Below are 55927 nucleotides of genomic sequence, written 5' to 3'. Positions count from 1 at the left end.
GCGCGCGGAGGTGCTCGCACTGCTCGCGGACGGCGGCGTCCCGACGGACGGGCAGCGCGGCTACCACCTGCTCTGGTACCTCGCGCAGACCGGCTCGCTCTGCCTCGGCCCGATGGACGACGGCGACCAGTTGTTCGTCCTGCTCGATGAGTGGGTCCGGTCGCGCCGCCGGCTCGAGCGCGACGAGGCGCTCGGCGAGCTGGCGCTGCGCTTCTTCACCGGCCACGGCCCGGCCACGGTCGCCGACCTGGTCCGGTGGGCCGGGGTGCCGGTGCGGGACGCGCGGGCCGGGCTCGCGCAGGCCCGCGACCGGCTGGAGCGGCTGGAGGCCGGGGGCACCGAGCACTGGCTGGACCCGGGCACCCCCGGACGGCTGGCCGCGGCCCGGGCGGAGGCCGACGGCGTCCTGCTGCTGCCCGGCTTCGACGAGCTCGTGCTCGGTTACGCCGACCGGACGTGCACGGTGCCGGCCGAGTTCGCCGACCGGATCGTCCCGGGCGGCAACGGCATGTTCCGCGCGACCGTGGTCAGCGGCGGACGGGTGGTGGGCGCCTGGCGGGCCGGTCGGGGCAAGGGCCGGCCGTTGGAGCTCGAGCTGTTCACCGAGCTGACCGAGGAGGTCGAGGCCCGCGCCCGGGCCGCGTACGCGGCGCTGCCGTGAGCCGGCGCCCCGGTCAGCCGGGCTGCTGGCCGGCGACCTCCTCGAGGTCGTCCAGCACCAGCCCCGCGCCCAGCGGGCCGATGGCCAGGAACCAGCGGTCGTCGTCGACGGCGTGCGACCGGCCCTGCTGCACCGCCGGCAGCGACTGCCACAGGCCGCCGGTCGTCAGCCCGCTCAGGTCCGACTGGCCCTCGTCGCCGTACGCGGCGGAGAACAGCAGGTCCCCATCGGCCTGGCCGATCTCCTCCGGCCCCACCTCGACGAACGTCTCCGGCGTGCGCTGCACCTCCGGGCGGGCGAAGCCGGCGTCGGCCAGCACGGTGCCGATGAAGGAGCCCTCGCCGTAGAGCCGCACCGAGCCGGCGCCGACGAAGCGCACCACGCTCACCTCCAGCGCGGACGGGTCCCCGAACTGGGCGCCCACCTCGGCGGCGCGGGCCTCGAGCTCGGCGAGCAGCTCCTCGGCGTCCGCGCGCCGGCCGAGGGCCTCGGCGTCGAGGAGGAGGTTCTCCTTCCAGGTGTCGCCGACGTCCTCGGCCAGGACGGTGGGGGCGATCGCGCTCAGCTGGTCGTAGATCTCCCGGTGCCGGACGGCGTTGGAGAGGATCAGGTCCGGCTCCAGGGCGGCGATGCGCTCCAGGTCGGGCTCGTTGATCGTGCCGACCTCGGCGATCTCGGCCGGGTCCGCGCCGGCGTCCTGCAGGTAGCCGGGCAGCTCGGAACTGACGTCCGTGCGCACGGCACCGACCGGGATGATGCCGAGCGCGACCACGGCGTCCAGCTCTCCGGTGTCCAGGACGACGACCCGCTCGGGCTCGCCCACGATCTCCGTCGTCCCCAGCGCGTGGGTCACCGTGCGGGTCTGCTCCTGCGCCGCGGCCGCGGGCTCCCCGTCCGTGCCGGACGACCCGCACGCGGTCAGGGAGAGCACCCCGACCACCGTCAGCGCGACCGCGCTCCTGCTCGTGACACCGCGCACCACTGCCTCACTTCCTCACGGGACTTAGGCAAGGCTAACCAGCCCGGTCCGGGTGATCGAACTCGCCCCCTCGCAGTGACCGGCGACCACGACGGCGGCGGCCGGACGGCGGACGATGCCCCTCGTGACCGGCCCCACCGCTGCCCTGCGCCGGGCCGCCCCGCACCTGTTCGGCCCGCCGCTGCCGCCGGCGGCCTCGCTGTGGGCGGCTCACCGGCGCCGCGCGTTGTCGGCCGGCCCCTGCGTGGTGCTGCCGCTCGTGCTGTTCCTCCCCCTGGACCGCCCCGACCTCGGGACCGCCGCGGCCCTGGGCGGCTTCACCGCCATCTACGGGCACGCCCTCCCCTACCGGCGCCGCGCCGTCGTGTCGGCGGGCGTCGCGCTGGTCCTGGTCGCGGCCGTGGCGCTGGGCGGTCTCGCCGGACCCCACCCGTTCGTGCTCGCCGTCGTCCTGGGCGTGCTCGCCGCGACGACGACGGCGGCGACGGCGATCTGGCAGATCGGCCCGCCCGGCCCGCTGATGGCCGTGCTCGTCGGCGGCAGCGCGAGCACGCTCGGCGCTGACGCCGGGGCGGTCGGGCAGCACGTGGCCACCGCTGCCGGGGGCGGGGCGTTCGCCTGACTGGTGGTCATGGCCGCCTGGTCGTGGGACCCGGCCGGTCCCGAGCGCCGCGCGGTGGCCGTTGCCCCGGCGGCGGTGGCCGGCGCCGAGCGCGAGGGCCTGCGCGCCGCGCGTCCCGACGCCGTGGCCCGCGCCGTGCGGGTGGCGCACGTCGCGGTCGCCGGGGGCAGCCGGCGGCGGCCGTCCCTGCGCCCTCGGCTCGACGAGCTGGAGGCCCGCTTCCTGCGGGCCCTGCCCTCCGTCGACCCGTCCCCCGCCGGCCCCGTGGCACCACCCGACCCACCCGCACGCCGGTACGCCCCGGTCTGGGTGCCGACCGCGGCGCGCATCGGGCTGGGTGCGGGCGCTGCGGGGGCCCTGGCCGCCGTCCTGCGGCTGCACAGCCCCTACTGGGCGTCAGCCACCGCCGTCGCCGTCCTGCTCGGCACCGACGCCCGGCACACCCGCGCCCGCGCGCTGCACCGGGTGACCGGCACGCTCCTGGGCACCGTGGTCACCGCCGTGCTGTTCTGGCTGGACCTCCCCGTCGGCGTCACCGTCGCGGTGGTCGGCGTGATGCTGGTCGGCATCGAGCTGCTCATCGCCAGTCTGTACGTGCTGGCGGTCGCCCTGATCACCCCGGTCGCGCTGTCCCTCGTGCACCTCGGTGCGCCGGGCACCCCGGGGGCCGTGCTGATCGGCATCCGCCTCGGCGAGACCCTGGTCGGCATCGCGGTCGGGCTCGTGGCCGGGCTCCTGCTGTTCCCCCGCACCGGCAGCCGCCGCCTGCCGGCCGCGGTGGATCGGGCCCTGACCGCCGCCGCGGCGCCGCCGAACGGTCCCGCCGACCGGGCGCTGCGCGACGCCTTGGTGGCGCAGCACGAGGTGGCCACCGCCGCCCGCGCGGAGCTGTTCGCCGCGCCGGGCGCCGACGCGCAGCTACGCCGGTCACGTCAAGTCGCCGACCTGGGGTGGGCGCTGCTCGGTGCGCGGGCCCGGAAGGAGGACGCGCCGGCGGCGTGGGTGGCCGCCCGGATCCACCGGGACCTCGGCCCCGGCGCCTGAGACCGCCGGCTCCTCAGCCCTTCGGCTCGACGACGAACACCGGGATCTCCCGGTCGGTGCGCTCCTGGTAGTCCGCGTAGTCGGGATAGGCGGCGACCGCGCGCTCCCACCACTGCGCCCGCTCCTCGCCGTGCAGCTCCCGCGCGACGCCGTCCATCACCCGCTCGCCGTCCTGCACGGTCACCTCGTCCGGGTGCGCCTTGAGGTTGTGGTACCAGGTCGGGTGCTTGGGGGCACCGCCGTCGGAGGCGACCATGCCGTAGACCCCGTCGTGCTCGACCCGCATCAGCGGGAACTTGCGGATCTTCCCGCTGCGCGCACCGCGGGTGGTGTAGACGACCACCGGCTCGGTGCGCCCGGGCAGCGTGTTGGCCTCGCGGCCGCCGGTGCGCTCGTACACCTCCACCTGCTCCCGCACCCACTTCTCCGGACTCGGGACGTACTCACCTTCCAAGGGCATGACCCGACCCTAGGACGGCGCCGCGGACCGCGCGGCCGGCGCCGGCGCCGGCGACCCAGCAGCCGTCGTCGACCTGCCGGGGCCCGGGTCCGGATGCGCCCGGTGGACGGCGGCGGCAGAGTGTCACCGCGGCGGCGGGAGCGTCCCGCCGGGAGCGGAGGGGCCGGGGTCACCCGTCCTGCGCCCGACCGGACCCCACGAGGAGGCCTGCCGATGAGGTACCGGGAAGGCGGGAGCCTCGACACCTCCGGCGTCCAGGACCGCCGCGGCGGCGGTGGGCGCATCGGTGGCGGCGGGCGCGGGCTGGCGGTCGGCGGCGGTGGGCTCGGGCTGGTGGGCCTGATCGTCGTCGTCCTCGTGCAGGTGCTCGGCGGTGGCGGCGGCGGGGGGACGGCCGACCTCGCGGGCGTCCTCGGTGGGCTCGGCAGCGGGCAGACCGCCGACAACGCCGCGCTGGAGCAGTCCTGCCGGAGCAGCGAGGACGCGAACGAGTCCGTGGAGTGCGCGGTCGTGGCCGACATCGAGTCCATCCAGGACTTCTGGACCCGGTCGCTGCCCGACTACCAGCCCGCCGACACCGTGTTCTTCTCCGGCCAGGTGCAGACCGGCTGCGGCGGTGCGACCAGCGGGTCGGGCCCCTTCTACTGCCCGGCCGACCGGCTGGTCTACATCGACCTGACGTTCTTCGACGACCTGCGGACGCAGTTCGGCGCCGAGGGCGGGCTGTTCGCCAACGCCTACGTGCTCGCCCACGAGTACGGGCACCACGTGCAGAACCTGCTCGGCACGAACGCGCAGGTGACGCCGGGCGAGACCGGCCCGGCCAGCGGCACCGTGCGGCTGGAGCTGCAGGCCGACTGCTACGCGGGGGCCTGGGCGAACCACGCGACCACCGTGCCCGACGACTCCGGCGCGCCCCTGATCGCCGAGATCACGCAGGACGACGTCGACCGGGCCCTGGACACGGCCGGGCGGATCGGCGACGACTTCATCCAGCAGAACCTGGGCGGCGGGACGATCGACCAGGACGCCTTCACCCACGGCTCCTCCGAGCAGCGCCGGCTGTGGTTCACCACCGGCTACGAGTCCGGCGACCCGGCGGTGTGCGACACGTTCAGCACCGACGACCTCGGCTGACCCCGGCGACCGGGCCCGGGGTCAGCCGGCGGCGAGCGCCCGCTCCTCCGCCTCGATCTGCGCGTTCCAGTCCCGCTTCCCGGCCTGCCAGCGGTCCTCGGTGTCACCGTGTCGCCAGTAGCCGGAGATCGAGGTGAACTCCGGCGCGAGCCCCCGCTCGGCCCGCAGGTGACGGCGGAGCTCGCGGACCAGGCCGGCCTCCCCGTGGACGAAGACGTGCCCGGTGCCCTCCGGCAGCGGGCAGGCCCGGACGGCGTCGACCAGCGCGACCCCCGGTGCGCGGTCCCCCCGGTGCAGCCACACCAGCTCGGCCGGGGCGTCCACGACCAGGTCGGCCTGCTCCTCCGCCGGCCCCTCGACCTCCAGGAACACCATGGCGCGGGCACCGTCCGGGAGCCGGTCCAGCGAGGCGGCGATCGCCGGGAGCGCGCTCTCGTCCCCGGCCAGCAGGTGCCAGTCGGCGTCCGGGTGCGGGGCGTAGGCGCCGCCCGGACCGAGGAACTGGATGCGGTCGCCGGGGGCGGCTGCGGCGGCCCACGGCCCGGCCAGCCCCTCGTCGCCGTGGTGGACGAAGTCGATCGTCAGCTCGCCGGCCCCCGCGTCCCAGTACCGCACGGTGTAGGTGCGGGTGACCGGCCACAGCTCGGCGGGGAGCTCGGCGCGCACCTGCTCGACGTCGAACGGGGCGCCGTAGGGGGCGCCCGGCGGAGGGAACAGCAGCTTCACGTAGTGGTCGGTGAACTCGCCGGCCGGGAAGCCGGCCAGCCCCTCGCCGCCGAGGACCACCCGGATCATGTGCGGGGTCACCCGCGAGGTGCGCACCACCTCGCCGACCCGCGCGACCCGCGGCCGCTTCTGCCCGCGCGCCGGACCGCTCATCCACCACTCCTCAGACGATGAAGGAAAGCCTTGCCTTGCCTGGGGCAGGGTACGGGTCCCGCCTGTGTGCTCGATCGCAACGTCGATCTTCCTGTTTACGGCGTAGATCGCTGCGGGTACCAGGTGCTCCGACGGACGGCGTCCCACCGAGGCCAGGTGGGACCCAGCCGAGCGACACCGACCTGGGCACCTCCCGGTGCCCACACGCCGTCCCGCGACCCGCACCACCACCCGGCCACCCGGCCGGCGATGGCGGTGTCCCTCGTGCGGGCGGGGTCGCCACCGGGCACGGACGCCCACACCGGACATCAGCACCACAGTCACGGACCCGACGCACGACAGGAGGAACGATGACCCACTCCATCGGCACCCCGACGCAGCCGCCGCCGGCCAGTGGCGCCACCGGCGTGACGGGTACCCCGTCAACCACGGACGTCGCCAAGGACGAGGCCCGCAACGTGGGCCAGACCGCCGCGCAGGCCGGCAGCCAGGTCGCCTCGACCGCTGCTGACCAGGCCAAGCAGGTCACCCAGGAGACCAAGCGCCAGGCGCAGGACCTGGTGGCGCAGGGCCGCCAGCAGCTCCAGTCCCAGGCACGCACCGGCCAGCAGAAGGCCGGCCAGGGCCTGTCCGACATCGCCCAGCAGCTGCGCACCATGGTCGAGGGCGGCGGCCAGACGCCGTCCGGTCCCGCCGCCGACCTGGTCCGCCAGGCCGGGGACAAGGTCGAGGAGCTCGCCGGCTGGATCCAGGCCCGCGAGCCCGGTGACCTGGTCAACGAGGTGCGCGCCTTCGCCCGCCGCAAGCCGGGCGTGTTCCTGCTCGGCGCGGCCGTCGCCGGTGTCGTCGCCGGTCGGCTGACCACCGGTGTGGTGGCCGCGCACAAGGAGGACAGCTCCTCGACCACCGGGTACACCCCGCAGCGGGCGTACGACGCTCCCGGCCCGGTCTACGCCGAGGGCAGCTACACCACCGGCACGAACTACGTCGCCGACACCCCGGCCACCGGCTACACCACGCCGGCGTACGAGACCACCGGCACCACGCCCGGGTACTCGACCACCGGGACCACCGGTGCCGTTCCGCCGCCGCCGTACGGCACGGTTCCGTCGGAGGGCACCTCGGGGACCACCGCGTCCGGCTGGGACGACCCGGCGCGGACCTCCGGGGAGGAGCGGCTGTGAGCTCCCCTACTGGCGGCCAGCCCTACGGCCAGCCGGGCACGGGCTACACGCAGACCGGCTCGACGGGCTACGCACCGCCGGCCACCGCCGAGGAGTACGGCCAGACGCAGAACACCACCCAGCACCTCGGGGACGCTCAGCCGATGACCGACGAAGGACACCCGGACGTCGAGGGTGTGTCGGTCGGCAACCTGATCGGCGAGGTCACCCGGGACATGTCGACGCTGATGCGCCAGGAGCTCGAGCTGGCCAAGGCGGAGCTGCGGGCCGAGGCGAACAAGGCGACCGACGAGGTCAAGGCGCAGGGCGCCAAGGCGGGCAAGGGCGCCGGGATGCTCGGTGGCGCCGGCTACGCCGGCCACATCGGCGTGCTGTTCCTCTCCATCGCGCTTTGGTGGGCGCTGTCGCACCTGGTCGGCCACAGCTGGTCGGCGCTCATCGTGGCCGTGCTCTGGCTGATCATCGCCGCGGTCCTCTACTCCATGGGCCGCAAGCAGCTGAAGCAGATCGACTTCTCCGGCCTCAAGCAGGTCAACCCCAAGCCCGAGCGCACCGTGGAGACCCTCCAGCAGGTGCCCGGCGCCCTCAAGCCCAACTGACCGGACAGGAGACAGACATGACCAGCAGCGACCCGGAAGTGATCCGGCGCCAGATCGAGGAGACCCGTAGCAACCTCAGCTACGACGTCGACGCCCTGAACGAGAAGGTCAACCCCACCCGGGTCGTGGACCGCCGCGTCGGCCGGGCCAAGAGCACGGTGAGCGGGCTCAAGGACCGCGTCTTCGGCGCGGCCCACCAGACGGGCCAGCACGCCAGCGGCACGGCCTCCAACGTCGCCGGCAACGTCCAGGGGGCGGCATCGACGGCCTCGGAGAACGTCTCGAACGCCGCCAGCACCGCCATGGACGCCGTGCAGTCGGCCCCGCAGACCATCCAGCGCCAGGCGCAGGGCAACCCCCTCGCCGCGGGCGTGATCGCCTTCGGCGTCGGCTGGCTGGTCTCCTCCCTCCTGCCCACCAGCGAGAAGGAGAAGCAGCTCGCCTCGCAGGCCGAGTCGGCGGTCCGGGAGCACTCCCAGCCGCTGGTCGACCAGGCGAAGAACGTGGCCCAGGAGATCGGCGACAACCTGAAGCCGGCCGCCCAGGACGCCGTCCAGTCGGTCAAGGAGACCGCTCAGGAAGGCGTGCAGACGGTCAAGGCCGAGGGCCAGTCGGCTGCCCAGGACGTCCAGGGCCAGGCCCAGGACTCCAAGCAGACCGTGCAGGGGCACGCTTCCTCCTGACCCCCGCCGCACGTACGTAGGACGGCCCCCGGTGCACCGCACCGGGGGCCGTCGTACGTCATGGGGGCGGCTGGGCCCCTCCCCCTACCGGCACGACGGCCCGCCAGGAGAGGACGGCGATGGGCGAGAACGGCAGCACCCGCGTCCCCGTGACCTACGACCACTGCGCGCACGTCGAAGGGCCCTTCTTCCACGGGACGAAGTCCGCGCTCCAGGCCGGCGATGAGCTGGTCCCCGGCTACGGCTCCAACTTCCAGGAGGGCCGGGTGTCCAACCACATCTACTTCACCGCGCTCATGGACACGGCCGCCTGGGGAGCGGAGCTGGCGACCGCGCTGGCCGGCATCGAGGAGCGGGGACACATCTACGCCGTCGAGCCCCTGGGCCCTTTCGAGGACGACCCGAACGTGACCGACAAGAGGTTCCCCGGCAACCCGACGCGGTCCTACCGCACCCGCCATCCGCTGCGCGTCGTCGGCGAGGTGGACGGCTGGGAGGGCCATGACCCGCAGGTCCTGAAGGAGATGCTGGACCACCTGGCACAGCTGCGGGAGCAGGGGCTGGACGTCATCGAGGACTAGTGGAAGGCGCTGATGCCGGTGATCGCCCGCCCGACGATCAGGGTGTTCATCTCCCGGGTCGCCTCGTAGGAGTACAGCGCCTCCGCATCCGTGAAGAACCGGATGACGTCGTGGCCCAGGACGATCCCGGTCCCGCCGAAGACCTCGCGCGCCATGGCGACGGTCTCCCGGGCCCGCCCGGTGACGTAGCTCAGGCCAGCGCCGCCTGGTCGTCGCGCAGCTCGTCCCGCTCCTGCAGCTGGGAGATCCGCACGGTCATGGCGGCGGGGCCATCCGTCTCGTCGGCGACGTGCCCCCGATGCTGCGTCCGGCCCCCGCGCCCGGCCACCGGGCGCAGGTCAGTTGAGCTCGCGCGTGCCGGCCGGCAACGTGCCCCCGGCCACCATGTCGACGACGGCGTCCTGCAGGGCGGTGAGCGCCACCCGCTGGGTGAACGGGCCGGTGGACACCCGGGCGACGCCGAGGTCCTGCAGCTCCCGCGCCGGCAGCGACCGCCCGGGCACGCTGATCAGCGAGAGCCGCCCGGGGCCCACTCCGTCGACCAGGGCCGCGATCTCCTCCCGGTCGACCACCCGGGGCACGAAGACCACGGGAGCGCCGGCCTCGAGGTAGGCCCGGCACCGGCGCACCGCCTCGGCGAGCACGACCGACCGGTCGGCGTCGGGACCGGTGCGGACGAACGCGTCCGTGCGCGCGTTGAGCACGAAGTCGATGCCGGCGTCCCGGCCGGCGCGCAGCACCGCCTCGACGGCGGCCACCGCGTCGTCCAGCGGCCTCATCTGGTCCTCGAGGTTGCCCCCGACGACGCCCGCGGCGATCGCCCGACGGGTGGTCTCCCCCGGGTCGCCGTAGCCGGCCTCCATGTCCATCGACACCGGCAGGTCCACCGCGGCGGCGATCCGGGCGACCATGTCCAGGTGCAGGTCCAGCGGGATGTTCTCGCCGTCCTCGTAGCCGAACGTGGCCGCGATCCCGTGGCTGGCGGTGGCCAGCGCCCGGACGCCGGCGGTGGCGGCGACCACCTGCGCCGAGACCACGTCCCACACGTTGGTGAGCACCAGGATCTCCGGCGCGGTGTGCAGCTCCATCAGGGTGCGGGCGCGCGTGGCGAGATCCGGCATGGCTGCCAACCTAGCGACGCCGGCGCACACCAGGGGTGGCTGCTCACCTCCCGCCTCAGAGGGCCTGGTAGTACCGGACCAGCGGCATGGCCCGGAAGCCGGCCCGCTCGTACACGTGGCGGGCAGGCGCGTGCCCGGGATCGCCGCCGGTGGCGACGACCGCGATCCGGCACCCCGCCTGCCGGATCGCGTCGAGGGCGTGGGCGGTCAGCAGCCCGCCGACGCCGCGGCCCTGCCGGGCCGGGTCGACCGCGAGCATCTCGATCTCCCCGCTGTCCGGCTCGTCGTACGTCTCGTCGTGGACGACGACGGTCACGAACCCCGCCAGGCCGGACTCGTCCTCCGCGACCCACACACGTGTCCCCTCGCGGGTGCAGCCCGCCGCCACCGACCGCGCCTGGGCAGCCGCCCAGTCCGGGTAGAGGTGGTCGTACACCGCTGGTCCGAGCACGTCCGCCATCGAGGCGAACACCGGCGCCCAGGCACGGAGCGCGAGGGCGACGACCTCGGGGAGGTCCTCGGCGGTGAGCGGCCGGACGCGGGCGGGCACACGCCCAGCGTCCCCGCGGGGTCAACCCGTTTCCCGCGCCGGAACGGCCGCTCCCTAGCCTGTCCCGAGGTCGGGGTGCTGCTCCCCGTCCCCAGGCTGGGCGCCGTTCCACGATCTCCCCCGGCTGCGCGACCGCGTCGCCCGGGTGGGCGACGCTGAGCCGGAGCGGGCCCGTCGCGGCGCCCGGCCACGAGACGGAGGGACCACCCCGTGCAGAGATCGACGACGCCCGAGGACGTGCTGCGGCTGGTGCTGGCCGGTGGGCGGCTCGCGGCGGAGCCGGGCGTGCAGGCGGCCGACCTGGACCGCGTCGTCGTCCGGCTGATCAGCCGCGACCCCGGCGTGGACAGCGACGGCTCGGCCCAGCGCGTGGTGTCCGACCTGCTGCAGCGGCTGTGGCAGAACGGGTGGCAGCCCGCCGACGTCGTCCACGTCGTGCGGCGGCGCGCCACCCAGCGGGCCGGCCGGCTGGTGGCCGCGGTCATCGCCGGAGCGTCCGCCGGCGTGCCCCCCGCCTGGCGGGCGCAACTGGACCGGCTCGAGGTGCCGGCCGGGTCCGTCACCGACTGGTGGCGCGCCGAGGGGGTCGCGCCCGCGGTGGGCTGGCGGGAGGTTCTGCGGGTCGTCGGCGTGCTGCGGAGCCTGCCGTCGATCGAGCAGCTGACGCCGCCGGCGTCGGGCTCGCCGGCACCGCAGCCGCCCGCGGACCCGGGCGCGGTTCCGGACGAGCGGGCGCTGAGCCGGATCCGCGGGCTGCTGGCCAAGGCGGAGTCGACCGAGTTCGCCGCCGAGGCCGAGGCGCTGACCGTGAAGGCCCAGGAGCTCATGGCCCGGTACGCGATCGACACTGCGGTCGTCGCCGGGCGCGGTGAGGGGGCGGCCGGGAGCACCACCGTCGGCGCGCGCCGCTTCCACCTCGACGACCCCCACGCGGAGGCCAAGGCGGCGGTGGTCCAGGCGGTCGCCCGGGCGAACGGCGTGCGGGTGGTGCTCATGCCGGGGGTCGGCATCGCCACACTGGTGGGGATCGCGGCCGAGCTGGACCTCGTGGAGCTGCTAGTCACCTCGCTGCTCGTGCAGGCCGGTCGGGCGCTCAGCCTGGAGGCCGGGGCCGGCGGCACGCGCGCCCGGTCCACCGCCTACCGGCGCGGCTTCTTCTACTCCTTCGCCCAGCGCATCGAGGAGCGGCTGACCGACGCCCGCGACCAGGCCCACGCCGAGGCCACGGCGGCGTACGGCAGTGCACTGGTACCGCTGTTCGCCGACCGCGCGGCCGCCGTCGACCGGGTGGTCGACGAGCTGTTCCCGCGGTTGCGGCAGCGCAGCGGGCCCGTGGTGGACCCGGCGGGCTGGGCGGCCGGACGGCGCGCGGCGGACGACGCCGAGCTGGGCGCCGGGCGTTCCCGGCTGCCCGGCGCGCCGTGAGTCCTGAGGCCCACCTGCCGGGGGGCAGGCGGGTCCTTCCTCACAGCAGGACGTCGAAGGTGGACTCGAGCTCGCGCATCAGCATCGCCTCCCGGGTGAGGTCGGCCGCGGTGGTCAGCCACCCGGCGACGTACATCAGCACTCCCGGCCGCTGGTCGTCCAGGGACGCCGTCCCTGCGGACAGCGCCGCCTGCCCGACCGCGTCGCACGCCAAGGTCATCATGACCGGCCCCTTTCGTCCCTTGCTCAGAGGGTCGGCAGGAGCCGGGCGTACCTGAAGCCACGAAACACGAAAGACCCACGACTGCCACTTTCGGGGCACTCAGCGCAGGCCGACCACGAGCGGCCTCACTCCCGTGGCATCGTCTCGCCGCGGAAGAACGCGGGGGCCACGAGGTTCCAGGCGACCATCAGCAGCAGGCCCAGCAGCAGGGAGCCGACGCCGACGACGAAGACGCCGCCCACACCCAGGACCGTGGTGTAGCCGTACGCCGGGTCCGCGTACTCGACGCAGGCGAGCACGAACACCACCAGCATGAACACCCCGCCCAGCAGCGGCAGGAGAAGACGCATGAGCACGTCGCGGGCGGAGCGCAGTGAGCGGCGGAACTGCCAGGCGCAGGCGAACCCGGTCAGGCCGTAGTAGAAGGCGATGAGCATGCCGGTCGCCACGATCGAGTCCTGCAGCACGTTCTCGCTGACCAGCGTGAGCCCGACGTAGAACGCGATGGAGACCACGCCCATCCACACCGTCGAGACGGTGGGCGTCAGATACCGCGGGTGGATCCGGGCGAACCGCTCCGGCAGCGCCCCGTACGCGGCCATGGACAGCGTCCCGCGGGCGGTGGGCAGGATCGTCGTCTGCGTGCAGGCCGCGGCCGAGGTGAGCACCGACAGCAGCAGCAGCGTCTCGAACACCCGCCCCGCGAGGTCGTCGCCGAATACCGTGGCACCCAGCGCGGCGAGCACGTCCTCGGCGTTGGCCTCGTTGCCCAGCCCGATCCCCTCGGTGCCCACGCCGGCGAAGGCGACGGTCGCGATCGACACGACGGTGTAGATGCCGACCAGCAGCACGGTCGAGATGATCGCCGCCCGCCCGGGCGACCGGGCGGGGTCGATGGTCTCCTCGTTCACCGCCAGCGCAGAGTCCCAGCCCCAGTAGATGAAGACCGCCAGCAGCACCGCCTCGGTCAGCGACGACCACTCGAGCCCGGACGGCCACAGCCACGTCAGCGACGGCATCAGCGAGCCCGCCGGCGCCGTCCCGCCGTAGACCGCGACCAGCGCGTACGCGGCGAAGGCGACCAGGACGACGAGCTCGATGGCCAGCAGCACCCACTGCAACCGGGCCGTGGGCTCGATGCCGCGGTAGCAGAGCCAGGTCATCAGCGCGATCCAGCAGACCCCGGCCAGCGTCGTCCACAGCGTGCTCTCCGCGAGGGAGTCCAGCCCCACCAGCCGGTAGCCGTAGGACCCGGCGATCTGGGCGAGGTTCGCCATCACGATGACGTCGGCGGCGATGATCCCCCAGCCGCCCATCCACCCCGTCCGCGGACCGAACGCCCGGGCTGCCCAGGTGAACGTCGTCCCGCAGTCCGGCTCGCGCCGGTTCAGCTGCGCGTAGGCGACGGCGATGAGCCACATCGGGACGAACGCCAGCAGCATGACCGCCGGGGCCTGCACGCCGACGGCGATCACGACGAAGCCCAGCGTGGCGGCGAGCGCGTACGCCGGCGCGGTCGAGGAGACGCCCAGGACGATGGAGGACACCAGCCCGAGCGCCCCGCGTCTGAGGCCCTTGTCGACCGCGGCGCCCTCCACCCGCGGCGGGGCGAGGGCCGTGCTGTCCGATGAGCTGGCCAGCTCGCTCACGCGGCGGCCGCAGTCGCTGTCATGCTGACGGTTATCGCACAGCGGGCCCCGGTCGCGCTCGGCCGGGCCCTGCAGACCCACACGTCACTCCCGCCCCGGATTCGCGTGATGTCCGTCCCGGCGCTTGCCCCGGCCCTCTCCCCCGTGACATAACTCAGGGCTGAGCGCTCAACAGCGAGCCGTGTTCTTCTCCGGCGCGCGCCGTGAGCCGAGATCTGTGGGTGGTGCAGTGGTGGAGCCGACGCCCGTCGGCGGTGCGGCTTCCTCGGACGTGGAGGCTGCCCGCGTCCGCGCTCAGCTGGCGATCGCTGCGGCCGGCATCGGCACGTTCGACTGGGACCTGGTGACCAAGCGGCTCACCTGGGACGCCCGCCTGATCGAGATGTTCGGCTACGAGGCCGACACCTTCGAGCAGACCATCGAGGCGTTCAACGCCCGCCTGCACCCGGACGACGTCGGCCGGGTCGGCGAGGCCCTGGAGCACGCCATCGCCATCGTCGGGGACTTCGAGACCGACTACCGCGTCCAGCTCCCCAACGGGGACACCCGGTGGGTCGCCGCTCGCGGCAGGGCGCTCGGCGAGCCCGGCGAGGCGGCGACCCGGTTCATCGGCGTGGCCTTCGACGTGACCGCCGAGCACGCCGGCGAGGCCCGGGTCACCCGGTTGCTCGAGGCGATGCCGGCGGGTTTCTACTCCCTGGACCGCGAGTGGCGCTTCACCTACGTGAACGCGGACGCCGAGCGCCTGCTGCAGCACAGCCGTGACGAGCTGCTCGGGCAGGTCATCTGGGACGCCTTCCCCGCCGCGGTGAACAGCGTCTTCGAGGACAGCTACCGGCGGGCGGTCGAGACCGGCAAGCCGCTCGCGTTCGACGCGCACTACCCAGCGCCGCTGAACGGCTGGTTCGAGCTGCGGGCCTGGCCGACCCCGGACGGGCTGTCGGTCTACTTCATCGAGGTCACCGATCGCCGGCGCGCCACCGAGCAGGCCGAGCGAGCCACCCGGCGGCTGACGATGCTGGCCCGGGTGAGCGCGGAGCTCGCCAGCACCCTCGACGTCCAGGCGGCGACCGCCCGGCTGCCCCGGATCGTCGTCCCGGCCCTCGCCGACTACGGCATCCTCACCGTCATCGACGACGACGGGCACCCCCGCGACGTCGGCAGCTGGCACGTCGACCCGACGCGGCGGTCGATCCTCGAGCGCTACGCCGAGGTGCGGCTGGACGCCATGCCGATGACCGCGCCGGTGGGCCGCGCGCTGCACTCCAACGAGGCGGTCACCTTCGCCGGGCACGACGTGCTCGACCTGCTCCCGCCGGGGACCGCGCACGACCTGCTCGCCGTCCTGGACCCGCAGAGCGAGGTCGCGCTGCCACTGCGTGCCCGCGGCCGGACGCTGGGCCTGCTGACCCTCTTCTTCGACGACGGCCACACCCCCAGCCCCGACGACGTCGCGGTCGCCCAGGACGTCGCCGACCGGGCCGGCCTGGCCTGGGACAACGCGCGGCTGTTCAGCCAGCAGCAGCAGATGGCCGAGACGCTGCAGCGCAGCCTGCTCACCGAGCCGCCGGAGCCCGACCACGCCGAGATCGTCGTGCGCTACCAGCCCGCGGCCGAGGCGGCCCGGGTCGGCGGCGACTGGTACGACGCGTTCCTGCAGCCCAACGGGGCGACGACGCTGGTCATCGGCGACGTCGTCGGGCACGACACCGCCGCGGCGGCCGCGATGGGGCAGGTCCGCAGCCTGCTGCGCGGCATCGCCGCCTACAGCGACGCGTCGCCGGCGGAGGTGCTGCGGGGCCTGGACTCGGCGATGGCGGTGCTGCAGCTGGACACGCTGGCCACCGCCGCCGTCGCCCGGTTCGAGCAGACCGACGACGAGCGCGCGCGGGGAGTGACCCGGATGGTGTGGGCCAACGCCGGACACCTGCCACCGCTGGCCCTGCACCCGGACGGCAGCGTGGCCGTGCTCGCCGACTGGAAGGCCGACCTGCTCCTCGGGGTGGACGCCACCACCCGGCGGGCGGAGAACGTGGTCACCCTCGACCGCGGGACCACCGTGCTGCTCTACACCGACGGGCTGATCGAGCGCCGGGACGCCGACCTGGACACCGGCCTCGACCGGCTGCGGCAGCACCTGGCCGACCTCGCCGACCGGCCTCTGCAGGAGCTGTGCGACGAGCTGATCGAGCGCCTCGTCGACGGCAAGCCGGACGACGACGTCGCGCTGGTCGCGGTCCGGCTGCACCCGCAGCACCGGCCCCGCCCGCCGGAGGCCGGCCCCAACCGGGTGCCCGACGTCGTGCCGGACGAGGCACCCCTCCCCTGACGGCTGAGGCCGCCCCTGGCCGGGCCGACGGGCGGCCGGCGCGCGGCCGGGCGAGGATCGGCGGGTGGAGACACCCGCCGAGAGGACGTCCGTGGAACTGCCGGAGGAGCTGCTCGCCCTGCTCCGCCAGCCCAGCCCCTGCTTCGTCGCCACGCTCATGCCGGACGGGTCGCCGCAGCTGACCCAGACCTGGGTCGACACCGACGGCACCCACGTCCTCATCAACACGGTCGCCGGGTTCCAGAAGGTGCGGAACATGGAACGCGACCGGCGGGTGGCGCTGAACGTCGCCGACCCGGCGGACGTGTCCCGCTACTACGAGGTGCGCGGCCGGGTCGTCGACGTGACCACCGACGGCGCGTCCGAGCACATCGAGGAACTGGCCCAGAAGTACCTCGGCGGCCCCTACCCGTGGTTCGGCGGCCGGGACCAGACCCGACTGAGGGTGACGATCGCCGCGGACCGGGTCACCTCGCCGCGCGGCTGAGCCGGACGGCGAGCACCAACCAGCGGTCGTCGGTGTCGTCGACCGCGTCAGGAGTCCATCGGCTCCATCTCGTCCATCTGGCCGGCGCCAGGGACGGTGAGGGCCGGGATGACGTCGGGCGCGGCGAACAGCAGCACGCCGAGAGTCAGCAGCAGGACCGCGGTCCCGTAGGTCGCCACCTTGCGCCACGGCACGGTCTTCTCGAAGGCGATCACCCCGGCGATGACGGCCATCCAGGCAACGCTCATGACGCCCAACGCGAACAACGACGCCATGAGGGCCCAACAGCAGCCGACACACCATGCGCCGTGTCTCACACCCATCTCCAGCGCCCCCCGGCGGCCGTCTCGCCAGGCACCCAGCAGGAAGCCCAGCGAACTGCGGCACTTGCCGAGGCAGACGTCCTTGGAGGGGCTCAGCTCGTACGCCGCCGCGACGACGAGCGTCGCGCCCGCGACCCACCGGCCGGCACGGTCCCAGGCGAGAGCGTCGCCCGAGAACCCGCTCACGATCTCCGACAGCGTGAAGGCCACCAATCCCGCCCCGGCCCACGTGACCAGGTAGCCCGCCGCGAACAGCAGCGGCGAGAGCGGCGACCGCTGTCTGGTCATCCGGGAGTACAGCGCGACCGTCGGCGCCACCGACGGCAGCATCATCGCGGCCATCATCACGACCCAGATCCCGAGGAACCAGCCCAGCGTGCCCAGACCGGTCCACGCCCCCTGGTCCATGCCGCGCATCTGGCGCCCCGTCCACCACCAACTGACGGCGGCGAGCGCGAAGAGCGCGGCGACGAGTCCGAGCCGGACGCGGACGGCGGCGAAGGCCGGCCCGAGATCTCCGGTGCGCCGTTCCTGCGCCGGGGCGCTCATCGGGTCAGGCGGCCCAGTTGAACGCGGCGGTGGAGAGCCCGGACTTCCCCTCGTACTGGATGCCGAAGGCGTTGATCCGGGAGCTGCGCGCCTCGGCCATCGTCAGGTTCGACGCGACGGGGTGAAACATGCCGTCGAACCGGACCGGCTGACCGTCCTCCTGGCCGAACGGCACGATGTCCTGGACCTCGAACTGGATCACGTCCCCGACGCGGACGCTGTGCAACAGCCCGTCGTCGGTCATCGTGATGGCGGCCCGCTCGACGCCGACGACCTCGCCCACGAGGGGCGCCAGCCCACCCATCGGGCCGCCGAGCTGCCCGCCGAAGACCTTGACCAGCTTGTCGAACTGCTCGTCCGTGGCCTGGTCGTCGACGAACATCCCGAGCCGCCAGTTGCCGTCGGTCATGACCTTCGGCGTGTCGATGATCGCCACCACCCGGCGCCCCTGGACGTCCGTGCCCTCGATCTCACCTGAGCGGATGTCGAAGGCCAGCGTCGCTCGGCAGTAGTCGTAGGTGGCGCCGTGGTCGAACGACAGATTGCAGGGGCACATCAGCTCACAGGAGCACGTCTCGGCGTAGCTGCCCTCGAGGTTCCACGACATCGCCGGCTCCCTCCACGGGAGGCAAGTCTCCATCCCGCGAAGGAGGCCGGACAACCACTTCTGCCACGTCCACGACGCCATCGAGGCACACACCCACGTGATGTGCCGGATGGCACGTCCACGGGGACGCTCTGTCACCTCGCCGCGCGACTGAGCCGGACGGCGAGCACCAGCCAGCGGTCCGCCGCGTCGTCGACAGTGGTGCACTCCCATCCCGCGCCCTCCAGCAGCGCGCGGGTCCGCGGCTCGCTGCGCACGTCGTCGGGGCTGAGCTCCCGGCCGTGCCGCCGGGCCAGTGCGGCACGGCCGACGGGGTGGAACAACCCCAGCCGGGCGCCTGGACGGCCGACCCGGGCCAGCTCGGCGAGGTCGGCGGCCGGGTCGGCGAGGTGGCTGAGCAGCCCGGACGCGAAGACGACGTCGCACGACCCGGTGCGCAGCGGCAGCCGCAACACGTCGCCCTGCACGAGCCCGGTCCGCCCGCGGCGTAGCGCCGCGGCGAGCATCTCCCCGGTCAGGTCGACGCCCACCACGGTGCCCCCGGACCCGGCCGCCTCGCACAGCACCGGCAGCGCCCGCCCGGTGCCGCAGCCTGCGTCGAGGACGACGTCGCCCGATCGCACGCCGAGCTCGGCGACCGCCCGCTCGAAGGCCGGCCCGTCATCGGGGAACCTCTCCTCCCACCGGGCGGCACGGGCACCGAAGAACGCCCGGGGATCAGCCATCCGTCGGGCAGGGCAGCCCGGTGAACCGCCCGAGTGCCTCGACCAGCCGCGACGCGTCGGCCGGTCCGAGGACGACGGTGACCTGTGCGACCGCGGCCGGGCGGAGCAGGTCCGCGACGCCGAGCGCCTCGGCCAGCGCCCGGGCCTGCTGCTCGGCGCCGGCCGGGAACTCGATGGCCGACGACGGGACCTCCGTGCTGCCGGTGACGGTGGCGACGGTGAGGCCCGCCTCGGTCAGCCGGTTCGCAGCCGCGTCGGCCACTGCCTGGTCGCCGGTGCCGTTGAGGAGGTCCACGGTCACCGGGGCGGGGCACGGCTCGGGCGCGGGGACGGGCGCAGGCTCGGGTGGAGCCACCGGCTCGGGCGCCGGGACGGGTTCGGGCGCGGGGACCGGGTTGGGCGCGGGCACCGGCTCGGGCTCCGGCTCGGGCGGAGCCACCGGCTCGGGTTCCGGAACGGGCTCGGGACCGGGCTCAGGCGCCGGGCCGGGCGCTGGCGGCGGCTCCGGCGTCGGCCCGGGTTCCGGGGCCGGGACCGGCTCGGGCGCTGGGACGGGCTCCGGGTCAGGGACCGGCGCGGGCGCCGGCTCGGGCGGAGCGACGGGCGCGGGGACCGGGTCGGGCGTGGGCACCGGCTCGGGTTCCGGCGTGGGCACCGGCTCCGGTGGAGCCACCGGCTCGGGTGCCGGAACGGGCTCCGGCGCCGGGCCGGGTGCCGGCGGCGGCTCCGGCGTCGGTCCAGGTTCCGGGACCGGGATCGGAGCCGGCTCGGGCGCTGGGACGGGCTCCGGGTCAGGGACCGGCCCGGGCGCGGGCGCCGGCTCGGGCGGAGCGACGGGCGTGGGCACCGGCTCGGGTGCCGGAACGGGTTCGGGACCGGGCTCCGGCGCCGGGCCGGGTGCCGGCGGCGGCGTCGGCCCGGGCTCCGGGGCCGGCTCGGGCGCCGGGAGAGGTTCGGGGTCGGGGACCGGCGCGGGAGCGGGCTCAGGCTCGGGCGTCGGCTCCGGCGCGGGAGCGGGCTCAGGCTCGGGCGTCGGCTCCGGCTGGGGAGCGGGCTCGGGAGCCGGCTCGGCCGGCGGCGGAGGCGGCTCCTCGACCGGGGCCACCGGTGCCGGCTCGGCGATGACGACCACCGGTGGATCGGCCGCGGGCGGCTCCTCGGGCGCAACGGGCGGCAGGGTCGGTGCCGGCCCCTCCGGCGTGGTGACCGCGGGCGGCGGCGCACCGGCGTAGGACGCAGCCACGGTCAGCACCGTCGTCACGTAGCTGGCTGAGTGGTTGTAGGCGAAGACGGCGCGCGCCCGGCTGGCACCCACCGACAGGTCCCGGCCCGCCGCGCACAGGTAGTCCGCCGCCGCCGCGGCAGCGTCGTAGAGGTTGAACGGGTCCCGGCGGCCGTCAGAGTTGCCGTCTTCGGCGTAGCGCACCCAGGTGGACGGGATGAACTGCATCGGACCCACCGCGCGGTCGTGCACCGGGTCGCGGTCGAGCCGGCCGTCGTCCGTGTCGAGGATGCGTGCCGTGCCCCCACCGCCGGTCAGCGGGATGCCGATCACCGGCGGCGACGAAAGTCCGTCGGTGTGCAGCACGGCCCCGGCGAAGCGGCCGTGGTTGGACTCGACCCGTCCGATCGCGGCGATCAGCGTCCAGTCGATCCCGCACGCCTGCGCACCCTCGGCCGCCCGGCGGTAGGCGTCCATCGCGGTCGACGGGATGCCGCTGCTGGTGAGCGCGGAGGCGGCCACGGTACTGGTGTGCGGGGCCTCGCGGTGCGGCGCCGGGTCCACCGCAGGAGCTGGCGAAGGCGGAGCAGCCGGCGGAGCGGGCGGGACCACCTCGGCCGGCGGCGCCGGCGCGATGGGTGGGAGGGGGACGTCGAGCCGCAGCAGCGGTGTCGGGGCGTCGGCGCGCGCCGTCGTCGACTCCCCCGCCGGGTGCGGGGCGACCTCGACGACCGCGGCGCCCTGCCGCAGCGATCCCGCCACGGCCGCCGGCAGGCCGGTCACGACGCCCGCCGCGAGCCCGGCGGCCACGGTCACCCGTAGCGTGCGCCGGATCCCCCGTGACGGCCGCATGCTCATCCGGCATCCCCGTCGCGGAGTCGCTGAGGCATCCGTGTCCCCCTGTGCCGTCTGCCCGGTGCGCCGCCGGCCGACCTCGAGGGCGCCGACCAGACGAACCGTAGGCCCGGTGCCCGGGCCGCGCCATGCCTTCCGCGGCGGCGAGGGTCCGCGGGGCGTCGGGCGGGCCCCGACCCCCCGGTCCCGGACGTCGGCCGGCCGCCAGGGGGTGCTCGGCACGGTGGTCAACGTGCGGCCCACGTTGCCGCGGCGCGGAGCGGGACGCGCTGCGCGGGCTGCTGCACAACTGCGCCGTCCACGGCTGGCCGACGCAGGTTCGCGACCGCGATCCGGCCACCTTCCGCGACCACGTGCTCGGCCGGGTGGCGTGGGCCGCCTCGGTCGACCCCGGTCCTCGGCGCCCGGCTGCGGGCGCTCGCCGCTCGCGTCGACTGGACGGGTCCCGTCGGCTGACCGGCCCCTCCCGGGTCACCGGTCGCGCGCGCCGACCCGCTGGGCGAGGACGACGCAGGCCAGCGCCACGGTCATGCCGAACAGCTGCAGCTCCGAGAGCACCTCGCCGAGCAGCAGCCATCCCACCGTCGCGGCGACGACCGGGCTGAGCAGGCCGAGGAAGCTGATCCGGTCGGCGGGCAGCGTGCCGATGCCGCGCAGCCAGAGCGCGTAGGCCAGCGCCGTGTTGACGGTGATCAGGTAGAGCAGCCCGCCGGCCTCGGTGCCGGTGAGCGCGGCGGGCAGGCCCTCGACGAGCAGGGCCAGCGGCAGGAGCAGCAGGCCGCCGGCGGTGAGCTGCCAGCCGGTGAAGGCCAGCACGGGCACCGGCCTCCCCCACCGCTTGGTGAGCACGACACCGGTGCCCATGCAGGCGGTGCCCACAAGGCCGGCCGCGACGCCGACCGGGTCGAGGGTCACCGGCCCGCTCAGCACGATGAGCGCCACGCCACCCACCCCGAGCACGCCGAGCAGCAGGGTCCGCGGTCGCAGCCGCTGACCGAGCAGCGGAACGGCGAGGACGGCGACCAGCAGCGGCTGGGCCGCCCCGAGGACCGCGGCCACCCCGCCCGGCAGCCGGTAGGCGGCGACGAAGAGCAGCGCGAAGAAGGCCCCGATGTTCAGCGTCCCGAGGACGGCGGCCTTGACCCACCACGCCCCCCGCGGCAGCCGGCGCCCTACGGCGACGAGGAGCAGGCCGGCCGGCAGGGCGCGCACCGTCGCGGCCAGCAGCGGCCGGTCCGGGGGCAGCCACTCGGTGGTGACGGCGTACGTCGTCCCCCAGGTGACCGGCGCGACCGCGGCGACCAGGGTGGCGAGTCCGAGCCGGGGCGACGGCTCGGCCGTCGCCGGGTGCGGTGTCGACAACGTCAGGGCGGCCATCACGCACCTCGATCTCTCGGGGACAAATATCTCGATGCCAAGATACTCGGCACCATGCTTCTGTAAACCGTAAGATTCGTGGATACTCACGCCATGACGCAGCGGGACGGCGTGGACGCGATCGTCGAGCAGTGGGCGGTCGAGCGGCCGGACCTGGACACTCCGGCGATGGCGGTGTTCGGGCGGATCTACCGGGCCGCACGCCTGGTCGCCGACGTCCAGGAGCGCTGCTACGGCCGCTTCGGCATCACCCGGGCCGACTTCGACGTGCTGGCCACGCTGCGCCGGGCCGGCACCCCGGACGGGCTGTCACCCGGGCGACTCACCGATGCGCTGATGCTCAGCAGCGGCGGGATGACCAGCCGGCTGGACCGGCTGGAGCGGGCCGGGCACCTCGTCCGCACGCCCGATCCCGCCGACCGGCGGGCGCTGGTGGTGCGGCTCACCGACAGCGGCCGGGCGCTGATCGACGAGGCGGTCGGCGCCGGGCTCGCCGAGCAGCAACGACTGCTGGCCGACCTGCCCGCCGCCCAGGTGCGGCGGCTGGAGAACGACCTGCGCGACCTGCTGCTCTCCGTCGAGCACCGCGCCGCCGAGCAGTAGCGGGCTGATCGCGCCCCGGCGGTGCGGCCGGTCGGGGTTGAGCAGCGAGTGCTTCCGGCCGTAGGCGAAAGTAGGTGACGAGCCCGATCGCGAGCCAGATGGCGAACCGCCGCGCGGATCACGGCCGCCGGCCTCGACGCGAGTGGTCGGGCCCGGTCACGGCGACCGTCGCGGCCACCGCTGCCAGGACCCCGAGCCCTACTCGGACGCGATGCCAGCTGTCCCACCTGCGCAGGAGCTCCTCGGTCTCGACGTCCGTCAGCGCTCCTCCGGTGAACTGGTGGTTCGCCGGCTCGTTCACCGTGAGGGTGATGGCGACGACTCCCGCAGTGGCAGCCGCGGCGGCCAAGGAGGCGGGGCCCGGGCGGCGGCCGTCCCTGGCCTGTGCGGCAGATGACGCAGCGGTGAGCAGAGCGGCCCCCACACCCAGGGGTGCCATCACGCTGCGGATCCGGTCGGAGTGGGTGGAGAACCACCGGCGGAACTCTGCCGGGGAGGAGCCGCGCCGGACGTCGACGTGGTCCACGCGTTCCTGTCCGGCCAGTCCTACTGGCGCAAGGGTGTTCCCAGGGAGCGGGTCGTGCGGTCGATCCGGATGTCGTTGCCACTCTCGGTCCACCTCGCCACAGCGACACCGACGATGGTGGCCTTCGCCCGTGTCGTCACCGACACCGTGACCCCCGCCTGGCTCGACGACGTCTTCGTCCTCCGCGAGCACCGCCGTCGCGGGATCGCCGGAGCGCTGGTCGAGACGGCGCTGACCCATCCCGCCGTGGTCGACGCAGCACTGCAACTGCTGCTCACCGCGGACGCACATGCGCTGTACGCACGCCACGGGTTCGAGCCGTTCCCCGATCCGCGCGCGCTCATGGCGCGGCATCCCCAGTCCGCGTCCGGTCCCTGACCGGAGGCCGGCAAGGGCCCTCCTACCACGACAGCACTCATCGGCGTACCAGGGCGCGGGAGGAGCGGCTGAGCGCGATGACGAGCAGCTGCCGTTGTGGGTCAGCACCCGCTGCGGAGAGGCTGTCGACGACGGCTGGAACGCGACTCGTGACGACGACCGAAGACTGACCCCCTCGTGGTGATGGGTCTCGGGTGGCCGTGGCGGCTGACAGGGGTCCTCCAACGCTTCCACGAGGTCCTCGAACGGCCTTGAGCACCGCACGTCGGCCACCACCGTGGCGCCACGCGACGGCCGCCTGATCAGCACGCTGCGCAGTGCCGGCGCGCCGCCAGCAGGGGCCAGCGCGCGCCGGGATTCCGGGTGGTCCCCGCAAGACTGGCCGAGGTTGCTCGGCGAGCTCGCGGGCCAACTGGACGACGGTCACGACGACGACCGCCGCCTCCTCAGGGTCGTCCGGCACCGGCTGCTGACTGCAGGCCGTCGGCGTCTCCGCCGGCGGAGCTGGGAATCGTCGGGATGCCGGTCCCCCAGCGTTGACGACATGGAAGATCCGCAGCCCCTCCGAGAGTCGGCGACCAGCGATACACCGCTGTTGACCCCTGGGAGGCCGCTCAGGTCCCCGCGTCGGCCGTTCGACGATCTACGGATTGATGAAGCCGGCGATCTGCGACCCATCCACATGAGGCGCAGTTGCCGCCTCCCTCGCGCCGAGGAGGAGGTGCATCCTGACGTCGAGCGGCGCCTGCGGGTACACGTCCTTCCAAGGCCTCAGACATCAACGTCAGGTAGGAGAGGAGAGTGCACCGATGGTGCACATCACCGCCGGCGACGTCCAGCAGATGTTCGCGGACGTGGCAGACGCCGGCACCTACGGCTGCTTCGAGTACCAGGGCATCTCGGTCGGGTTGCACAGCGACCAACCGGGCCTCCTGGACTGGTTCAGCAGGTTCTTCGGCGGCTACTTCACCGTGACGACGAGCGATCGAACCGACGCGGCGGTGTACAGCAGCCAGGATCCCGCCGTCTTCCAGCGCCTCAGAGAACTGGCGACGTCCCACGGACGACCTCGCTCGGACGTGGAGACCGAGTACGCCGTGGATGGGCAGCACCGGATCGTCTACAGCCGCGAGGTCGACGAGGCGCGGGGCGAGGTGGAGGAGAACTGCTTCGTGCTGTCGGCGCCGGGCAGGAACGTGCTGGTCTCCTCGCCGGGCACGCTCAAGGTGCGCCAGAAGACCGTCAAGCGCTCCCTTCGCAACCTGATCAAGCTGCTCTTCATGGAGCAGGGATGGTTGCCCTTCCACTCCTCCGCGTGCACGTGGCACGACACCGGCATCTGCATCCTCGGAGCGAAGTACGCCGGCAAGACCAGCACCCTCCTCAACCTGCTGGGCCAGCCCGGGGCAGGGCTCGTCACCAACGACAACCTCTTCCTGCGCGATGGCGGCACACACCTCGAGGGCTGCGGCTTCCCCAACAAGGCCAGCCTGCGCATCGGCGCCCTGGTGGCCTATCCGCAGCTCGCGGAGTGGATCGGGAAGACCACCCTTCCCTTCTACCCGCAGATGGAGGCCGAGACGTTCCGGGACATCGTGGCCACGACACCCGCTGAGGAGATGGGCCGCAGGTCCGAGAAGATCGTGCTGCTGTCCACGGAGATCGCCGAGCAGTTCGACGTCCCCATCGTGCACGTCACGGCCATCGAGCTCTTCCTCGTCGTCCAGTTCGATCCCTCACTGGAGCGATCCGTCCTGACACCCGTCACGGATCCGCAGCGGGTCAAGGAACACCTGGCCGCCAACTCACGCAGCCTGGACAAGGAGAAGCAGGACTTCCTCCAGGACTTCTTCGACTTCGACGACGACACCTCGCACGCTGCCGTCGACGCGTTGCTGGAGGAGTTCGCCTCGCGAGTGACGGTCGCGGAGCTGCGTCAGAACGCGCGCACGAACGCACACTCGGCTGAGCTGGTCGGCGAGCTGACGCGCCGGATCCACGAGCACGCCTGACCCGGGGCGGAGCCTCGTGGTTCGTCCGCGCAGCTCCGAGCGCCGGTGGTGTTGACTGCCCGCAGCGAGGGCGGCTTCCGCCTCGACACCGACGGCGACGGCGCCCGGCTGCAGCGATCCGTCGGATCGAGCCGGTGGAGTTCGGCCTCGAGGAAATGCGGGAGGGCCTCGGACTGCTGGACGAGGTGACCGGCCGGGCGCCCGCCACGGACGCCCCGCCGGAGTGCTGGTGGAGCGGCCGGCCATGGGAGCTCGCCCGTCAGCGGGCGACGGTCCCGCACGACTACGCACGACCAGGGAGAGCTACTGATGACCGCGACCGCCCCGACCCGCGCTGACGCTGCGGAGAGGATACCGACCGACGTGGTGGCCGAGGCCGCCCGCCGGCGCACCTTCGCCGTGATCAGCCACCCCGACGCCGGGAAGTCCACGCTCACCGAGGCCCTGGCTCTGCACGCCCGCGTCATCGGCCAGGCCGGTGCGGTGCACGGCAAGGCCGGCCGGCGGGGCACCGTGTCGGACTGGATGGACATGGAGCGCGCCCGCGGGATCTCCATCACCTCGGCGGCGCTGCAGTTCACCTACCGCGGCACCGTGGTCAACCTCCTCGACACCCCCGGCCACGCCGACTTCTCCGAGGACACCTACCGGGTGCTCACTGCGGTCGACGCCGCGGTCATGCTCATCGACGCCGCGAAGGGCCTCGAGGCGCAGACCATGAAGCTGTTCGCCGTCTGCCGGCACCGGGGGATCCCGGTGATCACCGTGGTCAACAAGTGGGACCGCCCCGGCATGGACGCGCTCGCTCTGATGGACCAGGTGGCCGACCGGACCGGGCTGGCCCCGACGCCGCTGACCTGGCCGGTCGGGATCGCCGGAGACTTCCGCGGCGTCCTCGACCGGCGCGACGGCAGCTACCGCCACTTCACCCGAACCGCCGGCGGGGCGACGATCGCCCCGGAGCAGGTGTTCTCCGCAGAGGAGGCGCTGGCCCGGGAGGGCGACAGCTGGTCGCAGGCGGTCGAGGAGTCCGAGCTGCTGGCAGAGACCGGTGCCGTGCACGACCAGGAGCTGTTCCTGGGCCACGCCAGCACGCCGGTGCTGTTCGCGTCCGCGGTGTCCAACTTCGGCGTCGGCCAACTGCTCGACGTCCTGGTCGGCTTGGCCCCCGCCCCGGTCGACCGGCCCGACGAGGACGGCAAGCCGTACCCGCTGGACGCGCCGTTCAGCGGCTTCGTCTTCAAGGTGCAGGCCGGCATGGACGCCGGGCACCGCGACCGGCTGGCCTATCTGCGGGTCTGCTCGGGCGTCTTCGAGCGCGGCATGGTCGCCACCAACGGTCGCACCGGCCGGCCGTTCGCCACCAAGTACGCCCAGCAGGTGCTCGGCCGGGAGCGGGAGACCATCGAGACCGCCTACCCCGGGGACGTCGTCGGCCTGGTCAACGCCGCGGCCCTGGGCGTCGGCGACACCCTCTACGCCGGCGACCCGGTCAGCTATCCCCCCATCACCACCTTTGCGCCGGAGCACTTCGCCGTCGCCCGGGCGGCGGACACCTCCAAGTACAAGCAGTTCCGCAAGGGCATCGAGACCCTGGGCGGCGAGGGCGTCGTCCAGGTGCTGGTCTCCGTAGCGGCGCGGGGACGGTGCCCCGGTGTTCGCCGTCGTCGGCCCCATGCAGTTCGAGGTGGCCAGCCACCGCATGGAGCACGAGTTCGGCGCGCGGATCACCCTGGAGCCACTCCCCTACACGATCGCCCGGATCACCGACCGGGAGTCCGCGCCCGAGCTCGCCACCGCCCGGGACGTCGAGGTGCTGCAGCGCGCCGACGGCGAGGTGCTGGCGCTGTTCACCAACAAGTGGTCACTGCAGGTGCTCGAGCGCAACAAGCCGCACCTCACGCTGACCCCGATGGTCGCCGCCGAGCTCGGCTGACCGCGGGGCAGCAGAGCCCCCGCCGACCACGGTGGTGGAGGAACGCGCTCAGCGGGGGTGCTCAGTGAAGTTGGCGTAGACGTCGTGCTCGGTGAACTCCCGGCCCAACTGGCGGCGGAAGAACGCGTTGGTCGAGTAGCGGGTGGAGGAGAGGAAAAAGCGCTCCTCGTTGCGCCTGACCATGGCGAAGAAGGGATCCGCCGCGTCAGGGCCGAGGTCGAAGTTGTCGTAGTTGACGACGACGTGCACCCGCCGGTCGAGCGCGGAGAACCGGCGGTCGAGCAACTGGGCCAGGTCGTCGGCGTCCTGCGCCGTCACCAGCCGCAGCCCCTCGAAGTTGACGTAGACGGTGTCGGTGGCAGGGTCGAACCGGAAGCGCTCCTCCATGTCGACGGGGCGCCGGTCGCGCAGCCCCATCGGCCGGTCGCGGAAGATCGCCGCGTCCATCGGGCACAGGTCGTCGCCGATGACGGGAGCGACGTCCATGTGGGCCAGCACGTCCCGTTCCACGTCGATGCCCGGGGCGACCTCGACCAGCTCGAGGCCCCGCTCGGACAGCCGCAGGACGCACCGCTCCGTGACGTAGTAGACGCTCTGCCCGCGCTGCACAGCCAGGCGCCCGTTGAAGGTCACCTGACCGACCCGGTCGCGGAACTTCGGTATCGCGCCGGTGTCGTCGACGACCAGCGCGCCGTCGCGCACCGCCACCCGGGAGCGCGCGGTGAAGGTGCCGAGGAAGAAGACCGCCTTGGCGTTCTGGCTGATGTTGATGAAGCCGCCCGCACCGGCGACCTTGCGACCGAACCGGCTGACGTTGACGTTGCCCTCGGCGTCGGCCTCGGCCATGCCCAGGAACGCCTGGTCGAGGCCGCCGCCGTCGTAGAAGTCGAACTGGTACTGCTGGTCGATGATCGCCTGCGGGTTGGCGACGGCGCCGAAGCTCAGCCCGCCGGCCGGGATCCCGCCGACCCCGCCGGGCTCGACGGTCAACGTGATCAGGTCGAGGATCCGCTCCTCGGCGGCCACAGCCGCGACCCCCTCGGGGATGCCGATCCCCAGGTTCACCACCGCGTTGGCCGAGAGAAACATCGCGGCGCGGCGGGCGATCACCTTGCGCGCGTCCAGCGGCATCGGTGTCAGCCCGGTGCTGGGCGCGGTGATCTCGCCCGTGTAGGAGGGGTTGTAGGCCTCGCTGAACGTCTGCTTGTGGTTCTCGGGCTGCGCGACGACGACGGCGTCGACCAGGATGCCGGGGATCTTCACCTCGCGCGGGCTCAGCGTGTGGCGCTCGGTGACCCGCTCGACCTGCACGATGACCACGCCGCCGGAGTTCCTGGCGGCCTGCGCCATCGACAGCACCTCGAGGGTGAGCGCCTCCCGCTCCATCGTGATGTTGCCCTCGGGGTCGGCGGTGGTCCCGCGCAACAGGGCCACGTGCACCGGCTGCGCGGGGAAGAACAGGTGCTCCTCCCCGCGCAGCGTCACCAGCTCGACCAACTGCTCCGTGGTGCACTCGTTCATCCGGCCGCCCCCGTGGCGCGGATCGACGAACGTGCCGAGCCCGACCTTGGTCACCACGCCGGGGCGGCCGCCGGCGATCTCCCGGAACAGGTGGCTGATCACGCCCTGCGGCCAGCAGTACGCCTCGATGCGGTCGTCGAGAGCGAGCACGCCGAGGCTCGGTACGAGCCCCCAGTGCCCGCCGATGACCCGGCGCACCATGCCGTCGGCCCCGAAGTGGTTCAGCCCGCGCGTGCCGCCGTCGCCCTGACCCGCCGCGTAGACCAGGGTGAGGTCCCGCGGCGAGCCAGTGGTCTCGAACCGCCGTTCCAGTGCGAGCGCCAGCTCCTCGGCGAAGCCGGTGCCGACGAAGCCGCCCGTGGCGACCGTGTCGCCGTCCATGACGATCTCCGCCGCGGCGTCGGCTGAGATGACCTTGTTGCGCTGCACGGGACGGCCGGCTCAGCGGCGGCCGGCGCCGACCGACGCCCGGTCGGCGGCGGGGTCCCGCGTCAGGTCGCTGCGCGCCGTCTCCCGGCTGAGCAGGACGGCGAGCACGGTGAGCACCGCGGCACCGGCCAGGTACAGCGAGATCGGGAGGGAGTTGCCGTACTCCAGCAGCAGGTAGGTGGCGATGATCGGCGCCAGGCTCCCCGCCACGATGGAGGAGACCTGACCGGCCACCGACAGCCCGCTGTACCGCACCTGGGTGGAGAACAACTCGGAGAAGAAGGACGCCTGGGGCCCGTACATCGCTCCGTGGAAGATCAGGCCGATCGTGCCGGCGAGCGCCAGCAGCAGGAACGAGCCCGAGTCGTACAGGACGAAGAAGGCGAAGCCCCACACGCCGACGCCCACGGCCCCGACCATGTACACCGGCCGGCGGCCGAACTTGTCGGACAACGCACCCATCACGGGGATGGCCGCGAAGTGGATCGCCGAGGCGATGAGGGCCGCGTTCAGCGCCGTGCCGCGCGAGATACCTGCCTCGCCGGTGGCGTAGGCCAGCGCGAACGCGGTGAAGATGTAGTAGCCGATGTTCTCCGCCAGGCGGGCGCCGATGGCCAGGATGATCTCTCGGGGGTACTCGCGCAGCACCTGGACGACGGGCAGCTTGGGAGCTTCCTCCGCCGTGGCGGCGTGCTCTCGGGCGGCCCGGAAGACCGGCGACTCCTCGATCGAAACCCGGATCCAGAGCCCCACGCCCACCAGGACGGCGCTCAGCAGGAACGGGACGCGCCAGCCCCAGGACTCGAACTGCTGGTCGGTGGTGAACGCCGAGACCAGCGCGAGGACGGCGACGGCGAGGAGGTTGCCCGCCGGCGCGCCGGCCTGCGGCCAGGAGGCCCAGTACCCGCGTCGCTCGGGCGAGCCGTACTCGGCGGCCATCAGCACCGCCCCGCCCCACTCACCACCGAGGGCGAAGCCCTGCACCAGCCGGAGGACGATCAGCAGGATCGGTGCCCAGACACCGATCGCACCGTAGGTCGGGAGCAGACCGATGAGGAACGTCGCGCCACCCATCAGCATCAGCGTGATGACCAGCATCTGCTTACGGCCGATCTTGTCACCGAAGTGCCCGAAGATCACTCCACCGATCGGCCGGGCCGCGAAGCCCACCGCGTAGGTGGCGAACGCGAGCAGCGTGCCGACGAGCGGGTCGAAGTCGGGGAAGAAAAGCTTGTTGAAGACGAGCGCGGCGGCCGATCCGTAGAGGAAGAAGTCGTACCACTCCACGGTGGTCCCGACGAGGCTGGCGCCGACGACCTTGACGATTGATGTGCGCGACCCCGGCGGGACGGCGGCTTCCTGGTGCGAACTGGACAAGGCTCATCCCCTATTCGTGTGCAGGATGGGTGGACGTTCCGGACGTCTCCGGCCCAGGGGCGGGAGCCCCCGGCGATCGAGTGGCGGTCGGCGGTACACGGCTCGGCGGCGCACGGGACCGGGCAGGACCGACGGACGACTGTGCAGGTCCACGGTCACCCCCTCGCTGCCCGAACTCCGGCGCACAGCATGCCCGGGTGGCGGCACATCGGCGAATTGCGGGCGATCTCGATTCGGTGACGGGCGCCGGCCATGGAGGGAGGACCGCCGGCGACAGACGCCGCGCACCTTCAGGGGCGGGCGCTGGGGACTGCCCCACGCTGAGCGTCCGACGAGGCCTGTACCGGGTCGCCCGGCAAGAACGACTCAGGGCGCTCAGCGTCGAATGTGGCTGTCAGGGAATGGCTGGGACGACCGGGAACGGCACGGGTTGGCCACCACCGCGCCACCACGCGCAGGCCGCCTGACCAGGCCCCTGGCGAGAACAGGAGTGGGGACGCCGTCTTTACCGTGGGATGTCTCCGGTGCACAGTCGACTTGAGTCACGACCCCGTGTTGCCGATCTGCCCTGGTGACCTGAGCCGACCGTCCACGGACAGGCTGCGTCGCCCCGCGCCAACCGACACGAATGAGGAGACGCCATGAACCACCTACGCCGACTGCAGGCTGAGCAGCCTGTCATCTTCTGGCTGCTGGTGGCGCTGGGCCTCTTCCTCGGCTTCCAGCTCGTGCTCGCTGTCGTGGGCCTGGTGCTTGGACCCTTCGGGCTGCCGTCGTGGGTGCCCATCGTGGTCGTCGTGGGCGGCCTCGTCCTCGTCGCCCGGAGCCAGCAGAGATCTCGGTGAACACACCTGTCTCCCTCCGCTTCTGACCCGGGGATGCCTCCGGACCTGCCGGGTCCAGGTCCAGCTCACCGAGGACGCTCGCGGCCCCTGCCGTCGGCGACCACCGACGGCGAGCCCTTCTTGGCCGCGACCTCGCCCTGACACCCTGCGAGGAGCGGGATGGGGATGGGCAGAGTCTCAACTGTTGCGACCTGGTCTTCGCACAGGCCGACGGCCGACCGGTCGAGCGGAAGTCGGACTGACACTCGTGGAAGGCGCTCCTACGTGAGGCCCGGGTGCGCGAGATCCGCTTGCACGACGGGGCGACACACCGCGGCGACCCTGCTGCTGTCCGAGGGCATGCACCCCCGGGTCGTCATGTAGGTGCTCTGCCACGCACCGATGCGGACACCTACGTCACCTACAGCCACGTCATGCCGGCTTTCGGCCGCGACGCCGCCGAGCGCATGGGCAAGGCCCTGTGGGGACTGACCCGGCCCACAACTGTTCCCGTGGCCACCAGGCTGGCACCGAGAACGACGAAGGCCGTCCTCCCTGGTGGGAGGACGGCCTTCGTCGTCGGGGTGGAGCTGAGGGGACTCGAACCCCTGACCCCCACACTGCCAGGGCGGCTGGCACGGGTGCGCGGCGGTGCGCCCCAGTTCATAGGTGCAGGCCAGGCGGCTGCGCGGCGATCCGCGGACCCCCGCGGACGACTCGGAACGCCTTCGTTTGGCCACCATCGCGGCACCACCCAGGCGTCGGTGTGAGCGCCACGGCTCGAGAACCAGATACCAGCCCAGGACAGGCCCTGCCGTCGGCCGGGCTCGCAATCGTCCCGCGTGGCGCCATCGACGCCCCCAGAACCGCCGACACAAGACCTCTTCGGCACCACGGGGGGACACCGCCGGCCGGTCACTCTCCCACGGCGGCTGACCGATCACCGACACCGGTGCGTTTGCCGACCTCCTCATCGGGTCGGATGAGAGCCGGGGGTGCTGCCGAAGGTGCGGCGGAAGACGTCGATAAACGCGCTGGCCGAAGCCCAGCCGCAGCGGTGCGCCACCGCGGTCACCGGCGTCCGTTCGGCGAGCAGGATGAGGGCATGGTGGAGCCGCAGCTGGGTGCGCCACTGCGGGAAGGTCATGCCGAGGTCGCTGCGGAACAGCCGGGACAGGGTGCGATCGCTCGCGCCGACCTGGCGGCCCAGTTCGGCGAGGGTGCGACCATCGGACGGATCGGCGCGCAGGATGTCGCACAGCGCCTGGAGCAGCGGCGAGGCCGGCGTCGGCAGGTGCAGCGGCTGCTGCGGTGAGACCCGCAACTGGTCGAGCAGCACCGCCCGCAGCCGGGCCCGTTCGGCGCTGTCGTCGTCTGGGGTGTGGGTGTAGGCGACGATCAGCTCGCGCAGCAGTGGGCTCACGGCGAGCACGGTCGGCTCGCCCAGGCCGAGCGGGTTCTCCGCCGCCGGCAACCCCACCAAGTGGAGTTCCAGTTGGCCGTGGGCCTGGTGGGCGTGCACGGTACCGGCCGGCACCCAGATGGCCCGGGTGGACGGGGCGACCCAGGAGCCCGCGCTGGTGGTGACGGTCAGGACGCCCCGGCCGGCGTAGACGATCTGATGGTCGTCGTGCCGGTGGGCGTCAATTTCGCCACCGGGCGCGAGCCGCTGCGTACGGGTGGGCGCGACCGGATCGTGGCGGGTTCGCGTCATTGTTCGGCAGATTACCGGAAGCGCGACATGCCTCCGACGCTGGAGCATGACGGTGTGCGAAGGAAGACGTCGATCACCCTGCTGTCCCTCGGTCACGCCTGCGTCGACGTCTACCAGGGCGCCGTGGCGGCCCTGGTCCCCTACTTCGTGGCCGAGCGCGCCTACGGTTACGCCGCCGCCGCGGGCCTCGTGCTCGCCGCCTCGGTGCTGTCCTCGGTGGCCCAGCCGGTGTTCGGTCTGCTCACCGACCGGTGGGCCATGCCCTGGCTCCTGCCGGTGAGCACGCTGCTCGGCGGCGTGGGCATCGCGCTGAGCGGGCTGAGCGGGAGCTACGAGCTGACGCTGGTGTTCATCGCGATCTCCGGCATCGGCGTCGCGGCCTACCACCCCGAGTCGGCGCGCGTCGCCCGCCTCGCCAGCGAGGGCAGCCACAGCGCGATGGCCTGGTTCTCGGTCGGCGGCAACTTCGGTTTCGCGACGTCGCCGCTGCTGGTCGCCGCCGTCGTGGGCGCGGGCGGGTTGGAGCTGACCCCTCTGCTGGTGCTGCCGGCGCTGGCCGGCGTGGCGGTGTGCCTGCCGGTGCTGCACGCCCTGGGCCGGCGGGCGGTCGGCGGGTCGGGCACGTCCGCACCCAGCCGGGACGACGACCGGAGGTCATTCGTCAAGCTGTCGCTGGCGGTGATCTTCCGCTCGATCGTCTTCATGGGGCTCAGCACCTTCATCGCGCTCTACGCCACCCAGCACATGGGCGGCAACACCGCGGCGGGCACCGTGGCCCTCTTCGTGCTCTACCTCGGCGGCGCCGTCGGCGCCGTGCTGGGGGGCGCACTGGCCGACCGCTGGGGCCGGGTCCCGGTCTGCCGCTGGTCGTACCTGCTGACGGTCGGCGCGGTCGCCGGCGCGGTGTTCGTGCCCGGACCGGCGATCTACCTGTTCCTGGCGCTGACTTCGGCCGGCCTGTATGTCCCCTTCTCGCTGCAGGTCACACTCGGCCAGGACTACCTGCCCTCGCGGATCGGCACCGCTAGCGGGATCACCCTCGGCCTGACCGTGAGCATCGGCGGCCTGGTGAGCCCGCTCATCGGCAGCCTCGCCGAGGCCACATCCCTGCAGACCGCCCTGGCACCCCTGATCCTGATGCCGGTGCTCAGCTGGTTGCTCTTCCGCTCCCTGCCTGAACCCGCCACGTCCCGCACTGCCGGCAAGGCGGATCGGGAGGCAGGTGAGCCCGACGCCGCTCTCTCGCCCGCGGCACTCGACCGCCGTTGACCACGGCTGACCGCCCTCCGTCTCCGCTGAGAGACGGTCCACACGATGCCCCTGACGGGCATTGGGAGAGCTCCACGATGGACGTCATTAAGCTGGTGAAAGGCGCCCGCGAGTTGCTGTTGCGCCGGGCGGCGGAGAGCGCGCACGTCGTTCAGGAGACCTGGGCGTTGGGAAGTCGCTTTCCCGGCGATCCGTCCTTCCACGACAAGATGGACAAGCTCGTCAGGGTTCTGGAAGACCGCTCCGTACGAGCAGAGGACGACTCTCAGGGAGACCCACGCCGCTCGGACTTCGGTCAGACCGGCTGACCGGCGAGGCGTGACCGGTGCTCGAGGCGACCTACCTGCTGATCGGCACGGCCATCATCGTCGTGCTGCCCCTGCTTGCCGACTACGAGCTGCGCGCCCGTGACGAGGACCGAACACGTCGTCCGATGAGCGTGCCCCGTGTACGAGACCACAGGCGGGCGGACCCGTGACCGTGCATCCCGTCGGCGCTCAGAGCACCCGGTCCGGCGACACCCCCGCGGCCCCTCGCCGGCCCCGGTGCCCAGTTTCACATCGGCGTCGGCTCGGGCGAGCCGGTCGACCGCCGCGCGCAGCAAGTCCGGCGGCTGGGTGTAGGGAAGTCGAAGCCGGTCGTCGAGAGCGTGTCCCGTGCCGAACAGCGGCCCCGGCGCGAGCCACCGCGCCCCTGTTGCTGTCCGAGGGAGTTCCCCCGAGAGTCGTCATGGAGGTGCTCGGCCACGCACAGTTGCGAACCACGACGGACACCTACAGCCACGTTCTGCCCGCCCTTGGCCGCGACGCCGCCGACCGGATGGGCGACGCTGTGGGGACCGCCGGCACCGTGATGGCTCCAGTGGCCACCACGCTGGCACCAAAGACGACTCAGGCCGTTCCCCCGAAGGGGAACGGCCTGGTCATCGGGGTGGCGCGCCGCAGCTGTTGTGGGCGGGGTTGATGGGACCCCCTGGCGACGATCGCGTCGATGCGGTCGAAGTCGGTCGTCACCTCGATCCGGCGGCCAGGAGGTTCGAGCCAAGGTGCGACTTTTCGGCACAGCCGGCGCCGTGCTTCGCCCCGGGCGGGCTACCGCCCTGCCGTACCGCACAGTCGAGCTGACCACAGCCGCACTGTGCGGGCACCTCCGCTACCTCCTCGCGACGCCCCGCCGCAGGGCCGGGATTGCGGTCAGTCAGTTTCCAGCGGCTCGGTAGGCCGTGAGCACCGCGGCCTTGATCCGGCCCCGCGGCGAGACCGTCATGCCGTTGGCCGCAGCCCAGGCGCGCACGGCAGCAGAATCGACGCCGTTGGAGGCGTCCCTACCGACCCCCGGGGAAGCGCCGGGCGGCTCGGCAGACTGCGACGCGACCTTCTGCACGGACTCGGTCACATCAGATCCGGAGTCCCCTTCGTCCGCAGCACCGTCCTCGCCTTCATCCTGCACCGGAGCGTCGGCTCCAGCCCCCGCCGGGGCGTTTTGCGATGACTCGTCGTCCTCCGAGTCGTCCACTTCGGACTGATCTTCCTCGGACTCGTCATCCGCGGCTTCGGCGGACGCGCGGCGCGACATCGACCACTTCAGCTCCAGCTCCAGCTCGATCTCGTCGCCGTCGACCACCACCTCGAATTCCCAGTCGACCTGGTTGGCCACCGACAACTCCAAAGTGCTGCTCCCCAGCTGGACCGTGACCTTCCCGTCCTCACCCAGTCCCTCAGCCAACGCCGCGATGAAGTGCGCGGCCTCCTGCCGGCTCAGCGCCTGCTTCTGTTGAACCTTCACATCCGGCACGGCCTTCTCCGTTCCTCCGAGCGCGCCGCGTGGTGCGACGGCCGAACTGTGCGGAGTACACCACCTCGCGCGAGTCTCCCGGCCGCTCGTCGGCCCCCATCGCCCGGGACAATCCGCCGGGCAGCCCGCTGGTGTGGTGCAGCCGGTGCTGTCGCAGTGCGACACGTGTTCTCGAACGACTGCCCGATCGCCAGACCGGCCGGCAGCCGCACGCTGCCCGCAGCCAGATGGCCGCGTCATGCTGCGCTGTCGACGAGGCGGTGCGCGGCGGCGGCCGCGACGGTGCCGAGGGTGTTCGTGGCCAGGTGAAGCAGAGCCGGCGCGAGGAGGCTGCCACTGCGCAGCCGCAGCCAGCACAGCAGTGCACCCGCGGCCGCGGTGAAAGCGCAGACGCCGAACACGGCCAGGGTCCGCAGCCACGCTGCGTCGACCAGGTCGTTGGCAGCCAGCCCGCTGAGGGTGGGCCGGATGTGCCAGACGCCGAAGAGGATCGCTGCAGTCGCCACCGCCCGGCGCACGGGCAGCACCCGGGCGAGGGCGGCCAACAGCACGCCGCGGAAGGCAACCTCCTCCCACAGGACGGTGCCCAGCGGGATGCGCACGAGAACCTCGACTGCAACGTCGCCGGCGTTCAGGTCGGCGGCCCGGGCATCGGTGAGCAACGGGCGCAGGGCGGGAACCGCCACGGCGGCAGTGAGCGCCAGCGCGACGACGGCGGAGCAGGCGCCTCCCCACCGCAGCCCCGCCCACAGCCGCCCTGGGCTGAGCCCGAGTTCGGCCCAGGTCAGGCCGGTCCACCGCGCGGCCGCTACCAGGACCCCGGCGGCCCCGCAGTTGACCACGACATAGGACGCGGTGGCGCCTGAAACCTGCGGGATGACGACGTTGTTCCAGACGGCGAGGACCCCGACGAGCACGGCGGCGAGCGCCCAGTGCCCGCGGCTGTCCGCCGACCGCGTGGACACGGCTCGAGTCATCGGCGCACCGCCACGGCTCCCTGTGGTTCCCGCGCGGGCGAGGCGTCTAGCACCGGGCGCCGCGGGAACCGGATGCTGCCGAGAACCTGGGCGAGCCGACGTCCTCCCCGGCGGATGAGACGTTGCGCCGGTGCGCGCCGCCCCCGGTCGGCGACGCTGACAGCAGGCCGCCCGGAGAGCTCGCCCACGCCGCAGCCGGCGGCCCGGAGCGGATGCCTTGGGTGCGTCGCCGTCGCGCCGGTGGTTCCGCGGGGTCGTCACCGATCGATTCCCCAACGGCCGGGGTGAGACCTCGTCCGACGCGGGCGACCCGCGCACCGCCGAGTCCGGCCACGCTGGTGGCGCACGGGGGACGACCGGAGGGGCCGGAGATGACCGGAACGGCGTTGGCACGCCGACGGACCGGAGTGGACGTCGTCGTCGGTGTGCTGCTCGTGCTCGCCGCGCTGTACGTCTTCGGCAATGTCGTCCTCGCGACGAAGCTCTCCGTCGTCGTGCTCGGGTGGACGGGGCTGTTCAGCGGTGTGGCGATGGTGGTGGGCACCCTCGTCCGTGCGCGCTCCGGTGCATCGTGGTCACTCGCTGTCGGCGGTGTGGTTCTCGCGGTGCTCGGCCTGTTCCTGCTCCGCAGCCCCGTCGTCGGCGCGCTGACCCTCACGCTGGTCGCCGGGGCGTTGCTGCTCACGACCGGGCTGACCCGGATCTTCGCCGCGGTCGGCGTGCCGGAAGCCCGCGGCCTGCTCTTGGTCAGCGGCCTCATCTCCGCGGCGCTGGGCCTGTTTGTGCTGCTGAACCTGGCGACAGCGACGTTCACCCTGCTCGGCCTTCTGGTGGGGGCGCAGACACTGCTCGACGGGGTGACCCTCCTCGCCGCTGGTCGGCTGCGTCCCACCCAGCCGTCGGCAGCCGAACCGTAGACCGCGGCCGGCGTCGATTCCTCCCACGCCTGACAGTCCCGACCCCCAGCAGGCGGGCGCAGTGGACGGGAACGGCCCCGGCGCCCGCCATCCGAAAGGAGGTAGCCGATGCCCGCTGCCCACCCGGACGCCCCGATCGGTCCGGTCGAGTGGATCGCGCTCGAGTTCGGCGGACCGGCCGGCACGGTTCGGGTCATCGACGCAGTCCTCATCCACCAGTCCGCCACCGGCGGTGTGGCTCGTGCGGAGCTCACCGACGAGGACGGTGCGGCGTTCGGTTCCCTCGACGGGCACGTCTCGAGCCGCTCACGGACGACGAGCTCGGCCAGATCTCCGCCGGCGCGGACCCGCAGACCACCACGCTCGTACTGGTGTGGGAGAACCGGTGGGCCGCCGCATTCAGTGACGCCGTCGGCCGCGTCGGCGGCTACCTGCTCGACTACGACCGGGTTCCTCGGCAGATCGCCGAGCGGGCGCTGGCGACATTGGCGCAGGAGGCGTCGATGTGAGCGGCCGGCTCGCTCGAGGCGCGCCGGTGCGCCTGCGGCCGGCTGCTCCGTCGTGGAGTCTCCGCACCACCGGGCTGGTGATGGCGGCCGTCGTTGTCGTGCTGCTGGGGACGGCGTGCAGCCGGGAGCGCGCTACGCCCAGCGCGTCGACGTCGACCACCTTCAGCCGCAACCTCGACAGCGTCGACGGACAGGCCGGCACCATCCGGCTGTTGCACGTGTACCTGGCCTCGCCCGGCGAGCGGGGCACGACCCACATCGCCGGCGCCGGCGCCGAACTGTTCTTGACGCTGGCCAACACCGGTGACGCGCCGGACACCCTGATCGGCGCCAGCAGCGAGGTCGCCGGGCAGGTGCTGGTCCGGGACGGGGACGCGGAGCCCACGCCACAGCTGCGGGTCGAGGTGCCGCCGGGTGGGGTGGCTCCGCTGCGCCTGGACACCGGCCCGCACCTGGAGCTGGTGGACGTGGCCGAGCCGCTGCGCAGCGGCACGCGCGTCTCGATCACCTTCGAGTTCCAGTCCTCCGGTTCGGTGACGCTGCCCGTTCCGGTGGCGGTGTACGACGGGAGGCCGCCGACGCTGCCGAGTGATCCGGCCCACCCGACGTGAACGACACGGGCGGTCGACACGCGTGCTGATCGTGGCACGGATCCAGCTCGGCGGCTCAAGCCTCGGACGGCGCGGTGCCCGGGAATCCAGCGAGTTCACCGAGCGGGTGCCGTGCAGCGGGGTGGGACGGACCCCTGCGCTCCGCTACGACCGCGTGCCGCTCGAAGGAAGCACGAGCTGCCCCGGCCACGCCCTCGCCCGGCCTCGTCCGAACCGGACGAGCTCTGCGCTCGGGCGGCGCAGCCGGTGCGCAGCACACCGGTTGCGCCGGCGCCGGCCGTTCCCGGTCTGGGCGGGCCGAGGCCCGGGTCCGGGTGGCACTCCATCCGCTGCGGATGACCCGCAACGCGGCCCAGAAGAGCAACGTCGTCAACGTGAACGGAAGGCTGAGGCGTGTCGTCGCGGCGCTATGAGTTCCGGATAGCGGGCCACCTGTCCGAGCGCACCCGCGGTGCCTTCACCGACCTGGGCGACATGGCCGTGGAGGACGCTCCTCCGGAGACGGTCATCTCCGGCGAAGTGGTCGACGACGCGCAGCTGCACGGCGTGCTCGCCCTCATTCGGAGCTTGGGCCTGCGGGTCGTGTCCCTGCACGAGATGCCCCGCTGACCTCACGGTTCGCCGGCGGGAAAGAGCAGTCCGGTGCCGCGGGCCTGGTCGACGGCCTCGCGGCGGGAGTTGACGCCAAGCTTGCTGTAGATGGCACGGACGTGCGTCTTCACGGTGCTGTGCGACACCGACAGGTCGGTGGCGATCTCGTCGAACGACCGCTGGGACGGCAGCAGTCGCAACACGGCCCGCTCACGGTCGGTCAGTCCAATCGGACGAGCGCCGCCGCCGAGCGCCTGTCGCGCGTGCAGGGCCCGGAGCGCAACTGGTTCGCGGGACCCGAAGCTGCCCAGCAGACTGGTGAGCAGGTCGATGACTTCGACCGGGCCGGAGGCCAGCGGGCGCAGCACGTCCATCGCCTCACACAGTTCCAGCGCGCGGTCCAGCGCGGTGCGGGCCTGTTCTCGGCGCCCGCCGAGGTGTGCGATGCGGCAGTCGAGCACCCACGCCTCAGCCACCGCCCAAGGCAGATGCACCGGCACCGACCGGTCGAGCAGGGGCTGGAGCGCGGCGGCGGCGGCGGCGAGCCTGCCCATCGCACCGAGCCGGTGCGCCCGCATCAGCGCCACCTCGCCGCTGTCACCCACGGCGTGCTCGGCCCATGTCAGCACGGTGCGGGCGAGATCCTGGCGGCCCGACAGGGTCGCCGCGCGGTGCTCGAGGACGGCAAGCAACGCGCTCGTCGTCGTCATCCGGGGATGGTCGGCGGTCGCGGCGCGCGCGTGCCGCAGCTGGTCGAGGCCCTCGGTGACGCGGCCGAGCTCCACCAGCGCCGCTCCACGCAGCGCTCGGGCCGTCGCCGCGGCCGCGTTCACCGGTTCCTCCGGATCGTCGCCGAAGGCGAGCGCCGGACCCAGCAACTCCAGGCAGGCGTGGGGCCGAGCGTTCAGCAACGCCCCGTATGCGCGCAGGATCGACGACAGAGCCGCCCCAGCCGTGGCCGTCCAGTCGACGCCGGGCAGCACCTCATCGGCCTGTTCGGCGAACTCGACCATCTTGCGGTAGTCCCCGCGGGTGCCCTCGATCGACGCCAGGACCGTCAGGCCCCGGGCGACGAGGTACCCCTGCCTCGAGCGACGGGCCCGATGGACCGCCCCCTCCGCGATGACGCGAGCCTCGTCCTGACGGTCGACGGTCACCAGCGCCAGCGCGCGGTCGAGGTCACCCATCACCGCCAGCCCGAGGCCGCCCTCATCGAGTGAAGTCAGGCCCTCGGTGACGTCGACCATGACGGCCGGGTCACCGGTGAGGCTGACCCGCCGCGCACGGACGAGCTCCCGCAACCCGATGAGTTCGGCCGCCGGTTCGGCTGGCCACGCCGCATCGGCCTGGGCCAGGTGGCCATCGGCCGCGCCCAGCGTGCCGCCTTCGATGTTGACGAGGGCGGCGACGAGCGCGAGCCAGGGATCGACGGCCACGTGCCGGTCGCCGAGTTCCTCGATGGCCTCTCGCAGCGCCCGGTGCGCGCCGTCGGCCACCAGTGCCACGGTGCTCTGCCGCAGGAGCCGGGCCAGCCGACCGGGATCGCCGGACCGCCGCGCATGCGCGACGGCCGGCAGCGGCTCACCGGCCGCCGCGTACCAGTCGGCGGCCTGACCGTGCAGGTGCACCAGCCGGTCGGGCCGCCGGCGCTGCAGGTCGGCGAGCAGGTGCGAGCGGAGCAACGGGTGGATCCGGTACCAGATCCGGCCCGGACCCGAGCTGAGGATGAGGGAGGTGTCGCGCTCGAGGGTGTCGAGGACTTCGCCGGCGTCCGGACGACCCGTCAGCGCCGCAGCGAGCGAGGCCGACAGCGGATCGCAGACGCTCACTGCCCGCAACAGGTCCAGCACGTCGGCCGGCAGGCACGCGAGGATCTCACCGACCAGGTAGTCGGAAACGGCACGACTGTCGCCGGCGAAGTCGGCGAGGAACCGGTCGGGGTCGTCGACCTCCCGTAGGGCCATTGCGGCCAGCCGCAGCCCGGCGGCCCATCCCTCGGTCTGCTCGACCAGCAGGCGCAGCTGGTCGTCGCGGACCGCGACGTCGGCCGCGGCCAGCATCGCCCCCGCCTCCGGGACCGAGAACCGCAGCGCCTCAGCTCGGATCTCGCAGATCTCCCCGTGCAGCCGCATCCGTCCCAGCGCCAGCGGCGGATCGCTACGTGTGGCCATCACCAGGTGCAGGCTCGGTGGTCGATCGCGGACCAGGGAAGTCAGACCGTGCAGGGGGTCGGGGGCGGTCAGCTCGTGCACGTCGTCGAGGACCAGCGGCACCGGGCCGGGCAGGAGGTCGACAGCGTTGACCACCGCGGCGAGGAACGTCGGGTCCCGGCTCGGCCGGGCCGGGACCCGAATCGCGCGCAGCTGACTCCCCTCGGGCACCAGCGCGCTCGAGGCCAGGGCGGTCAGCACGGCCGACCAGAAGCGGTGGTCGTCGTTGTCGTCGGCGTCCAGCGACACCCACGCGGGTGGGGTCGGACGCCGGGATGCCCACTCGGCCAGCAGCAGAGTCTTGCCGTACCCGGCCGGAGCGCAGATCAGGATGACCTGGTCCGAGGTTGCGGCCTCCAGCGCCTCGGTCAGTCGGGAGCGCGGCACGTGACTCTCGGGCAGCCGGGGCGCCACCGTCTTCACGTGCGGCACCCCCGGGCGCCCCGCGCCCGTGCTGGAGCCCTCTGCAGGGCCACCGACGGCCATGGCACGTGGCAACGTACCGCCCCGGGAACGACCTCGACAACGGCCGTTGCCGCGATGAGGACCCGACATCTGGACGTGGCGCTCACACCTCATCCGCAGCGGGGGATCCCAGCCCCGGAACGCGTGACGATGCTCCGGTGGTTGCACCGGAGCGAGCGGAGGACCACGACGATGACCCAGCCGATGATGGAGCGCAGGCGGACGGGCGTCGACCTCGTCGTCGGCATCCTGCTCATCCTCGGGGCGCTGTTCCTGCTCGGGAACGTCGTCCTCGCGACCGCGCTGTCGGTGCGCGTACTGGGATGGACGGCGTTCGTCGGCGGTGTCGTGCTGCTGGTTCGCGCGTTCGTCGGCACCCGGGCCGGCGCGTCATGGCCGTCCGCCCTGGGCGGCGTCATCCTGGCGGTGCTCGGGCTGTTCATGCTCCGCAACCCGGCCATCGGCGCGCTGACCCTAACGTTGCTGACCGGGTCGCTGCTGCTGACCGCCGGGCTCACCCGGCTCTTCTCCTCCCCGGGCACGACGGACGGCCGCAGCCTGCAACTCCTCAGCGGCCTCGTGTCCGCGGCCCTTGGTTTGTTCGTGCTGCTCAACCTGACGACCGCGACGCTGACGATGCTCGGTGTACTCATCGGCGTGCAGACGCTGCTGGAGGGCGCGACCCTCGTCGCGGCTGGCCGGCTGCGGCCCATGCCCGCTCCGCCGCGGGCGCCGGTCAGCCCCCGAGCGAAGGGCCGCTGAGTCCGACCGGCCGCGGCGGGCCGTGCGGCCCGGACCCTTGTGCACAGCGGCGCCGACGCGACCGCTGAGCTGGCCGGCCGGTGCCGAGCTCGAACCGGAGGAGGTCAGCAACCCACGACGCCTCGGCTGCGCGCCACCCGTTGCCGGAGGCGAGCGGGAGAGGCGGCCCGAAATCGGCGCTGGTATCGGGCTCCTCCACCGGCGTTCAGCGTCGCCGGAGAGGCCGCCACCGGTCCCGTCTGGGTCAACGGACTCGCGCGGCTCGGTACACCTCGCCCCCGAGCAGCGACGGCAGATCCACTGCGACGGCCGCGGTGGCTTCAGCCGCCGATGTCGGCGCGGGCTGGTCCCCGCCGCCCCCACCGATCGGCTCCCGTCAGCGGCCGAGGCCCTCGAGGACGTCGACGATCAGCCGGGTGGCCCCGCTGGACAGGATGGTCACGGCGATGGCGGTCAGCAGGATCCCGGACAGCCGGTCGAGGAACGCCGCCGTCGAGGCCGACGCCCGCCGGTGCACGTGCGCTGCGGCGTACACGGTGATCGCGGTGACCGCGGCATAGGCGACCCCCGCGACGGACAGGCCGACGACGTCCCCGGTCGAGTCGGCCTCGGCGCGGAAGGCGACGAAGAAGGCGAAGGTGGTGCCGCCCACGGTCAGCGGGAAGGTGACCGGCACGAACATGTGCTCCCGCCGGGCTCCCGTGGCCCTCCGGTTGTCGACGGCGGCCCCCGGCGCGTCGGCCGGCCGAGGAGCCCCCCCGCCGACCTTGGCTTCTACCTCGGCCGGGGTCGGGTGTTCGGCGGTGCCGCGCATCAGCCCGACCCCCTCGTACAGCAGGGCGATGCCACCGACGGTCGTCAGGGCCGCGGTGCTCAGCCCGAGCACCTCGAGTAGGGGCTCCCCCACCCAGAGGGCCACCATCGAGAAGGCCACCACGTTGACGAACAGGCCCAACGCGAGCCGGCGCTAGTCGGCCGGACCCAGCCGGCCGACGACCGGGAAGTAGGACGGCAGCGCGGCGATCGGGCTGTACAGCGCGAACAGTGCAAGGAAGAGCAGCAGCGGCTGGTCGAACAGGTCCATCGCCGGTGCTCAGAAGTCGACGGGGTCGCGGATGATCGGGCAGGTCATGCAGTGGCCGCCGCCCCGCCCGCGGCCGAGCTCGGCACCGACGATGGTGATGACCTCGACGCCGGCCTGCGCAGCGGAGCATTGGTGGTGGTGTTGCGGTCGTAGGCGAACACGACCCCGGGGGCGGCGGCGACGACGTTGTTGCCGCTGTCCCACTGCTGGCGCTCGCTCTCGTAGGCGTCCCCGCCGGTGGGCAGCACCCGCAGCGCGGGCAGGCCCAGCGCGTCGGCGACGACCGCGGGGAAGGGCTCTCTCTCCTCGGTGACCTCGACCGGGTCCCTGTCCCCGGGGCGGAGGGAGAAGGTGTGGATGCCGTCGACGATGTCGGCGAAGGCGGTCGCCAGGTCCCGGTCGGCGAGGGTGAACACCGTGTCCAGGTGCATCGCCGCGCGCAGCTTCGGCATGCCGGCCACGATCACCCGCTCGGCTGCCTGCTCGGCGAACAGCGCGGCGGCGAACTGGGTGATCCCCTGCCGAGAGGTGCGCTCGCTCATCCCGACCACGACCGCGCCGTTGCCGATCGGCATCACGTCGCCGCCCTCCAGCGTCGCCAGTCCCCAGTCGCGCTCGGGGTCGCCCCACCAGACCCGGGCGCCGGAGAAGTCCGGGTGAAAGGTGTAGATGGCCTTGTACAGCAGCGTCTCGTCGTGCCGGGCCGGCCAGTACAGCGGGTTGAGGGTCAGCCCGCCGTAGATCCAGCACGTGGTGTCGCGGGTGTAGAGGGTGTTGGGCAGCGGGGCATGAGGTACTCCCGGACGCCGGTGGACTCCCGGGCCAGGGCCACGTAGCCGGGGCGGAAGTCGGCCGGCAGGTCGGCGGTGGACAGGCCGCCGATCATGAACTCGGCCAGCCGCCGGTCGTCGAGTTCCTCGAGGAACGCGCGAGTGTCCTCCACCAGCCCGAGACCGACCTCGTTGGCCACGATCTTGCGGTCCAGCAGCCACGTCCGCGCCTCGGGGACGGCCAGCGTCTCGGCCAGCACGTTGTGCAGCTCGACCACCTCGATGCCGCGCTTGCGCATCTTGGCCATGAAGTCGAAGTGGTCGCGCCGGGCGTTCTGCACCCACAGCACGTCGTCGAAGAGCAGGTCGTCGCAGTTGGTCGGGGTGAGCCGCTGGTGGGCCAACCCCGGCGCGCACACCAGTACCTTGCGGAGCCCCCCGACCTCGGAGTTCACACCGTGCGGCGCGGCCGGCGGCACCGCCACCGGAGACGAGGACGTCGCAGTTCCGGTCATCGCCCGCACACACCTCGATCGAGGTCCGACCCGTTGCTCCTGCCAGTGGAGAACGGGCGCGGCTGCGGAGGGCCGGGCTCGTTCACCCGCCGACCTGCACCGGCATGAGCAGGGTTGCCTCACCCCAGTCGGCTGGCCTCCTCCGGTGGAGGTGAGACGTCCCGCGCCGGCGGTCGCGCGCCGCCGCTGCGCGGCCCGGTTCGGCTGCCGCAGCAGCGCCACGCCGGCCGGTCCGCGCCACCGACGACCGTGAGGACCAGCACTTGCCGGAGCCGCCGGGGGTTGCCCGGCCCCGACGTCCGCCGCTGCCGGTACCTCTCATCTCCGGCAGGTGAGGCCGGGGCGGGGGGCCGGCCACACGATGCCGCTGAGCGCATCGAGCGCCACGGAAGGAGCTCCGATGTCCACTCTGAGCGTGTGGCGCTTCGACACCCCCGACGGTGCCGAGAACGCCGTGAGCACCCTCGGGGAGCTGTCTCAGCAGAGGCTGATCACCGTGCACGACGCCGCCACCGTCTCCTGGCCGCCCGGCGCGAAGAAGCCCAAGACCCGTCAGCTGCAGGACCTCACCGGCGCCGGGGTTGTCGGCGGAGCGTTCTGGGGGATGCTGTTCGGCCTGCTCTTCCTCGTGCCGCTGCTCGGCGCCGCCATCGGCGCCGCGGCCGGAACGCTCACCGGCCGGTTCACCGACGTCGGGATCGACGACACGTTCATCAAACGCGCCCGCAAGGAGATCACCCCCGGCACGTCGACGCTGTTCGTGCTCACCTCCGACGCCGTCCGCGACCGGGTGCAGGAGGCGTTCGCCGGCGAGCGCGCCGATCTGCTGTTCACCAACCTGTCCCAGGAGCAGGAGGACACCCTGCGCGCGGCGTTCGCCGACTAGGCCTCAGGCACCGCGGATCCCGTCCGGTGACTGCCAACCGACCACCCGCGTGCCCCACCTGCGGGGCTGAGGGGCGGTCCCGCTCAGGGCATCGCTTGGGCTCCGGCACGAGTGATCGGGATCCGAGGAAGGAACCGAGATGGCAGATGATCGGCGCTTCGCAGACGACCGGGAGCTCGAGGAGGTCAGACAGCGGCTCTCCGGCATGCGTGCCCGGCGTCGCCTCGGCGACGTCCCGGAGACCAAGCGCAGGGAGATGGTCGAGCGGAGCCTCGACCTGGGTCTGCCGGCAGCGCCGTCGATCAACGACCGGGACATCTCGCTGTTCTCGCGGGGCCTGGACCCGATGTTCGCCGGGATCACAACCTTCCTGAAGAGGCCCTACGTGGAGGACATCCGCGCCATAGGGAGACATGACGTCGCCGTCGTGGGCGCACCTTTCGACATGGGCACGACCTACCGCAGTGGCGCTCGTTTCGGGCCCCAGGCCATCCGCCGGATCTCCGCGCTCTACGACTCCTACAGCCCGGACATCGGCATGGACCTGCTGGAGGAGATCAGCATCGGGGACGCCGGTGACCTGTTCGTCATCCCGTCCAACATCGAGAAGACGTTCGACCAGATAGACCTCGGGGTGTCCCATATCCTGGACGCCGGTTGCTTCCCGGTGATCATCGGCGGCGACCACAGCATCGGGTATCCGGACGCCAAGGCGCTCGCGAGACACATCGACGGAAAGCTCGGCATCGTCCACTTCGACCGCCACATCGACACCGCAGAGACCACCATGGACGAGCGGATGCACACGACGCACTGGTCGCATGCCACCAGACTGCCCAACGTCCCGCCCGCGAACCTCGTGCAGATCGGTATCGGCGGCTGGATCGGCAACCACTCCGGGGTCAAGGTGGCCCAGCAGATCGACACCACCGTGATCACGATGTTCGACGTCGAGGACCTCGGCATCCGGCGCGCCATGGACATCGCACTCGAGATCGCCTGGAAGGGCGCCGACGCCGTGTACCTCTCCTTCGACATCGACGTCGTGGACCCTGGCTACGCCCCCGGAACCGGAACCCCCGAGCCCGGTGGCATGACGCCCCGCGAAGCGCTCGCAGCGGTCCGGATGGTCGCGGAGGAGGGGCTGGTCGGAATGGACCTCGTCGAGATAGCGCCGCCGTACGACCACGCGGACATCACCTCGCTGCTCGGCGCGCGCATCGTCATGGACACCCTCGCCACGCTGGTGCAGCACGGTCACCTCGGCGCCCGGCTGACGGCGGAGGAGCGGGCACGAGCGGAGCAGGAGCGGAACCGGGCGGCGGGCATCGACGCGGCTCCGTCATGACGAGGCCGTTCGCAGCAGCGCGCACCGGACGCGCCGCTGGATGCGGGTGTCGGAGATGCCCGGCCACCAGGCGTGCGACGGTGCTGACCACCCGTTCCCCGTCCCCGTCCGTCGTCGTCCGGTGCCGCCGGACCGACTCCGCCCCGCCCATCAGGGCCGCGGGGTGGCCAGCATGACAGTGCCGCCGGCGGTCGAACGGCAGACCGAGCCCATCCAACCGCCCCTGCAGACACCAGAAACCCGGCCGGAGCTCCTTCAGCCGCGGCGGTGGCCGAGGCTGTCCCTGCCGGGCTGCTGGGCGGCGGTCCTGCTGGTTTGCGCGTCGCTCACCCCGTCGCTGCTGCCGCGAGAGGGCGTCGCGCAGGGTGTGGTCAGCGGGATCAGCGCCGCGATGGGCTACGGGCTGGGTGTGCTGGCCGCCGCAGTGTGGCGGGCGCTGGCCGACCGCGGCCCCCGCCCGCCGCGCCGGTGGTCGTGGCGCGTGTTCGCCGTCGGCGCGGTGGTGCTCGGCATGGTGGTCTTCGTCCTCGGCCGGCGGTGGCAGGGAACGCTGCGCGAGCTGATGGGGATGCCGGCCGAGCCGCTGGGGCGGGCGCTGCTCGCGCCGGTCGTCGCCCTGGTCGTGTTCGCCGTGATCCTCGGGGTGTGCCGCCTGGTTCGTGGCGCGGCGCGGGCGATCGCCCGGCTGCTGTCCCGGTGGATCGGCCCGTCCGCCGCCCGGGCCCTCGGCGGGCTCGCCGTGGCCGCGGTGGCGGTCCTCCTGGTCAGCGGGGGGGCGGTCGACGGGTTGCTCGCCGCTGCCGATCGGGCGTTCGCGCTGGAGGACCAGGAGACGCCCGCAGGCGTCGAGCGCCCGACCAGCCGGCTGCGCTCGGGCGGGCCGGGGTCGCTGATCGGCTGGGACAGCCTGGGCCGGGAGGGCCGCACGTTCGTCGCCGGCGGCCCGTCGGCCGCCGAGATCGGCGCTTTCACCGGCACGGATGTGCCCGAACCCATCCGCATCTACGCCGGCGTCGCCACCGCCGACGACGTCGGGGCCAGGGCGCAGGCCGCCGTGGACGACCTGGAGCGGGCCGGCGGCTTCGACCGGGCCCGGCTGGTGGTCGCCACCACCACCGGCCGCGGCTGGCTGGACGCCGGCTCGCTGTCGGCACTCGAGTACATCGCCGTCGGCGACTCGGCGGTCGTCGCGATGCAGTACTCCTACGTCCCCTCGGGGCTGTCCTACCTCATCGACCAGGACCGGGCGCGGGCCGCCGGGCGAGAGCTGTTCGACGCCGTGTACGAGCGGTGGACGGCGTTGCCCCCCGGTGACCGCCCGGAGCTGTACGTCTTCGGGGAGAGCCTCGGCTCGTTCGGGGCGGAGGCGGCCTTCAGCGGGGAGTACGACCTGCGCAACCGGGTGACCGGGGCGATGTTCGTCGGTCCCCCGAACTTCAACGCCCTGCACACCGAGTTCCGCGACGGTCGCGACCCTGGCAGTCGCGAGATCGAGCCGGTGTACCGGGACGGGCGCACGGTGCGATTCAGCAACGAGATCAGCAGCGGCGCCCCGCCGGCCGGTGAGCCGTGGACCGGCACTCGGGTGCTGATCCTGCAGCACCCGTCGGACCCGGTCACCTGGTGGAGCCCGTCGCTGCTGCTCGATCGGCCCGACTGGCTGGCCGAGGAACCGGGGCGCGACGTCCTGCCCGAGATGACTTGGATACCCCTGGTCACGTTCTGGCAGGTCACGCTGGACATGCCATTCTCCACCGACGTGCCCGAGGGGCACGGGCACCGCTACACCCGCGAGTCGGTGGACGCCTGGGCGCTGCTGCTCCGCCCCGCGGACTGGACGCCCGAGAAGGCCGACCGGCTGCGAGCCCTGATCCGGTGACGACTTCGGTGACCGCGCTGCAGCCGGCCAACACGGCCGGTCCGGCCTCGATCCCCGAGGTCGGCCACCAGACGCTGCTGCGCACCTACGAGCCGGTGCTGCGGTTCACCGAGGGGGAGCTGTTCCTGCCCACGCCGGTCGCTCCGTACGTCGCGCAGTGCAGCCTCCGGGCGGGCGGACCGGATCGCAGCACCGCCCCGCTCGTCCCTGCTGGCCGCCTCACCCTCGACCGGCTCGGCGAGCTCGGCGAACAGCTCCGCGACCGACCGCTGTACCTGCGCTACGTCCAGCAGCCGATCACGGGGGCAGAGGTGCGGGCGTGGCGGCGCCAGACCCGGCCCCGACTGCGGGGTACCGCGCGGCTGGCCGCCGTCGGCGTGCTCGCCCGGCTCGTGGACGTCGTGCTCCGGCTGTCGCTGCTGGTCCGAGGGCGGGTGCCGCGCGGGCTCGTCGCCGCCGCCGAGCGGCTCACTTCCGCGTACGCGACGCCCGACAGCTGCCCCTACTACGGCCGTGTCGTCACCGATGGCGGCTACACGATCTGCCAGTACTGGTTCTTCTACGCCTTCAACGACTGGCGATCCACCTTCCAGGGGGTCAACGACCACGAGGCCGACTGGGAGCTGGTCGCCGTCTACCTGGCCGGAAGCGGTGGCCAGGTGTCCCCGGCCTGGGTCGCGGCCTCCTCGCACGACCATCACGGCGCGGTGCTGCGGCGGCGCTGGGATGACCCCACGTTGCGCCGCGAGGGAGATCACCCCGTCGTCTTCCCCGGCGCCGGCTCTCACTCCGGTGCGTTCGTCCCCGGCGACTACGTCATCTCCGTCGAGATCCCGACGCTGCGGCGCGCTCGTGACGCGGTGCGGCGTTGGCTGCAGCGCGCACCGTCGACGTCCAAGGGGTTCGCGATCCCGTTCGTCGACTACGCCCGGGGCGACGGGGTCGCCGTCGGTCCCGGGCACGCCCGCACGTGGCGGCCGGAGATGATCGACGACGAGACACCCTGGGTCACCGGGTTCCGCGGCCTCTGGGGACTGGACACCCGGGACGCGTTCGGCGGCGAGCGGGCACCGGCCGGACCCCGGTACGAGCGCTCCGGCGAGGTCCGCCGGGCCTGGGCCGACCCGCTCGGCTGGGCTGGGCTGACCACGGTGGCGCCCACGGCGACCGAGGAGCACGCGGCGCTGCGCGCCCGGCTGGAGGAGATCGCCGATCGCCTCACCGTTCTCGACGATGCGATCGCCGCGGAGCGGACGGCGCTGCGCGGGCTGCGCGCCCAGGCCCGCTCGCTCGGCGCGAGCGCCGACACCCGCCGCCTCGAGCAGCAACGCGCAGCCGAGCTCGGCACCAGGGAGGCGGGGCTCACCGCGATGACGGTCGAGCGGACCCGGCTGCTCGAGGAGCGCGCCGTGCACGCCTCGTTCCTCGCCCGACCACCGGATCCGGGACCACCGGACGCGCACCTGCGCTCGGTCTCGCTGCCCGGCACGGTCCGGCAGCACACCGCCTTCCTGCGGCTGTGGGCCGCGCTGAGCACACCGGTGCTCATCCTCGGCATCGGCGTGCTGCTCACGCGCCCGAGCCTGGTGACGCTGTCGGCGTTCGCCTCCTTCCTCGCCGTCGTCGCCGCGGTGGAGGCCGCGGCACGGGGCAGGATCCGACTGTTCCTCGTCGTCCTCGCTGCGGCGGCCGTGGGCGTAGGGGCCGCGGTGGGTGTCGTCCTCGCCCTGCTGAGCAACTGGCAGGCCGCGCTCGCCGTGCTGCTGGCCGTCACCGGGCTCGTCCTGCTTGCGGTCAACCTGCACGAACTGCTGGGCAGCACGGGACAACGGAAGCGCACCCCTCCCGCCGGCTCGGACCGGTCATGAGGGCCGGGCGATGACCACAGTGCTCGGCGAGGTCACGCCTCACGCACTCGTGATCGCCCTGTCCCCGCTCGGCGTCATCGTCGCGATCCTCCTGCTGTTCCCCCCGGCGCCGGCCGGTGGCTGGCGCCTACTGACCGGCTGGGCCGTCGGGATCGCCGTCGCGACCGGGCCCGTCGTCGCGCTCTCCCATCGGTCATCGAACTCACGGACGAGCCTCCCGCCTGACCGCCATCGCCGTCACCATCCTGGCCAGCGGCGCCACCCGGCTGGTCGTCGACGTGCTCGAGGGCCTTGGCCGTTGACCGGGGTACGACTCGGCCGCGTGGTCCCGTCCTCGAGCCGATCGATCGGGTCACGTAAAGTCGGGCTGGGCGAGGGTGAACCGGGCCTCGATGGAGGCGTGCACCGTCTGGGCGACCGGCTCGACGGCGAAGCCGACCTCGTCGGCGACGCTGCCGATCGAAGCCGCGCGGAACTGGCCGGCTTCCGCGCCGGGCGACATGCCGTCCGCCGCCAGGGACAGTCCGGTGTCGGCAATCTCGACCAGCCCGGTCAGCCGCGAGCCGGCCGCTGTCGCGTACTCCTCGGCGCACCTCCGCGCTTCCCGAACCGCTTCGGTCCGTGCTCGCCGATGGGCGTCGCTGTCCTGCCTCAGCGACCAGAAGGGCCCCTCGATGCTCACCATGTCCCGGTCGGCGAGACGCAGGAGCAGGTCGCCGACGACGGTGAAATCGACGATCGTGACCGTCAATTGCATCTCAGCGATGTAGCCGGTCACCCGCTCCGTCGGCTTGTCGCCCTTGAAGTGCGGGCGGATCCACAGTGGCGCATTCTCGACAGACTCGACCGCCGCGCCGTAACCGGCGAGCACCTCACGGGTCTGCTCGACCCGTCGGGTCAGTTCGCGCAGCACCAGCGCACGGTCGCCGTGGCGGGCCCCGACGCTCACGTGCACGCGGGCGACCTCCGGGGGCACCTCTGCGGTCCAGTGCCCGCGGACGGCGACGGTCGGGGTGACGGTGGCTGCGGCGGAGGCGCTCATGCCGGTGGATGGTGCGGCCCGTCGGTGTCCCACGCAACGGTCACATCCGCCGGCGGGAAGCTGGCCGCAGTCGCCGACCCGCGCGCCGAGACCCCCCGCTCAACCCGGCGGGCGTGGCGTGAAGGGCAACCGTTCGACCCCGCCCTTCTCCACGATCATCGCCGAGCCGGCCGGCACCTCGTGCCACAGCCCAGGTAGCGCCACGAGCGGTTCCGAGACGACGACACGGGACTCGGCCGAGAAGTGCGCGAAGCGCTCCTCGGCCGGATACAGCGCGCGCAGGGACTCGACGTCGGCGCTGTAGTAGAGCGTGTTGACCTCCGGTCCGCTGGCGTAGCGCACCGCGAACAGGCGCTCGCCGTCCATGACGCCGACCGTCATCTGCAGCGGCTCACCGATCCCGGCAGCGGCCGCCAGTGACTCCACGAACCCCGCCATCCGCTCGAGCGCGGGGATCGGCTCCTCCCGCAGCCCGAAGGTCAGTGCGAGGTGGAACATGACCTCTGAGTCAGTCGTCCCCTCGATGGCGGAGAAGAGGTCTGGGCGCACGGCCAGCACCATGTCTCGCCGCAGCCGGAGGTAATCGGCGATGTAGCCGTTGTGCACGAACATCCAGCGCCCGTGGCTGAACGGGTGGCAGTTCGTCTCCTGCACAGGCGTGCCGGTCGCCGCCCGAACATGGGCGAGGAACATCGGCGACGAGATCTCGGCCGAGAGCGCGCGGAGGTTGCGATCGCCCCACGCGGGGGTTGCGCTGTGGAACAGGGCGGGGACGTCGCGGCGGCCGTACCAGCCGAGGCCGAAGCCGTCACCGTTGGCGATCGAGGCGTCCGGGGCGTGGCGCATGCTCTGTTCGATGAGGGAGCGCTCCGGGTCGTAGAGCAGCTCCCGGGGCTCGATCGGACTGCCGAGGTACCCCAGCCAACGACACATGGTGATCTCTCCTCTGATCTCGTGACAGCCGCCCCGCGGACGCGGCCCGCCGACCGGTGGTGCTTCGCCTCGTGGTCCTGGGAGCCGCGGTGACGTCGCGGGGGCACTTCGTGCAGGGACACGACGTGCAGGCCGAGGGCCTGGATCGATGCCAGCCCGCCGTGGAGGTATGCCTCATCGACGACCTCGCCGTAGGCGATCGTCTCCGGTGGCACGTCGACCAGTTGCATGTCCGGGAAAGCGCCGCGGGTCCGTTCGAAAAGGCGCCCCGCCACACGGAACTCGCAACGTGACGACACGGTGGCGTCCCCCTCTCGGTCCCTTGTCCGTCAGCGTCGCGGATCGAGCATGCGCGCGCCTCGTCCGGCCGAGATGGAGCGCCGAAGGGGAACGGCGTTCCCAATCAGACCCTCCGGCGGCGAGCCGGCGCGTCCACAGGTCCGCGCGGCGCGACGCGGCCTCGCCGGGTCGGAGAACTCCTCCACTGCGGAGGAGGCACCGGGGCAGGCGGAGGGGAAACCTGCGGTCTTCCGCGTGCAGGCCCCACTGGCGCCCTCCGAAGGGCAGAGCAGATCGATGGACGAGCCGCGCACCGGTAGAGACCGCACCACAGGAGGAGGCAACCCATGACAGCAGTCAGCCGATCACGGGCCCGGTCGAGTGGATCGCGCTGGCGTTCCCCGGCCAGGCGCTGAACGCCGCGATCGCCCCGGCGCTCGCCGAGCTGGTCGACTCCGGCACCGTCCGGGTGCTCGATGCCGCCGTGCTGTACATCGCCACCGACGGTCGTGTCACTGAGGGGAGCTCGAGAACGAGGACGGCGCTCCGTTCGGCGCGGTCGACGGCGATGTCCTCGAGCTCCTCAGCGACGAGGACCTGACGCAGATCGCGGCCACTCTGCAGCCCGACACCACCACGCTGATGCTGCTCTGGGAGAACCGCTGGGGGCCGCGTTCGGCGACGCCGTCCGGCAGGTGCACGGCACCGTTGTCGCCCACGACCGCGTGCCTCGGGGAAATCTCGACAGCGCCCTGGCCGCCCGGGCGACGCAGGTGCCGGAAGCGCGGCGGGCCGACGAGGCGCCGACGATGGTGGAGGTGCCGTCATGAGGGGCAGGCTGGGACGCGGCCGCGGCGGACCGGGGCTGCTCGCTGGCGTCGACCAACTGCACACCCAGCTGACCAAGCTCGGCGAACTCCGGCAAGCCGGGCTCCTCACCGACGAGGAGTTCGCCACGCAGAAGGCCCGTCTTCTCCAGTCCTAGGCGGGGGGCTCGCTATTGATCCCGGGCGACCCGGACCGGGGCGGCGACGTGCCAACGCCCGGCGCGGATCGCCGCCGGTCACCACCGACGCTCCCCCGCCGGGCGTCTGCGGCCCACAGGCCCGGGGGTCTGCGGATGGGTGTACGAGCACACCGGCGGCAACGGCAGGAGAGCGTCGGTGGCCGACTGGCTGGTCGGCCGACCACTGGGGATCGGCGGCGTCCTTCTCCTCGGCTGGGCGCTTCGCCTGGTCATCCGCAGGCTCGTGCACCGGGGACGTCAACCGGAGGCTGGCAGGCCGGCCGATCATCTCGCTGACCACCGACGCGGGGTCTCCATCCCGCGGCGGTCTCCCCTCGCGGAAGTCCGCGCGCCGCGAGACCCGCGCCGACGCGATCGCGGCCGCGGTCACCAGCTCGCTGTCTACTGCTTACCAGGCGGGGAGCACGGTCTACGAACTGGGCGACCGGTTGGAGAGGCCACCGGACGGTCGGCAAAATACTCACCTGGAATGCCGTCCGCAACAAGCACCCGGGTTACCCGCCGACGACATCGACAAGACTGCACGGCACTAGTGCTGCTCTCCGTTGAAACGTCGGGGGTCTGAGGGCCAGGCGGTGGGGTCGTTGAGGTAGAGGCCGC

Annotated in this window: 54 protein-coding genes and 1 pseudogene (1 of these 55 cut by a window edge); 29 read left to right on the top strand and 26 right to left on the bottom strand. The window is 73.0% G+C overall.

Annotation, left to right across the window (positions count from 1 at the left end; translation table 11 throughout):
- A protein-coding gene (locus HK417_RS18645; protein WP_222269434.1) for a winged helix DNA-binding domain-containing protein crosses the window boundary here: on the top strand, positions 1-661 show its 3' portion. It extends 392 nt beyond the left edge of the window; 661 of the gene's 1053 nt are visible here — the last part of the coding sequence; its start codon lies off the left edge, out of view; its stop codon occupies positions 659-661.
- Between the two features lie 13 nt (positions 662-674).
- Here HK417_RS18645 and HK417_RS18640 read toward each other — a convergent pair whose 3' ends face one another.
- Complete coding sequence (locus HK417_RS18640; RefSeq protein WP_308123698.1) at positions 675-1640, bottom strand: ABC transporter substrate-binding protein; 966 nt, start codon at positions 1638-1640, stop codon at positions 675-677.
- A 124-nt stretch (positions 1641-1764) separates the two neighbouring features.
- Between HK417_RS18640 and HK417_RS18635 the strand changes: the two genes are divergently transcribed.
- Together HK417_RS18635 and HK417_RS18630 are read left to right on the top strand one after the other, a co-directional pair.
- On the top strand, positions 1765-2262 hold the full coding sequence (locus tag HK417_RS18635) for a hypothetical protein (RefSeq protein WP_222269432.1): 498 nt from the start codon (positions 1765-1767) through the stop codon (positions 2260-2262).
- Between the two features lie 9 nt (positions 2263-2271).
- Positions 2272-3306: an FUSC family protein gene (locus tag HK417_RS18630; protein ID WP_222269430.1), complete on the top strand. Its 1035-nt coding sequence runs from the start codon at positions 2272-2274 to the stop codon at positions 3304-3306.
- 13 nt (positions 3307-3319) lie between these two features.
- On the opposite strand, the gene HK417_RS18625 is transcribed toward HK417_RS18630, so the two are convergent.
- Entirely contained in the window at positions 3320-3766 is a 447-nt protein-coding gene (locus tag HK417_RS18625; protein WP_222269429.1) for a nitroreductase family deazaflavin-dependent oxidoreductase, read from the bottom strand.
- Positions 3767-3979: 213 nt separating this feature from the next.
- Here HK417_RS18625 and ypfJ point away from each other — a divergent pair, with 213 nt between their 5' ends.
- On the top strand, positions 3980-4903 hold the full coding sequence (gene ypfJ, locus HK417_RS18620; RefSeq protein ID WP_222269427.1) for a KPN_02809 family neutral zinc metallopeptidase: 924 nt from the start codon (positions 3980-3982) through the stop codon (positions 4901-4903).
- A 21-nt stretch (positions 4904-4924) separates the two neighbouring features.
- On the opposite strand, the gene HK417_RS18615 is transcribed toward ypfJ, so the two are convergent.
- Entirely contained in the window at positions 4925-5782 is an 858-nt protein-coding gene (locus HK417_RS18615) for a siderophore-interacting protein (protein ID WP_222269425.1), read from the bottom strand.
- 350 nt (positions 5783-6132) lie between these two features.
- On the opposite strand from HK417_RS18615, the gene HK417_RS18610 reads away from it, so the two are divergent.
- The 4 genes from HK417_RS18610 (at position 6133) to arr (ending at position 8829) form a co-directional block, all read left to right on the top strand.
- The gene (locus tag HK417_RS18610) at positions 6133-6966 is read left to right on the top strand and encodes a hypothetical protein (protein ID WP_222269423.1); all 834 of its coding nucleotides are present in this window, start codon (positions 6133-6135) and stop codon (positions 6964-6966) included.
- Positions 6963-7565 (top strand): phage holin family protein, encoded by a 603-nt coding sequence (locus HK417_RS18605; protein WP_222269421.1) that lies wholly within the window; start codon positions 6963-6965, stop codon positions 7563-7565. The genes HK417_RS18610 and HK417_RS18605 overlap by 4 nt, the downstream gene beginning before the upstream one ends.
- 17 nt (positions 7566-7582) lie before the next feature.
- Entirely contained in the window at positions 7583-8248 is a 666-nt protein-coding gene (locus HK417_RS18600) for a DUF3618 domain-containing protein (RefSeq protein ID WP_222269419.1), read from the top strand.
- Positions 8249-8367: 119 nt separating this feature from the next.
- The gene (gene arr / locus HK417_RS18595; protein ID WP_222269417.1) at positions 8368-8829 is read left to right on the top strand and encodes an NAD(+)--rifampin ADP-ribosyltransferase; all 462 of its coding nucleotides are present in this window, start codon (positions 8368-8370) and stop codon (positions 8827-8829) included.
- Here the strand turns inward: arr and HK417_RS25700 are convergent.
- From HK417_RS25700 to HK417_RS18580, 4 genes are read right to left on the bottom strand one after another with little or no spacing between them, the layout of a single operon-like run.
- A complete protein-coding gene (locus HK417_RS25700; RefSeq protein ID WP_261327245.1) occupies positions 8826-8984 on the bottom strand; it encodes a hypothetical protein in 159 nt (52 codons plus the stop codon). The two genes, arr and HK417_RS25700, sit on opposite strands and share 4 nt — an antisense overlap.
- Before the next feature lie 35 nt (positions 8985-9019).
- On the bottom strand, positions 9020-9157 hold the full coding sequence (locus HK417_RS25695) for a hypothetical protein (RefSeq protein ID WP_261327244.1): 138 nt from the start codon (positions 9155-9157) through the stop codon (positions 9020-9022).
- A 10-nt stretch (positions 9158-9167) separates the two neighbouring features.
- A complete protein-coding gene (locus tag HK417_RS18585) occupies positions 9168-9950 on the bottom strand; it encodes an isocitrate lyase/PEP mutase family protein (protein WP_222269415.1) in 783 nt (260 codons plus the stop codon).
- 55 nt (positions 9951-10005) lie between these two features.
- A complete protein-coding gene (locus HK417_RS18580) occupies positions 10006-10500 on the bottom strand; it encodes a GNAT family N-acetyltransferase (protein WP_222269413.1) in 495 nt (164 codons plus the stop codon).
- A gap of 210 nt (positions 10501-10710) precedes the next feature.
- Between HK417_RS18580 and HK417_RS26215 the strand changes: the two genes are divergently transcribed.
- Positions 10711-11925 carry a DUF2786 domain-containing protein gene (locus HK417_RS26215; protein ID WP_222269411.1) on the top strand — a complete coding sequence of 405 codons (1215 nt, stop codon included), beginning with the start codon at positions 10711-10713 and terminating at the stop codon, positions 11923-11925.
- A gap of 40 nt (positions 11926-11965) precedes the next feature.
- Here the strand turns inward: HK417_RS26215 and HK417_RS18570 are convergent, their stop codons facing one another.
- Together HK417_RS18570 and HK417_RS18565 are read right to left on the bottom strand one after the other, a co-directional pair.
- A complete protein-coding gene (locus HK417_RS18570; RefSeq protein ID WP_222269410.1) occupies positions 11966-12148 on the bottom strand; it encodes a hypothetical protein in 183 nt (60 codons plus the stop codon).
- 125 nt (positions 12149-12273) lie between these two features.
- Positions 12274-13797 carry an APC family permease gene (locus HK417_RS18565; protein WP_308123696.1) on the bottom strand — a complete coding sequence of 508 codons (1524 nt, stop codon included), beginning with the start codon at positions 13795-13797 and terminating at the stop codon, positions 12274-12276.
- 232 nt (positions 13798-14029) lie between these two features.
- Here HK417_RS18565 and HK417_RS18560 point away from each other — a divergent pair, with 232 nt between their 5' ends.
- Positions 14030-16126, top strand: a complete 2097-nt coding sequence (locus HK417_RS18560) for a SpoIIE family protein phosphatase (protein ID WP_222269407.1) — start codon at positions 14030-14032, stop codon at positions 16124-16126.
- Between the two features lie 91 nt (positions 16127-16217).
- The gene (locus HK417_RS18555) at positions 16218-16613 is read left to right on the top strand and encodes a TIGR03618 family F420-dependent PPOX class oxidoreductase (protein WP_222269404.1); all 396 of its coding nucleotides are present in this window, start codon (positions 16218-16220) and stop codon (positions 16611-16613) included.
- 47 nt (positions 16614-16660) lie between these two features.
- On the opposite strand, the gene HK417_RS18550 is transcribed toward HK417_RS18555, so the two are convergent.
- From HK417_RS18550 to HK417_RS18530, 5 genes are all read right to left on the bottom strand, one after another.
- A complete protein-coding gene (locus HK417_RS18550; RefSeq protein WP_222269401.1) occupies positions 16661-17485 on the bottom strand; it encodes a DUF2182 domain-containing protein in 825 nt (274 codons plus the stop codon).
- Positions 17486-17489: 4 nt separating this feature from the next.
- On the bottom strand, positions 17490-18092 hold the full coding sequence (locus tag HK417_RS18545; RefSeq protein WP_222269398.1) for a DUF1326 domain-containing protein: 603 nt from the start codon (positions 18090-18092) through the stop codon (positions 17490-17492).
- Positions 18093-18226: 134 nt separating this feature from the next.
- On the bottom strand, positions 18227-18817 hold the full coding sequence (locus HK417_RS18540; protein ID WP_222269395.1) for a class I SAM-dependent methyltransferase: 591 nt from the start codon (positions 18815-18817) through the stop codon (positions 18227-18229).
- Positions 18810-20897 (bottom strand): lytic murein transglycosylase, encoded by a 2088-nt coding sequence (locus HK417_RS18535; RefSeq protein ID WP_222269392.1) that lies wholly within the window; start codon positions 20895-20897, stop codon positions 18810-18812. Before HK417_RS18535 ends, HK417_RS18540 begins: the two co-directional genes overlap by 8 nt.
- Before the next feature lie 468 nt (positions 20898-21365).
- Entirely contained in the window at positions 21366-22271 is a 906-nt protein-coding gene (locus tag HK417_RS18530) for an EamA family transporter (RefSeq protein ID WP_222269389.1), read from the bottom strand.
- Positions 22272-22364: 93 nt separating this feature from the next.
- On the opposite strand from HK417_RS18530, the gene HK417_RS18525 reads away from it, so the two are divergent.
- The gene (locus HK417_RS18525) at positions 22365-22874 is read left to right on the top strand and encodes a MarR family winged helix-turn-helix transcriptional regulator (RefSeq protein ID WP_222269386.1); all 510 of its coding nucleotides are present in this window, start codon (positions 22365-22367) and stop codon (positions 22872-22874) included.
- 118 nt (positions 22875-22992) lie between these two features.
- Here the strand turns inward: HK417_RS18525 and HK417_RS18520 are convergent, their stop codons facing one another.
- Positions 22993-23400, bottom strand: a complete 408-nt coding sequence (locus HK417_RS18520) for an anthrone oxygenase family protein (protein WP_222269384.1) — start codon at positions 23398-23400, stop codon at positions 22993-22995.
- Between HK417_RS18520 and HK417_RS18515 the strand changes: the two genes are divergently transcribed.
- From HK417_RS18515 to HK417_RS18505, 3 genes are all read left to right on the top strand, one after another.
- Positions 23392-23778, top strand: a complete 387-nt coding sequence (locus HK417_RS18515) for a GNAT family N-acetyltransferase (protein ID WP_222269382.1) — start codon at positions 23392-23394, stop codon at positions 23776-23778. The two genes, HK417_RS18520 and HK417_RS18515, sit on opposite strands and share 9 nt — an antisense overlap.
- An 809-nt stretch (positions 23779-24587) precedes the next feature.
- Positions 24588-25790 (top strand): hypothetical protein, encoded by a 1203-nt coding sequence (locus HK417_RS18510; RefSeq protein WP_222269379.1) that lies wholly within the window; start codon positions 24588-24590, stop codon positions 25788-25790.
- Between the two features lie 309 nt (positions 25791-26099).
- Positions 26100-27794, top strand: coding sequence for a peptide chain release factor 3 (locus HK417_RS18505; protein ID WP_439957933.1), 1695 nt, complete (start codon positions 26100-26102; stop codon positions 27792-27794).
- Here HK417_RS18505 and HK417_RS18500 read toward each other — a convergent pair.
- Complete coding sequence (locus tag HK417_RS18500) at positions 27775-29676, bottom strand: acyl CoA:acetate/3-ketoacid CoA transferase (RefSeq protein ID WP_222269376.1); 1902 nt, start codon at positions 29674-29676, stop codon at positions 27775-27777. The two genes, HK417_RS18505 and HK417_RS18500, sit on opposite strands and share 20 nt — an antisense overlap.
- A gap of 12 nt (positions 29677-29688) precedes the next feature.
- Positions 29689-31053, bottom strand: a complete 1365-nt coding sequence (locus HK417_RS18495) for an MFS transporter (RefSeq protein ID WP_222269373.1) — start codon at positions 31051-31053, stop codon at positions 29689-29691.
- A 641-nt stretch (positions 31054-31694) separates the two neighbouring features.
- On the opposite strand from HK417_RS18495, the gene HK417_RS18490 reads away from it, so the two are divergent.
- Positions 31695-31898 carry a hypothetical protein gene (locus HK417_RS18490; protein ID WP_222269370.1) on the top strand — a complete coding sequence of 68 codons (204 nt, stop codon included), beginning with the start codon at positions 31695-31697 and terminating at the stop codon, positions 31896-31898.
- A 949-nt stretch (positions 31899-32847) separates the two neighbouring features.
- Here HK417_RS18490 and HK417_RS18485 read toward each other — a convergent pair.
- Complete coding sequence (locus HK417_RS18485; RefSeq protein ID WP_222269366.1) at positions 32848-33591, bottom strand: AraC family transcriptional regulator; 744 nt, start codon at positions 33589-33591, stop codon at positions 32848-32850.
- Between the two features lie 54 nt (positions 33592-33645).
- On the opposite strand from HK417_RS18485, the gene HK417_RS18480 reads away from it, so the two are divergent.
- The 3 genes from HK417_RS18480 to HK417_RS18470 all read left to right on the top strand — a co-directional run bounded on the left by HK417_RS18480 (position 33646) and on the right by HK417_RS18470 (position 35338).
- The gene (locus tag HK417_RS18480; RefSeq protein ID WP_222269363.1) at positions 33646-34860 is read left to right on the top strand and encodes an MFS transporter; all 1215 of its coding nucleotides are present in this window, start codon (positions 33646-33648) and stop codon (positions 34858-34860) included.
- A gap of 77 nt (positions 34861-34937) precedes the next feature.
- The gene (locus tag HK417_RS18475) at positions 34938-35168 is read left to right on the top strand and encodes a hypothetical protein (RefSeq protein WP_222269361.1); all 231 of its coding nucleotides are present in this window, start codon (positions 34938-34940) and stop codon (positions 35166-35168) included.
- A 17-nt stretch (positions 35169-35185) separates the two neighbouring features.
- Positions 35186-35338, top strand: coding sequence for a hypothetical protein (locus HK417_RS18470; protein ID WP_222269358.1), 153 nt, complete (start codon positions 35186-35188; stop codon positions 35336-35338).
- Between the two features lie 719 nt (positions 35339-36057).
- On the opposite strand, the gene HK417_RS18465 is transcribed toward HK417_RS18470, so the two are convergent.
- Both HK417_RS18465 and HK417_RS18460 read right to left on the bottom strand, forming a co-directional pair.
- A complete protein-coding gene (locus HK417_RS18465; protein ID WP_222269356.1) occupies positions 36058-36654 on the bottom strand; it encodes an amphi-Trp domain-containing protein in 597 nt (198 codons plus the stop codon).
- Between the two features lie 236 nt (positions 36655-36890).
- Positions 36891-37631: a CPBP family intramembrane glutamic endopeptidase gene (locus tag HK417_RS18460; RefSeq protein ID WP_222269353.1), complete on the bottom strand. Its 741-nt coding sequence runs from the start codon at positions 37629-37631 to the stop codon at positions 36891-36893.
- Positions 37632-38002: 371 nt separating this feature from the next.
- Here HK417_RS18460 and HK417_RS18455 point away from each other — a divergent pair, with 371 nt between their 5' ends.
- The 4 genes from HK417_RS18455 to HK417_RS18440 all read left to right on the top strand — a co-directional run bounded on the left by HK417_RS18455 (position 38003) and on the right by HK417_RS18440 (position 40277).
- On the top strand, positions 38003-38548 hold the full coding sequence (locus HK417_RS18455) for an HdeD family acid-resistance protein (RefSeq protein WP_222269350.1): 546 nt from the start codon (positions 38003-38005) through the stop codon (positions 38546-38548).
- Between the two features lie 371 nt (positions 38549-38919).
- Positions 38920-39057 carry a hypothetical protein gene (locus HK417_RS18450; RefSeq protein WP_222269346.1) on the top strand — a complete coding sequence of 46 codons (138 nt, stop codon included), beginning with the start codon at positions 38920-38922 and terminating at the stop codon, positions 39055-39057.
- A complete protein-coding gene (locus HK417_RS18445; protein ID WP_222269343.1) occupies positions 39054-39668 on the top strand; it encodes a copper chaperone PCu(A)C in 615 nt (204 codons plus the stop codon). The genes HK417_RS18450 and HK417_RS18445 overlap by 4 nt, the downstream gene beginning before the upstream one ends.
- A gap of 393 nt (positions 39669-40061) precedes the next feature.
- On the top strand, positions 40062-40277 hold the full coding sequence (locus HK417_RS18440) for a hypothetical protein (protein WP_222269340.1): 216 nt from the start codon (positions 40062-40064) through the stop codon (positions 40275-40277).
- Between the two features lie 2 nt (positions 40278-40279).
- On the opposite strand, the gene HK417_RS26565 is transcribed toward HK417_RS18440, so the two are convergent.
- Positions 40280-42892: a LuxR C-terminal-related transcriptional regulator gene (locus HK417_RS26565; protein ID WP_308123695.1), complete on the bottom strand. Its 2613-nt coding sequence runs from the start codon at positions 42890-42892 to the stop codon at positions 40280-40282.
- Positions 42893-43126: 234 nt separating this feature from the next.
- Here HK417_RS26565 and HK417_RS18430 point away from each other — a divergent pair, with 234 nt between their 5' ends.
- A complete protein-coding gene (locus HK417_RS18430; RefSeq protein WP_222269337.1) occupies positions 43127-43696 on the top strand; it encodes a DUF308 domain-containing protein in 570 nt (189 codons plus the stop codon).
- 376 nt (positions 43697-44072) lie between these two features.
- On the opposite strand, the gene HK417_RS18425 is transcribed toward HK417_RS18430, so the two are convergent.
- Together HK417_RS18425 and HK417_RS27000 are read right to left on the bottom strand one after the other, a co-directional pair.
- Positions 44073-44651 (bottom strand): MarC family protein, encoded by a 579-nt coding sequence (locus HK417_RS18425; protein ID WP_222269333.1) that lies wholly within the window; start codon positions 44649-44651, stop codon positions 44073-44075.
- Positions 44652-44789: 138 nt separating this feature from the next.
- Positions 44790-46065, bottom strand: a pseudogene (locus HK417_RS27000) (arginine deiminase).
- Positions 46066-46465: 400 nt separating this feature from the next.
- Here HK417_RS27000 and HK417_RS18410 point away from each other — a divergent pair.
- From HK417_RS18410 to HK417_RS18395, 4 genes are all read left to right on the top strand, one after another.
- The gene (locus tag HK417_RS18410; protein WP_222269327.1) at positions 46466-46951 is read left to right on the top strand and encodes a DUF1269 domain-containing protein; all 486 of its coding nucleotides are present in this window, start codon (positions 46466-46468) and stop codon (positions 46949-46951) included.
- Positions 46952-47090: 139 nt separating this feature from the next.
- Entirely contained in the window at positions 47091-48299 is a 1209-nt protein-coding gene (speB, locus tag HK417_RS18405) for an agmatinase (protein ID WP_222269324.1), read from the top strand.
- Between the two features lie 172 nt (positions 48300-48471).
- The gene (locus HK417_RS18400; RefSeq protein WP_222269321.1) at positions 48472-50178 is read left to right on the top strand and encodes an alpha/beta hydrolase; all 1707 of its coding nucleotides are present in this window, start codon (positions 48472-48474) and stop codon (positions 50176-50178) included.
- Positions 50175-52046 (top strand): hypothetical protein, encoded by a 1872-nt coding sequence (locus HK417_RS18395; protein WP_222269318.1) that lies wholly within the window; start codon positions 50175-50177, stop codon positions 52044-52046. The genes HK417_RS18400 and HK417_RS18395 overlap by 4 nt, the downstream gene beginning before the upstream one ends.
- Before the next feature lie 352 nt (positions 52047-52398).
- Here HK417_RS18395 and HK417_RS18390 read toward each other — a convergent pair whose 3' ends face one another.
- The 3 genes from HK417_RS18390 to HK417_RS18380 form a co-directional block, all read right to left on the bottom strand.
- Complete coding sequence (locus HK417_RS18390; RefSeq protein WP_222269315.1) at positions 52399-53088, bottom strand: SIMPL domain-containing protein; 690 nt, start codon at positions 53086-53088, stop codon at positions 52399-52401.
- 99 nt (positions 53089-53187) lie between these two features.
- The gene (locus HK417_RS18385; RefSeq protein WP_222269312.1) at positions 53188-54021 is read right to left on the bottom strand and encodes a class II glutamine amidotransferase; all 834 of its coding nucleotides are present in this window, start codon (positions 54019-54021) and stop codon (positions 53188-53190) included.
- Between the two features lie 636 nt (positions 54022-54657).
- Positions 54658-54816, bottom strand: a complete 159-nt coding sequence (locus tag HK417_RS18380) for a hypothetical protein (protein WP_222269309.1) — start codon at positions 54814-54816, stop codon at positions 54658-54660.
- 310 nt (positions 54817-55126) lie between these two features.
- On the opposite strand from HK417_RS18380, the gene HK417_RS18375 reads away from it, so the two are divergent.
- Positions 55127-55285, top strand: coding sequence for an SHOCT domain-containing protein (locus HK417_RS18375; protein WP_222269306.1), 159 nt, complete (start codon positions 55127-55129; stop codon positions 55283-55285).
- The last annotated feature ends 642 nt before the right edge of the window (positions 55286-55927 follow it).

This window comes from Modestobacter marinus (genome assembly GCF_019799945.1).
GTDB classification, from domain to species: Bacteria; Actinomycetota; Actinomycetes; order Mycobacteriales; family Geodermatophilaceae; genus Modestobacter; species Modestobacter marinus_B.
Note: the sequence above shows the minus strand (reverse complement) of the source record. Positions and strands in the feature narration are given on the sequence as shown.

What these genes read in the sequence shown, in the direction of transcription:
- HK417_RS18430 (WP_222269337.1), top strand. Translation starts at nt 43,127, where the DNA reads ATGACCCAGCCGATGATGGAGCGCAGGCGGACGGGCGTCGACCTCGTC.
- HK417_RS18455 (WP_222269350.1), top strand. Translation starts at nt 38,003, where the DNA reads ATGACCGGAACGGCGTTGGCACGCCGACGGACCGGAGTGGACGTCGTC.
- HK417_RS18460 (WP_222269353.1), bottom strand. Translation starts at nt 37,631, where the DNA reads ATGACTCGAGCCGTGTCCACGCGGTCGGCGGACAGCCGCGGGCACTGG.
- HK417_RS18625 (WP_222269429.1), bottom strand. Translation starts at nt 3,766, where the DNA reads ATGCCCTTGGAAGGTGAGTACGTCCCGAGTCCGGAGAAGTGGGTGCGG.
- HK417_RS18390 (WP_222269315.1), bottom strand. Translation starts at nt 53,088, where the DNA reads ATGAGCGCCTCCGCCGCAGCCACCGTCACCCCGACCGTCGCCGTCCGC.
- HK417_RS18505 (WP_439957933.1), top strand. Translation starts at nt 26,100, where the DNA reads ATGACCGCGACCGCCCCGACCCGCGCTGACGCTGCGGAGAGGATACCG.
- HK417_RS18400 (WP_222269321.1), top strand. Translation starts at nt 48,472, where the DNA reads ATGACAGTGCCGCCGGCGGTCGAACGGCAGACCGAGCCCATCCAACCG.
- HK417_RS18545 (WP_222269398.1), bottom strand. Translation starts at nt 18,092, where the DNA reads ATGTCGTGGAACCTCGAGGGCAGCTACGCCGAGACGTGCTCCTGTGAG.
- arr (WP_222269417.1), top strand. Translation starts at nt 8,368, where the DNA reads ATGGGCGAGAACGGCAGCACCCGCGTCCCCGTGACCTACGACCACTGC.
- HK417_RS18525 (WP_222269386.1), top strand. Translation starts at nt 22,365, where the DNA reads ATGACGCAGCGGGACGGCGTGGACGCGATCGTCGAGCAGTGGGCGGTC.
- HK417_RS18550 (WP_222269401.1), bottom strand. Translation starts at nt 17,485, where the DNA reads ATGAGCGCCCCGGCGCAGGAACGGCGCACCGGAGATCTCGGGCCGGCC.
- HK417_RS18485 (WP_222269366.1), bottom strand. Translation starts at nt 33,591, where the DNA reads ATGACGCGAACCCGCCACGATCCGGTCGCGCCCACCCGTACGCAGCGG.
- HK417_RS18530 (WP_222269389.1), bottom strand. Translation starts at nt 22,271, where the DNA reads ATGGCCGCCCTGACGTTGTCGACACCGCACCCGGCGACGGCCGAGCCG.
- HK417_RS18490 (WP_222269370.1), top strand. Translation starts at nt 31,695, where the DNA reads ATGAACCACCTACGCCGACTGCAGGCTGAGCAGCCTGTCATCTTCTGG.
- HK417_RS18510 (WP_222269379.1), top strand. Translation starts at nt 24,588, where the DNA reads ATGGTGCACATCACCGCCGGCGACGTCCAGCAGATGTTCGCGGACGTG.
- HK417_RS18385 (WP_222269312.1), bottom strand. Translation starts at nt 54,021, where the DNA reads ATGTGTCGTTGGCTGGGGTACCTCGGCAGTCCGATCGAGCCCCGGGAG.
- ypfJ (WP_222269427.1), top strand. Translation starts at nt 3,980, where the DNA reads ATGAGGTACCGGGAAGGCGGGAGCCTCGACACCTCCGGCGTCCAGGAC.
- HK417_RS18630 (WP_222269430.1), top strand. Translation starts at nt 2,272, where the DNA reads ATGGCCGCCTGGTCGTGGGACCCGGCCGGTCCCGAGCGCCGCGCGGTG.
- HK417_RS25700 (WP_261327245.1), bottom strand. Translation starts at nt 8,984, where the DNA reads ATGGCGCGCGAGGTCTTCGGCGGGACCGGGATCGTCCTGGGCCACGAC.
- HK417_RS18410 (WP_222269327.1), top strand. Translation starts at nt 46,466, where the DNA reads ATGTCCACTCTGAGCGTGTGGCGCTTCGACACCCCCGACGGTGCCGAG.
- speB (WP_222269324.1), top strand. Translation starts at nt 47,091, where the DNA reads ATGGCAGATGATCGGCGCTTCGCAGACGACCGGGAGCTCGAGGAGGTC.
- HK417_RS18585 (WP_222269415.1), bottom strand. Translation starts at nt 9,950, where the DNA reads ATGCCGGATCTCGCCACGCGCGCCCGCACCCTGATGGAGCTGCACACC.
- HK417_RS18600 (WP_222269419.1), top strand. Translation starts at nt 7,583, where the DNA reads ATGACCAGCAGCGACCCGGAAGTGATCCGGCGCCAGATCGAGGAGACC.
- HK417_RS18475 (WP_222269361.1), top strand. Translation starts at nt 34,938, where the DNA reads ATGGACGTCATTAAGCTGGTGAAAGGCGCCCGCGAGTTGCTGTTGCGC.
- HK417_RS18540 (WP_222269395.1), bottom strand. Translation starts at nt 18,817, where the DNA reads ATGGCTGATCCCCGGGCGTTCTTCGGTGCCCGTGCCGCCCGGTGGGAG.
- HK417_RS18375 (WP_222269306.1), top strand. Translation starts at nt 55,127, where the DNA reads ATGAGGGGCAGGCTGGGACGCGGCCGCGGCGGACCGGGGCTGCTCGCT.
- HK417_RS18570 (WP_222269410.1), bottom strand. Translation starts at nt 12,148, where the DNA reads ATGATGACCTTGGCGTGCGACGCGGTCGGGCAGGCGGCGCTGTCCGCA.
- HK417_RS18535 (WP_222269392.1), bottom strand. Translation starts at nt 20,897, where the DNA reads ATGAGCATGCGGCCGTCACGGGGGATCCGGCGCACGCTACGGGTGACC.
- HK417_RS18610 (WP_222269423.1), top strand. Translation starts at nt 6,133, where the DNA reads ATGACCCACTCCATCGGCACCCCGACGCAGCCGCCGCCGGCCAGTGGC.
- HK417_RS18615 (WP_222269425.1), bottom strand. Translation starts at nt 5,782, where the DNA reads ATGAGCGGTCCGGCGCGCGGGCAGAAGCGGCCGCGGGTCGCGCGGGTC.